Origin of the sequence: Larkinella terrae, assembly GCF_009668025.1 — a bacterium.
Taxonomy (GTDB): Bacteria; Bacteroidota; Bacteroidia; order Cytophagales; family Spirosomataceae; genus Larkinella; species Larkinella terrae.
On the sequence record NZ_WJXZ01000002.1, the window covers coordinates 255,216 to 312,886 of the forward strand.

Sequence of the window (57,671 nt, forward strand, 5' to 3'; positions counted from 1 at the left end):
ATTGGTCGCGTGTCGTTCCCATATACATTTTTTTTTTCCTCCCCCCCCCCCCCCCACGCCGAGATTTAGCGGCCGGTTTTTCCTACAAAGATTCCATCCCTACGGGATTTTATCGGCAATAATCAGCTACACGATAGTATAGCCCGGGTTACATTTATAATTATTTCCGCGTTACCGTCTGCCCGTCGCGGATCTCTTCCGAAGCAATCCGGACCACGGGTTCGCCCGCCCGCAAACCGCCGAACACTTCGACCAGGCTGTCAAGCGTGTTGCCTTTTTCGACCGACACCCATTCAGCTTTGTTGTTGTTGACGCGAATCACGAACGTTTTTTCGCTGGAACTCACCACGGCGGTTTTGGGAACAAACAAGGTCGAAGCCGTTCGTTCGACGGGCAACTGCACCTCGGCGTACATTCCGGATTTCAACTGGTTCGCCCGGTTGTCGAAGTCGAATTCGGCCAGCATCGAGCGATTGGCCTCGACTAAACTCTGCGCACTCCGCGCCAGTTTTGCGTTGAACTGCTGCTCCGGAATGGCATTAACGGTAAACGTAACGGCACTTTTGTTGGCCAGTTGATTCGCAAAGGTTTCCGGAATCGCCACCGTTAACCGCAAGGTCCGGCTGTCTTCCAGCACAAACAGCGGTTTGGCGTTGCTGTCGCCTGCACCCACCAGCGCCCCCGAACTCACGTTCCGTTCCGTGATGACCCCGTCGAAAGGCGCCGTGATGGTCAGGTACTGCCGCAGTTCCTTCTTGGTCTGGAAATTGGAGCGACCCGCCTGGATGTTACCCGTTGCCACGGCCACTGTGGCGCTGTCGGCCTGCATGCGGGCCTGCGCCTGATCCAGTTCGTGCAACGAAACCGCTCCTTCCACTTTACTGGTTTGTAGTAAGCGGTTATAGGTCAGCCGACTGGCGCGAAACCGGGCGGTATGTTCGATCAGCGTGGCTTCCTGCGCCTGCATCTGGGCCTGGGCCTGGCTCAATTCCGACAACACTTCCGGCGCGTCGAGTACGGCCAGCACCTGACCTTTCCGCACCGATGAACCCCGGTCGACCCGCACATCGCGGACAAATCCTTTCACTTTGGCGTACAGACTGACCCGGTTCCAGGGTTTCAGTTCGCCCGGCAGCGTGATCTGTTTGCTGGGCCGCATCGTCTGCACTTCAGCGATGGAAATTTTCTGAACCTCTGGCTCTTTAACGGTTTTTTTCTCTTCACTGGAGGCCGAGGTGCAGGCCGCCATTCCGGCTGCGGCAACGACGGGCCAAACGACTTTCAAAAGCGGTTTCATACGACGGCACGAAGGGGTTGATTGTAAAATTTGCTTTCCGGATCTTCCGGATCAAGGGAGACCGACTGCACCGAAGCTTTGGTCTGAAACTGGGTAAATACGCAGGGCAGAATCAGTAAAGCGGCCAGCGTGGAGGCAATCAGCCCGCCAATAACCGCCTGGCCGAGCGGAGCAATCTGGTCGCCCCCTTCACCCATGCCCGATGCCATCGGTACCATCCCGGCAATCATGGCGATACTGGTCATCAGAATCGGACGAATCCGGCTGTTGGCTGCCAGCACCACGGCTTTGCGCGTGTCGCCGATTTCCAGCCGCAAATTCTCGGCGTTCGTGACCATCAGAATCGCATTGGCTACCGATACCCCGACGGACATGATCAGTCCCATGTACGATTGCAGGTTCAGCGTGGCTCCACAAGCCAGCAGCATCAGCAGCGACCCGGCAATTACAGCCGGGATAGCCGCCAGAATCACCAGCGATAGCTTAAATGACTGGTAATTAGCGGCCAGCAGGAGGAAGATGATCACGATGGCGACCATCAAACCGGTTTGCAAACTGCTCAATGTATCGGTCAGCAGGTTGGTTTGTCCGCCCAGTTCGACCAGAACCCCACGGGGTGGATCGCCCGCGTCTTTGATCGCTTTTTCAACGGCTTTCCGCGCCGATCCCAAATCTTTTTTCTGCAGGTTCGCCGTGATCGTTACCAGGCGGTTGGGGCCGGCGCGATCGTATTCACCCGGCGCGGTGCTTTCCGAAAACGTGGCCACGTCCGACAACAGCGGCCGCATTTCGCCACTTCGCAACGGAATGTTACCAATATCGCTGGCGCTGCTCATTTTGTATTCCGGAATCTGGACCTGCACCTGATACGCCAGGCCTTTCGACTCATCGAGCCAGAGGTTTTTGTCCGTAAACCGGCTGGACGAGGTAGCCGCCACCATCGAGCGGGCGACCTGCGTGGACGTAACGCCCAGTTGCCCGGCCCGTTCGCGGTTCATCGTCACGTTCAGAATCGGGTACGCCAGTGGCTGCGCAATCTGGACGTCGCGGAGGAAGTCAATTTTCGTCATTTCCGACCGAATCTTGTTGGCAAACCGCCCGGCTTCGTTCAGGTCTTTGGCGGCCACCGTTACCTCAATCGGCGTCGACGCGCCCTGACTCATAATTTTTTCGGTCAACTCGATCGGTTCGAACGAAATGCTGGCCGTCGGCAGGGCTTTGGCAATGCGCTCCCGCAGTTCTTCCTTCAGGTCATCCATTTTTACGTGATGTTCTTCGTTGAGCGACACCTGCAAAACCGCTTCGTGTGGGCCGCTGTTGAAGACGAAAATGTTGGAAGTTCCGTAGCTTGAGGGCACCGTGCCGACGTAAGCCGACGAGATTTCGACGTTCTCTGCACCCACCGATTCTTTGATAATATCCAGCACTTTCAGCGTAGCGGTTTCGGTGCGTTCGACCCGCGTCCCGTCGGGAATTCGCAGGCGCATCTGGAACTGGTGGCTGTTGCCGTGCGGCAGGATATCCGTTCCGATAACCATGAAACAGACGACGATAATCGCCAGGCTACCAATCAGATAACCGCCAACGACCAAACCGCGCCTGTTCAGGATTTTTTCGAGTGCGTTGGAATACCGCTGTTTGAACTTGTCAAAACCGGTCGGATTTTTGGCCGGATGAGCCGCTTCGTCCAGAATCGCGTGACGCTCGTTGGCATCCAGCGCCAGCGTTGGTGCTTCGTGTTCAGGATGGCTTTTCAACAGCCAGTTGGCCAAAACCGGTACGAACGTCTGCGAAAGCAGAAATGACGCAATCATGGCAAAACCGACCGAGAGCGACAGCGGGAGGAACATGGAACGCGGCACCCCGCTCATGACAAAAGCCGGGGCAAAAACCGCCAGAATAGCCAGCAAAATCAGGAATTCCGGGAAAACGATTTCCTTACAGGCATCCCAGATCGCAACGGCTTTCGGTTTGCCCATTTCCAGGTGCTGGTGAATATTTTCAATCGTCACCGTCGCCTGATCGACCAGAATCCCGATGGCCAGCGCCAGTCCCGACAGCGTCATGATGTTGATGGTTTGCCCGCAGAGATTCAGCATGATCACCGCCGACAGAATCGAAATCGGGATCGTCGTGACCACGATGATCACGCTGCGCCAGTCGCGCAGGAAAAGTAGCACCATCAAACCGGTCAAAACCGCTCCCAGAATCCCTTCCGTCACCAGACTTTTCAGGGCGTTGGTCACGTACACCGACTGGTCGAATTCGTACGAAATCTTGACGTCTTCGGGCACGGCGGCCCGCAGTTCGGGCAGGGCTTTGCGGATGTTGTTCACGACATCGAGCGTCGAAGCATCCGATTTTTTGACAACCGGAATATAAACCGCCCGCCGTCCGTTGACGAGCGCGTAACTGACCGTCACGTCGGCGCCGTCTTCCACGGTTCCAATATCCCGCACAAAAACCGTCGGTCCGGCACCCACACGAATTGGGATGTTCAGGAAGTCTTCCGGTTTTTTGACCAGCGAGTTCACCGGCGTCATCAGGGCCTTGTCGCCGATGCGGATGTTTCCGGCGGGCGACGGCTGATTGTTGATCACAATCGACTTGATGACTTCTTCGGGCGTCAACTGGTAACTGCGCACCAGTTGCGGGTTTACCTTGATAAGAACCGTCCGCTGGTTTCCCCCGAACGGCGGAGGGCTCGAAACGCCCGGAATCCGGGAAAACATCGGCCGCACCCGCGACGACGCAAAGTCCTGAATTTCGTTCAGCGAACGGCTCTGGCTTTCGAACACCAACTGCCCCACCGGCACCGAACTGGCATCAAACCGCACCACCTGGGGCGGCACGGTTCCCTCCGGCATGTAAGCCTTGGCGCGGGAAACGTTGTTGGCAACTTCAGCCGCGGCCTGCGCCATGTCGGTACCGGGATAAAACGAAAGTTTAATGAGCGATAAACCCTGGATGGTTTTCACGTCGATGTCGCGAATCCCGGAAACGTACAGAAAGTGATCCTGATAACGGGTGGCGATAAAACCGTCCATCTGGTCGGGCGCCATCCCTCCGTAGGGCTGCACCACGTAAATCGTCGGTAAGTCGAGGTTCGGGAAAATGTCGACCGGAATGGTAAACAGTGACATCACCGAAAAGAACAGAATACCGACCACCAGCACCAGCACCGAGATGGGTTTCCGCAGCGCGGAACGAATGATTTGATACATAATCTTACGGTTTTCAGTTTTCGGTTTTCAGTTTTCGGTGGCTGACGCATTCTAGCTAACGCTTAGCATAAATCTGCTCAGAAAGCGCGCGTCAGCTACCGAAAACGGTAAACCGAAAACCGTATACTTTATTTAATCTGGTTCATAAACAGCGATAAATCTCCTTCGGCAGCGGCTTTCAGGAGCAGAAACCGCCAGACGTTGCTGGTGGCGACGTAGCCATCGGTTTCGGCCCGGTTGAGGGTGACGAAGCTTTGCAGGAGCGTGGGTAAATCGGCCAGACCGTTCTGGTAACGGGCCTGGGCCTGGTTGTAAGCCTGCCGGGCCGCGCGAAGCTGGACGGGGGCCTGACGCGCCTGTTCCAGCCCGAGCCCGAGCTGCGTTTCGGCTTCCCGGTTTTGCCGGGTGATGCGCAACTGCTGGTCGTTGTACAGCTGCCGGAATCGTTCGACCTGAAATTGTTCCGCGCGGTAATCCTGTTTGACCCGCAGCGTATTGGTCAGGTTCCAGCGGGCTACCACGCCGAACAGGTAGTTATAGGCCTGATAACCAAGCCCCCGGTTAAAATCCATTTTGAACGTTTCGTCGGCATTGGTGAACCCGGAACCCCGCGCCCAGCCCGCTCCGACGAGCGAAATAGACGGTAGCATGGAGCGTTGCAGCGCCACGGTTCGGGCGGACGACAGATTGATCTGGGATTGGAAAAACCGCAGAACCGGGTTTTTCGGCGAAATCGAATCCGACTGAAAATTGGTTTGGGGTAGCGTGGTGTAAAACCGCATGCTATCGACGCGGATGCCGGACTGTACCTGACCGATCAATTCCGATAACCGCAACCGCTGGACCTGCTCGCGCTGTTCGCTTTCCAGCAATTGCAGCCGGGCGCGGACGGCTTCGGCGGTCGCGAGCGAGCTATCGACACCCGCGCGCATGCCCGACCGGACACCCGCATCAACCACGTTTTTGAACGTCTGTGCCCGTTGCAGGTTGGCGCGCTGCACATCCACCAGTTTCTGGTTGACCAGCAGCGTCAGGTACGCGTCGACAATCCGGATCTGGTGCTGAAACAGCTCGTTTTCGTAATCGATCTGCGAGCGATGGAGGTCGGCTTCGGCCACTTTCACGTTGGCTTTTACCCGCCCGAAATTGACGACCCGCCAGTCGATGACGGCGCTGAGAAAACTACCGGTCGTACCCTGATAAATGTTATCGGGGCGAATACCGCCGGAGGTCGAAATGGACGTTCCTTCGTTTGGAAAAAACGAGCCGTTCAGGGCGTTGCTGGTGGCGTAGGTGTACTGATCCTGCACAATCATGCTGGGCAGAAACTCGGTCCGGCTGGATTGTATCCGTTTTTCCGCACTCCGGATTTCGGCTTGTTTGGATTTCAGAAACGGATACGCCTGGGTGCCCTGTTCGATGGCCTGCGACAGACTCAGGGTTTGTGCCTGTCCGACGCCAGACCCCAGCAGCAGCAGTAGGGCTAATTTTGCCCCCCACCCCCTGAAGGGGGCTTTCAACATTCGAATAAAGCCCCCTTCAGGGGGTGGGGGGCAGAAGAAAATGGTCTGTTTCATTGGCAACTAGCTTAGCGGTTATGGTAACAAAACCGTGACAAGTGCCTGCAAAACAAACGGTCAATTCTGGAAACATTTGGGAAGAGAGGAAGTAGAATTGTTGTTTCGCGGAGTCAACAGGAGGTACGCGGAGAACATCTCTGGTAAACTCTGATTTTCTCCGCTTAAGAGACTGTCTACAATTCAGATTTTCCCTTTCATCGGTCTGCCCCCAACCCCCTAAAGGGAGCTTTAATAGGCATTTCAAAGCCCCCTTTAGGGGGTTGGGGGCAAAGTGGAAAAGGAAAATTATAAATTGTAGACAGTCTCTAACGCTGCGAAATAATTTTTTGGATTCAGCGACGCGCTACCTGCGCCCGGATGCGGCTGAGTGACGGGCCTTTGATGCCCAGATACGACGAAATATGCCCCAGCGATACCCGGTTCAGAATATCCGGGAAGTTGTTGAGCAAATCGACGTAGCGCTCTTCGGCGGTTTGGGTCAGCAGGCTTTCAGAGCGCATCTGATTGAACATGAAGTAATTCTCAGCCAGCAACCGGCCAAACCGCTCCCAGCCGTGCGACTGCGCGAACAATTGCTGCAGATGGTCGCGGTCGATCACCAGCAACTCGGCATCTTCCAGCGCTTCGATCAGGTAGGGGCAGGTAGTTTGTGTGACCAATCCTTTGAGCGAGGTCAGGAATGCGTGTTCGGGGATAAAATAGACATTGTGTTCCAGTTCGGTTTTCGGATCGATGTAATACACCCGAAAAAGTCCTTTCAGAATAAATCCAACCTGCCGACAGACCGAATTCCGGAAGTTGAAGTAATCGTGTTTTGGCATGGCCCGAATGTGCCAGAACGCATCGCCCAATTGCAGATCCGCTTCGGAAAGCTGGGCAAACTGTTGCAAATGATCGTGTAAAACCGTGTGTTTTGTCGAATCCATTTTAAATCGAATGTTGCCCTTAAATCCCCTTTAGCGGATTTTCTTATGGGATTTGAAAGTCCCCTTCAGGGGATTTAGGGGCAACGTTTTTAGGGGCAAATGAAAAATTTTTCAGCGCGCCCGGCGCTTTTTAACATAGGTGAAAAATTAGCCTAAAACCGCCCGCTACCTTTGATCCATCAAAAAACAAATCACAAACACCTTCAATAAAGTTCACCATGAAAATTACACGCAAAGCTTCAGCACACTGGGCCGGAACCGGCAAGGATGGAAAAGGAACCCTGACAACCGCCAGCACGGTTTTGAACCAGACGCAATATTCGTTCAACACCCGGTTTGCCGACGGCATCGGTACCAATCCCGAAGAACTCGTGGCGGCTGCCCACGCGGGCTGTTTTGCCATGCAACTGGCCTTCAACATTCAGCAGGCCGGTTTTGCCGCCGACGCGCTGGACGTTAGCTGCGCCATTACGCTGGAAGAAAGCGGGATTACCAGTTCGAAACTGACGCTGACCGCCAGCGTACCGGGGCTGGATCAGGCCAAATTCGACGAACTTGTCGATCACGCCGAACACAATTGTCCGATCTCGAAGCTGTTCAACACGACGATCAGCGTGGACGCGACGCTGGCGTAAATTAATCAGCCCACGGTTTTCCAGTTGGCCTCCGGTTTAAACCGGGGGCTATTGGTTTGTTTTTGGTAAATTGGCATCCTATGAAACGCCCCTAAATCCCCTAAAGGGGACTTTCAAATCCCGTAAGAAAAAGTCCCCTTTAGGGGATTTAGGGGCGGTAAACGAAAGTCCACTGATAGATGGTAATAAATTCGGGATGAACAAAACTTCCCAAATCTTTCCAACATTGCCCGATACTTTTGGCGTTTATATAGACGAACGGTGAAACGATGAAAGTACTGGTAGTAGAAGATGAAAAAGGCCTGGCCGAAAGCATCAGCGACTATATGAACAAGGAGGGGTATATTTGCGAAACAGCGGCCACGTTTCGGGAAGCTGACGAGCGGATTTACCTTTACGATTACGATTGTGTGATCGTGGACCTGACGCTGCCCGACGGCAACGGTTTTCAGTTGATCGAAACGCTGAAAAAGCTGCTGGCGACCACCGGCGTCATCATCATTTCGGCCCGTAACGCGCTGGAAGACAAGATCCGGGGGCTGGAAATCGGCTCGGACGATTACCTGACCAAACCGTTCCACCTCTCGGAACTGAACGCCCGGGTGAAATCGCTGATCCGACGGCGGAATTTTGGGGGGCATACCGAAATCCGGTTTCGGGAAATCCGGGTCAATCCGGCGTCGCGGAAGGTGTATGTCAACGGTCAACTGACAATTATTTCCCGGAAAGAATACGATTTACTGCTGTATTTTCTGTCGAATATTGACGTGGTGCTGACCAAAGTTTCCATCGCCGAGCATTTGTGGGGCGACAACATCGACTCGGCGGATTCGCTGGATATGGTGTATTCACACATCAAAAACCTGCGCCGGAAACTACTGGAAAAAGGCGGTTCGGATTATGTGCGCTCGGTGTACGGAATTGGTTACAAATTTGGAGAATCTTGAAACTTCTCGCCAAAACCAATCAAATTTATCTGGCCTTTTCGCTGGCCATTTACCTCTTCGCCGGGCTGGCCTTTTACCAGGTGGTCCGGATTCTGATTTACCGGGAAGTGGAAAGCCGTCTGAGGGTCGAACGGCTTGATTTTGAAGCCTATATCCGTCTGCACAAAGTCTGGTCGGACAGCACCTATTTCGTCGAAAACAAGATTGACGTTGACCCGGTCAGTGCTCATGCACCGCAAACGGAGTCGTTTACGGACACGCTGATCCGCAATCGCTACGACAACGAGCTGATGCCATTTCGGCAGTTCACATTTTACGTACCCATTCAGGGCGTCACGCACCGGGTTTCGATCCGGAAATCGCTGATTCAATCCTACCAGCTCATGGAGGTCATTACGGCAACGATGGTGGTTTGTCTGGGCTTATTGTTGCTGGGCACCTTCTGGTTTCAGGGCAAATTGTCGGGGCGGCTCTGGCATCCATTTTACGAAACGCTGTCGCGCATCAAGCGGTTTAATCTGGCGAGTGCGACGCCCCTGCAACTCGACAAACCGGAAATCAATGAGTTTCGGGAACTGAACGAGGTGTTGCGGAAAATGGGCGACAAAATGCAGCAGGATTACCGCAGCCTGAAAGAATTTACCGAAAATGCGTCCCACGAAATTCAGACCCCGCTGGCGTTGATCAACGCGAAAGTTGAGCAACTGATTCAGTCGGAAAAACTGACCGAAACGCAGGGCCGCTGGATCGAAGATATTTACCAGGCTTCCCGGCGCATGGCCCGGCTGAATCAGGGATTGCTGTTGCTGGCGAAGATTGAAAATCAGCAGTTTACCGCTAACCACACAATTGATCTGACGGTTTTGCTGTCCGAAAAACTGGACGACATGGAGGAGGTGCTGATTCACAAGCAGATTGCCGTGGAGATTTCCCAATCGATGCCGTTTGAAGTCCAGCTTCCGCCGTCGCTGGCCGACAGCCTCGTGACGAATCTGGTGAATAATGCCATCAAACACAACCACGCGAACGGGCGGCTGGAACTGGCGTCGGATGGTGAAAAATTGTGGCTGGGCAATACCGGCAGTGCCCTGGTTTCGTCGCCCGAGCGGTTATTCGAACGCTTCAAAAAGGAAGGTTCCAGCTCGGATTCCGTGGGGTTAGGGCTGGCGATTATCAAGGAAATCTGCGACAACTACGGCTTGCAGGTTCAGTATCAGGAAACCAGCGGCTGGCACCGGTTTTGCATTTCCCGAAAACCGGAAACGGAGTAGGAGGGAATTGGGTTGAGAACCAGATCTCACGCCATCCCCAAAAAACGCACGTAGCGGTTTTTGGCCTCGGTCAGTGCCTGATGCTGCCCGTCGCTGAGGGGTGCAAACAGCCGGGTTTCAATTAAAACCGCAGTCTTTTTCAAGGTCCGTTTCCAGGTGCCGACGATCTGGCCATCGACAACAATTACCGGACTGAAAATGCCGTTCCCGGTGGCGGTGATTTGCTCGGGACTCAATCCGTCGAACGGGGCGCTGCGGTCTTTGTAGGCAACCAGGTACTCGTCATAAACCGGTAACAGATACGCCGTCGTCCCGGCCTTTTTCGGCACTGAAATCGACGGCATCCAGTACGTCTGCCCGTCGACGACTTCCAACACCAAACCGGACTTGATCAGTTCCAGGCCAGCCCGGGCCTCGGTCAGCGTCAGGCTCGACCACCAGCTAAAATCCGCTACTGTGGCCGGGCCGTGGCTGGTAAAATACCGCCTGGTGAATTCGGCCAAGGCTTCGTCGCGCAACAGACTTTTGGTTTTGGGAACCCATTCGTCGAGCAACGCAAATGTAAATTCGTTTTGGCTGCGGCCACTGTGGCAGATCAGGCGGTCGTAGGAAGCGCGACCGAGCAGAATTCCCAGGCGGTTTTCGTCCGTCGGAATCCCGGCTTCCTGCAACCGGATTTTCAGTTCGCTGCGTTTTAGTTGTTTCTCACCTTCCAGCGCTTTCGTCAGCACGCCGTAGCATTTCGTAATCGCGGTTTCGTCCAGTTCGTTTCGGCGCCAATAATTGGCGTAGAGCGCCTGCGACCGGGGATGCAGCAATTCGAGAATCCAGTGAATATCGGCAGCCCCCACGAAATGCAGCGTGCCGCGCATCGGCCAGGTGCGGATCACGGTTCGGTCGGCAATCGACTGCTCGATATCCACCTCCGTTAAACCGGGCAGCCGGTTGCCAATGGCCCATTTCCCGGCGGCATAATCCTGTGCCTGAACCGCCCCGAACCAGGATACCACCTCGCCGGGTGTCGTCAGGGTTTGTTGCGTCAGTTGCTGATTATGCAGCCGGTACGTGCTGATTTCGTTATTTGTCATACTTAAAAGATCCAGAAATGCCGCTGTCAGGGTCTCCGACCGCTGTCAGGGCTACAAATTGTCTCTATTCTCTTGTCTATCCTCTCTAATCTATTTCAACTCATCAAAAAATAAAAACTATAATCCGTCATCGGGGCGTCGGTCAGGCCCACATTCCGGCCGATGGTCACGACTTGCCCCCGGTGGTAGCTGCTGTGGTTCAGGCAATGCTGGAGAAATTCGATCCGCGAACGAACCCCTTCGACCCAGGGCGTCGTCAGCACAACTTCCTGCTGCCAGTCCGAGTCGGTGAGCGACTGAACATAATCCGCCAGTTCCGCCGATTGGTCCACAATTCCCTCAAAAACGTCCTCGACGGTACCGTCAAATCCCAGCAGCCGGAACGAAGGCGGGGGCGGAACTTGTTGCAATACCGAAACCCAGAACCGTTGCGTATCCCAGATATGCACCAGCGTTTCTTTCAGACTCGGAAAACTCGAAGGTACGGTTTTCTCCATTAGGTCAACCGGTTTTGTTTTCAGCCACTCGACCAGCTTTTGGTTGGCCCATTGATTGTAAATGGCCAAATCGGTCAGAAAGGATGCCAGCGTCAGTTCGGTTTTTTCTGCAATTGCGTGTGCCATGATGAGGTTGTTTTTGTGTAATCAAATTTACAACCGACCTGTGACAGCCCTATGTCAGCAGCCAAAACCGCCTGTGCGAATATGTGAAAAATTTCCCCGTTCTTTTTTTCATCCCATCTCTACCTTTGTACGCATGAACGCAACTACTGATCAGGAAACAGAACCGGTTCCGATAACGCCGGAAATCGATTTAGACGCTTACTTTCAGCGCATTGGCTATGCCGGGGAGCGTACGCCAACACTCGAAACGCTGCGGACGATTCAACGCCTGCACGTCGCAACCATTCCGTTCGAAAACCTCAATCCGTTGCTGGGAATTCCGGTGTTGCTCGATAGCGACGCGTTGCAGCGGAAAATGATCCACGGCGGTCGGGGCGGTTATTGTTTCGAACAAAACCGGCTGATGAGTTTCGTTTTGCAGGCACTCGGTTTTCGGGTGCGGGGGCTGGCCGCCCGCGTCCTCTGGAACGTTCCCGAAGGCGAAACCAAACCCATTACCCACCAGGTGCTGCGGGTGGAAGTGGGGGAGGAGTCGTACCTGGTCGATGTCGGTTTCGGTGGTTTGTCGCCGACGGGGCCGCTTCTGCTGGAATTGAATACCGTGCAGACAACGCCCCACGAACCTTTCCGGCTGATCGAGCCGGACGACGAACTGGTGCTTCAGGCGTATGTCAAAGAAGGCTGGAAGTCGCTGTACCGCTTTACGTTGCGGGAATTTCTGTTGCCCGATTATCAGGTCTTTAGCTGGTATTTGTGTACGCATCCAACTTCTTATTTTACCAGCAGCCTGGCCGTTGCCCGAACCATCCCCGATCGTCGGTACGGCCTTCGCAACACCCTGCTGACAACGCACCGGCTCGGTGGCGAATCCGAGCAGCGGGAACTGACCAGCGTGGCCGAATTCCGCACCGTTCTTGAAGAGATTTTTCTACTGACGCTGCCCGAAACACCCCAACTCGCTATCGAGCTGCAACGGCTGATCGACGAAGCTGCAGCCGCAAAAAGAACCGCCTGATGCTTCCCGGTTTTCTGTCGTGAAATGGTAAGTGGTTGTCGTTTTTTGGTACAGGTTACCCGGTTTCGACCCGGTACTTTTGTCAAAAAACAGAATGAAAACAATCACACTTGCTCTGGTTATGGTCGTCAACAGCTTTGGAATTGCCCCAATCAATCGCACGAAAAAGGCAGAACCGGGCCGCCAGACCGTAACCGGGCAGCAAAAACCAGAAACGATGGAAAAAGGAGCCGCCAAAGTGGTCAGTGATTTTCTGACTGCCGTACAAAAAGGAGATAATGCAACGGTAGCCGCCAGTCTGCACCCGAATATTGAGTGGAATCAGCCGGGCAATAACCGGTTTTCGGGCGCGAAAAAGTCGAGTACGGAAGTTTTTCAGATGGTGGGCGGCATGCTGGAAGTGTCGGCCCATACGCTGGAATTAACCGATGTGAAAGTAACCGCCGTCAACGGCAATACCGTCGCCTGTCTCGTCCACTGGAAAGCCGTGAAGCCTACCGGCCTGGTGCTGGATGTGGACAATATCGACGTTTATACCGTTGAAAACGAGCAGATTGTCAGTGCGAAAGTCTATTCGGCGGATATCACGCAGGAAGATGATTTCTGGCAAAAATAAGCCCGGTGAAGCACTCCGATGAAGAACAATTTGCCCCGATCCTCCAGAAGGTCGGGGCTCTTCCTTTTTGAAAGTAAAAAATAATTTAGCGAACTTGGGCCTTTCACGTTAACATCCTATTCATGAAAATCGAAACCGTATTTCAAAATAACGAGAAATGGATTGCTGACAAGCTGGCCGTTAATGAAAACTACTTCAGCGACCTGTCAAAGGGGCAGCAGCCTGAGTTTCTCTATATTGGCTGTTCCGACAGCCGCGTTACCGCCGAAGATCTGATGGGAATTCAGCCGGGTGAGGCATTTGTTCACCGCAACATTGCCAACCTGGTCAACAACATCGATCTGAATGTAATGTCGGTGGTGAATTATGCCGTTCGGCATTTGAAAGTGAATCACGTGGTGGTGTGCGGCCACTACAATTGTGGGGGCGTAAAAGCGGCCATGCAATCGGTTGATCTGGGGATTCTGAACCCGTGGCTGCGCAATATCCGCGATGTGTATCGGCTGCACAAAGACGAATTAAACGCCATTTCAGACACCGAGCTTCGTTACAAGCGGCTGGTGGAGCTGAACGTGGAGGAGCAATGCATGAACCTGATCAAAACCGCTGCCGTTCAGGAAGCCTACCGCGAGCGGGGCGTGCGCGTCCACGGATGGGTTTTCGATATTGAATCCGGGCGACTGATCGATCTTAAAATCGATTTCGACCAGAAAATGAAGAGCATCCGGGAGATTTATAACCTTTATCCGGCAGAGGAATAAAACCGCTGATTTTTCAAAAACCGGGGTGGTTCAGCGCATGAGCTACCCCGGTTTTTTTATTCCTGAATGCCGTATGGAATCAGCCGGAAGCGGTACCGAATGGTTAAATTTTGCTGAACGCCGTCGGGCAGTGGCCCATCCTGCTGCTCAGGAACCGGGGCGGTCCACACCGACCATTCCGTGGATTGCTGCGGGTGCCGGGGAATATTCAGAATAAAATCGACCGGTTTGTTGTAAACGAAAATCCGCATTTTCCATTTGTTGGCATCCAGGGGCGTTGTGTCCCACGGCAGAATCACAAAATCGCCCTCTTCCCGGATTTGGTCCGGATGCGGCTCGTCCATATCCTGCCCGATGTACTGAAATTCGATGAGCGAATCAATCTTCGCGCCGTTCAGGAATGATTTCGGCAGACGCGCTTCGATACTCAAAACCGCCCGGCGGTCGGAGTAATCGAGCGAATAAGGCTGGTCAGACGTCCAGTTCAGGTACAGAACAAACCAGCCAACCAGCGCCACACCGTCGTAGATCTGGAGATACCGCAGGTAGTTTTCAGCCAGATAATACCGGGCCAGAAACCATACGACGAAAAAGCCGACAAAAGCCGCCAGAAAACCGCCCCAGGTTCCGAGATAAGCCGCGGCCAGACCGCTGTCGCCGTTGAGTCCTCTGTTCGATGCGAAGACGAGGCCGGAAACCAGAAAGAAAAATAAGGGTGCCGTACAAATGCTGGCGACCAGTAGCGTGGCAAATCGTTCCATAATGACTCAAAATAACGGAGGAGCGGACTGTTTTTCAGGCGGAAATCAATACCGGGCCGGATTGGGTAAACAGGAACTCGGAATTGACCAATGGTTCACAGCAGGGTGGCGGCTCACGGCTGCGATCCAAAACATTAAAACCGATTATTTATTTACTTCCCGCACCGCCATTTTCATCGGTAAAATCCTTTCGGTTGAACCCGATAATCCAGCGGTTTTGTACAATAAACAGCGTTAAAAGCGTATTCCAAAAATCACCCGATAAGGCAAAATTTTACGCACGATTTTTGATATAATATTCTAATTACCAGACATAGTTATACTATATTGAGAAAAATTTATTTATTGAAAAAGAATTTAAAGGGCTTATTATGAAACCAGTACACGTCGTTCTATTCTTGTTTTTTTTACTGGTTCTGCCATTTAACGCCCAACCAAATCCAATTCGCTTCAAGCATATTACAACGAACGAGGGGCTTTCACAAAACAACGTAACCTGTATTTTACAGGACAAACGGGGCTTCATGTGGTTTGGCACGCAGGACGGGTTAAACCGGTACGATGGCTATACGTTTACCGTGTACCGCAACGACCCCAAAAACCCCACCAGCCTGAGCCATAATTTTATTCGGTCGCTTTATGAAGACCGGAAAGGACGGTTGTGGGTCGGGAGCGAAGATGGCGGTTTGAGCCTGTTCAACCGGGAAGCCGATAATTTTACCAACTACCAGCGGACGGCCGACAACCTGAATAGCCTGAGTCATAATCAGGTCATGACCATCGTGGAAGACCGGCGGGGTTTTTTGTGGGTAGGTACGTTTGGGGGCGGTTTGAACCGCTTCGATCCAACCACCCGAACGTTCACGCATTTCACCCATGATCCCGCCAAACCCGGCAGTTTAAACGATGATTTTATCCATGATCTGCTGGTGGATACGCAGGGCCGGGTCTGGGCCGCTACCGATGGGGGTGGACTGGATGAGTTTGATGCGACAACCCAGACGTTCCGGCATTTTATCAATAATCCGGCGGATAAAACGTCGCTGAGTTTCAATAGCCTGCGGGCGGTTTTTGAAGATTCACAGCAACGGATCTGGGTGGCTACCGAAGGGGGCGGTTTGAACCTGTTGAATCCCGATCAACGCACGTTTACCCGTTTCCAGAACAACCCGGCCAACCCCAATTCCATCAGCCACAACGACGTCATTTCGCTGGAAGAAGGGCGCGGGGGCAGCCTGTGGATTGGTACTCGCAACGGCGGAATCAACGTTCTGAGCAAAGATCTTACCACGTTTACCCGCTATCCGTACAGCGAAACCAACGGCGAAGGGTTGAATAATGGCTCGATTTACGCCATCCGCCGGGATCGCAAAGGCGATATGTGGATCGGAACGTACAGTGGCGGTATTAATTTTTACGACCGCGAACCCCGCAAATTTGAACTCTACGAAAAGGATAAATATAACCCCAATAGCCTGAGTAACAACAACGTCCTGTCGGTGATCGAAGATGCGCAGGGAACCATCTGGATGGGAACCGACGGCGGTGGGCTTAACCGGCTGGTGCGCCGGACGAATCAATACACCCGGTTTTTGCACAATCCCGAGAATCCGGCCAGCATCGGCAGCGATTTTGTCATGTGCGTTTACGAAGATCGCGACCATACTATCTGGACCGGAAATTACAAAGGCGGCCTCAGTTTATGGAAAAAGGAAACGGGCGGTTTTTACAATTTCGCCCGCAGCGACGGGGCGGATGGCATCAGCCACGAAAGCATCTGTACGATTATTGAAGACCAGGAGGGAAACCTGTGGCTGGGAACGCTCGGGGCGGGCGTCAGCCGCTACAATAAAAAAACCGGGCGGTTTGTCCATTACCGGCCCAATCCAACCGTCGCCGGTTCCATTGCGCACGCGGTGATTCGTTCGTTGTATTGCGACCGGAACGGTATCGTCTGGGTCGGTACGGAAGGCGGTGGTCTCAACCGGTTTGACCGGCAAACCAATACGTTTACGGCTTATCGTTACAACCGGAAACTACCGGGGAGCCTGAGCAATAACTTAGTCAATCGGATTTATGAAGATTCCCACGGCAATTTGTGGGTCGGCACCGACAGCGGCCTGAATCGTTTCAATGCCAAAACTCAGTCCTTCGTTACGTATCTCCAGCAGGACGGATTGCCGAATGACGTGATTCAGGGTATTGTGGAAGATAACCACAACAATCTGTGGATCAGCACCAATAAGGGACTGAGTAAATTCAATCCGCGCACTAAAACTTTCCGGAACTATGGCATTAGCGACGGTTTGCAGGGCAATTCGTTCAACCGGAGGGCGGTTTTTGAAGGCCCGCAGGGGGAAATTTTCTTTGGCGGTACCAACGGCCTGACGACATTTTTCCCCGACAGTTTGCGGGATAATCCAACCATTCCGCCGGTTTTCATCACCGACTTCCAGCTTTTCAACCAACCGGTTGCAATTGGGGCGCCGGATTCTCCGCTGCTGAAAAGCATTAGCGAAACCACCGATATTACGCTGGCCTACTGGCAGTCGATGTTTTCGATGAAGTTTGCGGCCTTGAATTATTCCTTACCGGAAAAAAACCAGTATGCCTACAAGCTGGAAGGGTTTGACCGCAACTGGAATTTCGTCGGCAACAACCGGTCGGCGACCTATACCAATCTCGATCCCGGCGAGTACGTTTTCCGGGTGAAAGCGTCGAATAACGATGGCATCTGGAACGAGCGGGGAACGGCGCTCAGGATCACGATTACTCCGCCTTACTGGAAAACCTGGTGGTTTCGGCTTGGCCTGGTGCTCGTGCTCCTTTTTGGCGCTTACGCCTTCTATCGGTGGCGGGTGAAAGCGATCGAGGCAAAGAAAAATGAGCTGGAAAAAGTCGTGAGCGAACGAACTGCCGAAGTGCTGTACCAGACCGAAGAACTCCAGACGCAGTCGGAACATTTACAGGCGCTTGTCGAGGAAATTCACGAACAGCGCGTTCAGGAGAAACAGGCGCGGGAAGAAGCCGAGAAGGCCAATCAGGCCAAAAGCGTCTTTCTGGCCACGATGAGCCACGAAATCCGGACGCCCATGAACGGCGTGCTGGGCATGACTTACCTGCTTCAGGAAACCGAACTTTCGGAAGAACAGCACGAATACGTCGATACGATTCACCAGTGCGGAACCAACCTGCTGGGCGTTATCAACGACATTCTGGATTTTTCCAAGATTGAGTCCGGCAGTCTGGAACTGGAGTTGCAGGATGTCGACCTGCGGCATTGCATCGAAGACGTGCTGGATTTGTTTGCCGGTAAAGCCGCCGAACTGGAACTGGATCTGGTGTATGAAATCGGGCATCAGGTGCCCACCCAGATTGTCGGCGACAGCCTGCGCCTGCGCCAGATTCTGATCAACCTCGTCGGGAATGCCATCAAGTTTACCCAGCGGGGCGAAGTTTTTGTCAGCATCGGGTTGCAACGGCGGATCAGCGACCAGGAACTGGAGTTGGTTTTTCGGGTGCGGGATACGGGCATCGGGATTGCCAAAGACAAATTGCAGCGGCTTTTCAAGGCGTTCTCCCAAGTCGATTCGTCGATGACCCGGCGGTACGGCGGTACGGGTCTGGGCCTGGCCATCAGCGAGCGGCTGGTCAAACTCATGGGCGGAACGATCGATGTCGATAGTGAGGAAGGCGTGGGGACTAGATTCACGTTTACCATTCAGTGTCACGTCAGTCAGCAGGCCCAGCGGCAGTATATTTATTTCAATTCGGGTGAAAACGACGGAAAGCGGGTTTTGCTGGTCGATGACAATCCCACGAATCTGACCATTCTGAAAGCGCATCTGGAACAGTGGAAACTGGTGGTGGTGGCGGCTTCGTCCGGAAAACAGGCCCTGGCATTGCTGACGCAGGAATTGCCGTTTCAACTGGTGATCACCGACATGCAGATGCCGGAGATCAACGGCGTTCAACTGGCGCGGGCGATTCGCGGGCGGAATTTATTGCTGCCCATCATCCTGTTGAGTTCCATTGGTGAAGAAAGCCGCAAGTCGTATCCCGATCTGTTTTCGTCGGTTTTGACGAAACCCGTCAAGCAGCAGCAGCTTTTTGACGTGGTTCAGAAACAGCTGAAGCAATCGGGCGAACTACCGGCGGTGGTGGCTAAAACCGTGCACCACGCCCTGTCGGAAAGTTTTGCCCAGGAATATCCCCTGCAGATACTGGTAGCAGAAGATTACCCGGCCAATCAGAAACTCGCCCTCAACATTCTGAGTAAACTGGGCTATCAGCCGCACCTGGCCCAGAACGGTGCCGAAGTACTGGAGCTGGTTCAACGCCGGTTTTACGAAGTCATTCTGATGGACGTACAGATGCCGGAAATGAACGGGCTGGAAGCGACGATCTGGATACGGCAGCAAACCGGTCCCCAGCCAACCATCATTGCCATGACCGCCAACGCGATGGCCGACGACCGGGAGGAATGCCTGCGGGCCGGTATGGACGACTACATCGCCAAACCCATTGTGATCGAAGAATTAAAAACCGCCCTGCAGCAGACCGCCCTGGTACGTCAGGCGCAGGCGGCTGCCAGGGATTCCTGAGTCTGTAAACGCCAGCGTGAGTAGTTGAAATCCGGATAAGTCATTGTCCGGATTTTTTCATTAACGCCCCGGTTTTGTCCCGTTCCCTCGATTACTGACCAAATAAAAAATAATTTAAAGTTTCTGAAATCCAAAAATTCGTCTGACTCGTTCGTATGGGTGTCTTGTAAAGAAGATCCTTTTATACACCCTATTAACAAATTTAATTTTCTTATGGAAGAATTAACAAGTACCTCTACCCCGAAAAAAGGCCCGAGCGTACCCGCAATTCCATCTGTTGAACGTCGGATGTTTCTGCGCGCATTAGGGTTAACCACGGTTTCGGCTGCTGCATTTTTGACGGCTTGCCAAAATTCAATGAATGAGATCGCTCCGACCATTTCGGGAGCCCGGATTTCGGCCGATGGTGTTAGTTTTGGTGAAGGTGACTTCGCCATTCTGAATTATGCTTACGCGCTGGAGCAACTGGAAACGGCTTTCTACATGGCCGTTGTCGAAAAGAAAACGTTCGCGGCCGGTAGCAAAGAAGAAATGATCTTCAAAGATATTCACGATCATGAGTTGGTTCACCGGGAATTTTTCAAAGCGGCTATCCCGGCTGACAAGCGTATTGGGGAACTGGAGTTTGACGTGAGCAGCATCGATTTCACCAACCGCCGGGAAGTGTTGAACACCGCCCGCGTGCTGGAAGATACCGGTGTTGCGGCTTACAACGGAGCAGGTCCGCTGATCTCGAAAGCGAATGCCATTTATCTGACGCTGGCCGGAAAAATCGTATCGGTCGAAGCGCGTCACGCTTCCCTGATCAGCTCACTCCTGCAACCGGGTGGTGGTTTATTCGCCGGTGATTATGTAATCGACAACAACGGTCTGGAAAAAATGCTGACGGTGTCGGAAGTACTGAGCAGAGCGGGCAAATACATCAAAACGGCAATCAACCCAGCCTCTCTGCTTGCGCTGGAATCATCCAAAAAATAAACCTCAAGAACGATCATGAATCTCTTCGGAATATTCTCACAAATTGAAAAAGCGGATCCGGAAATCGGTCAGAAAATGGACTTTTCGCGCCGGAAAATGTTAAAAACCACGTCCGTTGCGGCTGCAGCAACGCCCATGTTCTTTGCCGCCATGGTGAACAAGGCGTTTGCGGCCGACGGTTGTGCCGGTGACGCCATTGCCATTGTAAAATACGCGCTGACACTGGAATACCTGGAACGCGATTTCTACCGGGCGGGCCAGTTCAAAGCCGGTCTGGTGCCATCGAGCGCTCGTCCTTACGTCGTTCAGATTGCGAAACACGAAGCCCAACACGTTGATTTGCTGGAAGGCGTTTTAGGCATCAAGCCGAATGCGATGCAGCCTAAATATAACATGGACGTACTGGCTGCTGCCACTGCGAACTTCCCGACGTTCCTGACCTACGCACAGGCGCTGGAAGATACCGGTGTTCGGGCGTACAAAGGACAGGCCGCCTGTTTGCTGGAAGAAGATACGGCAACCTCCCGGACGGTTCTGGCAGTCGCGCTGCGGATTCACTCGGTAGAAGCCCGGCACGCAGCCGCAGTTCGGTACATGCGGGATTTGCGCGTATGGCCGTCAGGTGGTCAAAACGGAATGGAACCAGATCCGAAAATCTACGCCGGTGAAGATCAGGCTTCACAAGGTGGTGCCAATCTGGTTGATTTATTCAACATGATGGAAAACAAGTCAAAACTGTACAGCCCGGATATGGCCGCCCGCAGTGTCTACGAATCGTTTGACGAGCCGCTGACCGCTCAACAGGTTCTGGCCATTGCCGGTCCGTTCTTTGCTTCTACACCGGCATAAACAACAAACCTATCTGTTTGAAAAAGACCGACCTATGTCGGTCTTTTTTTTTGCGGTTCCGAACCGTTTTTTTTACCAGAGTAAAGAAAGCGACCACAAGAAGTATTGATACCGTAAAAACACTTTTGCCCAGACAGTTGTAGTATATCTTGATCATCCAGGTTACATTGATTTTAAAAAGAAAAATTTATAGTTACTTTCACAGCAGTAATTAGCATTTCTATGTCCAAACTAGTACAGCTTACCACTTTTTCTTCTGAAAAAGGAGACCTTACCGTTTTTGAAAAGATATTACCCGGTGAATTAAAAAGAGCCTTTTATATCTATAATGTTGATTCTGTAACCCAACAACGCGCTTTACACGGTCATAGAAAAGAATCGAATGCCCTGATTGCCCTGAACGGAAATTGCCGGATATTTGTCACGAATGGCGTAGAAGAATCGTATTTTCACCTGACCAGGCCCGATGAATGCCTGGTAATTGAACCCGGCGACTGGCATATCATTGACGAATTTTCGAAAGAAACGATCCTGCTGGTGCTTTCCAACGAACACTACGACCCGTCCGATTACTTTTTTGACCGCCCATGATTCCCCACCTCGACCTCAGGCAGGTAAACGAACCGTATTCCGCAGCGCTGCAGGCAGCCGCCGGTCGGGTGCTGGCTTCGGGTTGGTACGTGCTGGGGCGGGAAGTGGAAGCGTTTGAAACCGCTTTTGCGGCTTACTGCGGGGTAAAACACGCCATTGGCGTCGGTAATGGGCTCGATGCACTCAGCCTGATCTTCAAAGCCCTGAATTTTCCGGAAGGCAGCGAAATTATCGTTCCGGCCAATACCTACATTGCAACCATCCTGCCCATCACGGATTTGAAACTGGTACCGGTTCTGGCCGAACCCGACCCGCGCACCTATAACCTGGCGGCCGAACAGATCGAACCGCTGATTACCGAAAAAACCCGGGCCATCGTGGTGGTTCACCTCTACGGCCGGTGTTGTGAGATGGCACCCATTCAGGCACTGGCCTCGAAATACCAGCTGAAAATCGTTGAGGACGCGGCTCAGGCGCATGGCGCGACCTACCAGAACCGGCGGGCCGGTAACCTGTCGGACGGGGCGGCTTTTAGTTTTTACCCGACCAAAAACCTGGGGGCACTGGGCGATGCCGGAGCGGTAGTCACTAACGACGACGAACTGGCGCGTCAGGTGCGGCTGCTCCGTAATTACGGCTCGGAAAAGAAATATATTCACCAGATTCAGGGCCTGAACAGCCGGTTGGATGAGCTGCAGGCGGCTTTTCTGAGCCTTAAACTGCCCCAACTCGATGCCGACAACCAGCGCCGGCAAGCCATCGCGGCCCGGTATCTGGCGGAAATCCGGCACCCGAATCTCATGCTTCCTCCCGACGACGGTATTTTCAACGATGTCTGGCATTTGTTTGTGGTGCGGCACCCGCAGCGGGAAGCGTTCATGAATTACCTGCATCAAAACCGGATCGGAACCGTTATTCATTATCCCGTAGCTCCGCATCAGCAGGAGGCTTATACCGAATACCGTACGCTGGATTTACCGCTGACCGATCAACTGCACCGGGAAGTGTTGAGCCTGCCGCTCAATACCGCCCTGACCGATACCGAGGTGGACTATATTATCGAAACTATCAATCAAGCTCCGTAGAGATGTTACTCTCCGTTATCATTCCCGTCTACAATAGCGAACGGACCATCTTTCCGCTGGTCGAATGTCTTACGTATGAACTCGCGGCTTATTCGTTTGAGATTGTGCTGGTCAACGATGGCAGCCGCGATGCGTCCGAAGACATCTGTGAAACGCTGGCGCAGACGTTTCCGCAGGTCCAGTTTATTTCGCTGCGGAAAAATTTCGGTGAATTCCAGGCGGTTATGTGCGGTCTGAACCACGCGCGGGGCGAATTCTGCGTCATTATCGACGACGATTTCCAGAACCCACCGCAGGAAATCATCAAGCTGCTGCGCGAAGCACAGCAGGGCGATTACGACGTGGTGTATTCGCAATACGAGAAAAAGGAACACGTCTGGTTCCGGAATGTCGGGAGCTGGCTGGTCAACCGCCTGACGACCTGGCTGCTCCGGAAACCGTCGGATCTGTACCTGTCCAGCTTTAAATTGATCCGCCAGGAAGTGGTTCAGGAAATTATTCAGTACACGGGCCCGTATCCCTACCTCGACGGGCTGATTTTCCGGACCACCCGCAACGTCGGACGCGTTATTGTGCAACACGAAAAGCGCAAGGAAGGCGGATCGAATTACACCGTCAATCGGTTGATTTCGCTCTTTTTGACCATTTTGTTCGGCTATTCCGTTCAGCCGCTCCGTTTGCTGACCACCGCGGGCATTTTCATGATCCTGTTCAGTATCGTAGCGGGTCTGACCGAAACCATCGGTTCGCTGTTAACGCAGCACATTCCGCTGACCGATCATTTACTCTGGCTAACGGTTTGCCTCTGCGGAGGAATTCAGCTTTTCGGAATGGGTTTGCTCGGCGAATACGTCGGTCGGCTTTTCATGATGCAGAGTGGCCTGCCGCAGTACGTTGTCAAATCGGAACATTTCAACTATGATCGGAAATCGGAGCGAGTACGAAAGTATGTACCAAGTAGAGCGTAAACTCTGGTGGTATCGCATTCTGCACGACAAAGTGATTCGTCAAATCAAAGCCGGTTTTTCTACTGATCAATCCATTCGTATTCTGGATGCCGGTTGCGGAACCGGTGGTTTACTCGATGCCCTCCGGCAGGCGGGTTATCAAAATAGTGTGGGCTTCGATGCGTCGACGGATGCGGTTTTCTTTTCCCGCGAGCGCCATCTCCCGGTTGAACTGCACAACCTGCTCGACATTGCTTCGTTCCACCCCGGCGAAACGTTCGACGTGATCATCTGCGATGACGTCCTGTATTTTTTCAACGACGAACAGATTCGGCACATCCTGGGCGTTTTCCGGCAGCGGCTGCGTCCGGGCGGTCTTTTCATCAGCAACAACAACGCGTTTCCGGCCTTGCGCGGCACCCACGACATTGCGCTGAACATCTCCCGGCGGTTCGTAAAATCCGAGCTGGCGGATTTTGCCAGCCAAACCGGTTTTTCACTGAAACGGGTTTTTTACTGGAATTTTCTGCTGACCATTCCCATCTGGTTCGTTCGCAAAGTGCAGTTGTTCATCTGGCGTCTTAACCCGGCCCGGCCCGTGCATTCCGATGTCAATCAGCCGCCCAACTGGCTTAACGCGCTGCTGCTCCGAATTCTCCGGCTGGAAGAACGAACCTTCCGGGAGCCTCCTTTCGGCAGTTCGCTTTTCACCGTAATGCGCTGATGGAAACCGTTCTTTATGCCCTGCCTTTCCGGTTTTTTATCTGGCTTCTGCTGGCGGTCTGGAGCGGGATAATCGGCTGGAAAGTGATTTTTCGCGATTCGTTTCCGCGTTTTTCCGGCCGGGTTTTTCTGGGTATTTCGTTCCTGCTTTTTGTGGCAATCCGGGTGCTTTACGCGCCGGACCGGCAGCAGAACATCGATACCAGCACCTGGCTAGCGACGGCCCTGACTGTCGGGAAAGCCAGCGATCCGCTCTACACCCTGCTCAACTATTCCGACGGGCGGCCGCTGGCGGTTTTGCCCCTGGCGATCGCCGAACTGATCGGTATTTCGCTCGATTACCGCCTGGCCGACCTGATCGGCGTTCTGCTTTGGTGCATTACGCTGTGGGTCTTCGGGCGAATCCTGAAAAGCTACCTCGCCAAAGAAATCACCCTGGCGTTGATCTGGCTTCCCATGTTGCTGCTGAGCACCGTCTGGAACGATTTTGCCAGTTTCAACACCGAAATCACGGGCAATCTGTGGCTGGTTCTGGGCCTTTTCTGGCTTTTACGCATCCGTGAAAAACCGGTCTGGGCGGTGGTGGGAATTGGATTCTGGCTGGGCTGTCTGCCGTTTGTGAAATTCCAGACCGTGCCGATGGGCATTGCTCTGGGCTTATTCGGTGTCTGGAAACTCTACCAGGTCCGGCGGTTTTCGGCTTTACCCGGTTTGGTGGCCGGAGCCTTGTTACCGGTTTTGCTTTTAACGGTTTATTACGCCGGAAAAAACGATCTGGACTCGTTTTGGGGCGATTATTTCAGTAATTACTTCGTCTATTCCTACACCACCGAATACTCCGATCTGTCGCCGGGGGAGCGGTTTTCGCCCGTTCACATTGTTCGTTATTTGCTGCATTCGTACCAGTTTTTCCTGTACTGGATCGGCATTTTCGGAGCGATTCTAGTCGGGCTTTTCGGGCTGATCCGCCGGCCGGTTTTGAAAATGACCGGGCAAAAAGAGCGGTTTTGGTTTGCGCTGATCTGGCTGATTGCCAGCTTCTATGCGGTTTTGCAGGCCGGTAACAATTATACCCATTACCTGCTTTTTCTGGTTTTCCCCAGCCTGTTTCTGCTCTCCGTTCTGGGCAGTACGCTTGCTGTTGCGATTACGCAAAAAGTCGTTCTGGTCAGTTTAGGGACGGTTTTGGCGCAGGCTTCGATCAACTGTTTTTTCCGAAAACCGCTCGACATTCATCCCGGCGAACCGCTGTTCCAGCAAATTTCGGCCGAAATCCAAAACCGCAGCCAGCCGGACGACGGTCTGGTGCTTTGGGGGTACGTCGACCGGCTCCACGTGTACGCCCGCCGACCGATGGGCTACCGAAACTCCAACGCGTTCTGGGTGTATTTTCCGACCTCGACGCAGGCTTTTCGCATGAAGGAGTTTCTGAGCGATCTGGAACAAAACAAGCCCCGCCTGTTTATCGACGTCATGACGCCCCGCATCTCCATGTTTGCCGACAAAGCTTATAAATTCGAAAATTATCCGGCGATCAACGCGTACATCAGTCAGCATTACCAATTGGTAAAAACGATTGAAGACGTCCGGATTTATGAGCGGAAACGGGAGAAGATAAAATAATGATCAATGTAAAATGACGAATAGTAAATGTAAAAGTGGCTAGACGCTCTTTGACTTTAGTATTTACTATTCGTCATTTTACATTGATCATTCGTTTTTTATTACGATCACCTTGATTTTGAATAGATTACAAACTAACCGTTTGCTGCCCCTCCTTCAACGCCAGGGTTTTTCCTTTCCATTTCAGCGTTCCGGTCAGACCTTCGGGCAGCGTAACGGTGCCTTTCAAACCGCCGGTGGGCGTTTTGTCGAACCGCACGGCAATCTCGCCCGCCGGGTGCGGCATGGCTCCTTCCGCGAATTGCAGGTTGCCGAGGTAGGGCGTAATCACGACGGTTTCAAAACCGGGGGATGCCGGATTGATGCCGCAAATCGTCGAGAGAAACTCATAATTCGGAGCCGCGCTCCACGCGTGGCAGTCGGAGCGGGTCGGTTCGGGGTTTTCGGCAAAGGTGGTCAGGCCCATCGCCAGCATGTCGTGCCAGGGTTTCAGCATCGGCAGAAACTGATCTGCCATACCGGTTTTTTTCAGCGCCTGAAACAGATAAAATTTGAAGTAAAACGTCGCCTGAATCAGGCTGGGATCTGCCATCACTTTCTGCATTAATACCTTTTGCTGCGCCACCGGCACGGCGTCGGTCAGGATAGCCCAGATATTGGCGTGCTGACTGAAACCGGTTTTGTCGGGCGTGTCGGCCATCAACCCGCGACCGGAATCCCAGCAACGGTCGTAGACATTTTTGGCCAGCCGGATTCCCACCAGGCGGTAATGCTCAGCCTGCTGGTTTTTGCCGTAATGATAAAACAGTTGCGAAATCCGCTGCATTGTATACGCTTGTTGCAGTGTCAGAATAGCCGAACCACCTTTTCGCGCCCCTTTCGGTACCCCGCCCATGCCTTCTTCCGGGGCGTCCCATTTCGACCAGTCGACGAAATTCCACCATTCGAGCGGACCATTTAACCCGTTGGTAGCCAGCCGTTTTTCGTGCCAGTCCAGCACGCTTACCATACCGGGCATCATGGATTCGACGAACTTGTCGTCTTTCCGGTGCATCCAGTAATCGTAAACCATGCTGACCCAATAGAGCGAAAACGGCGGAATGACCTGAAAGTCAGCGCTCGGGTAGCGACTTTGCGTCAAACCGTCGTTAAACCGGCTGTGGTCGAAATCCGCAATGGCCTTCTTCATCAGTCGATCATCGCCCGTCACGTAAAGCGAAATGAACGACTGAATGCGTGTGTCGCCGGTATACTGAAACTGTTCGTAATACGGACAATCGTAGTAGGTTTCCCCGGCGCAAAGCCGTGCCGTCCGCCAGCCGACGTTCCAGATATTTTTTAAACTCTCGTCGCTGCTGGCAAACCGGGCTTTTTCCTGAAACGGATAACCGGTAAAATGACCGATCAGATCATGGACCTCCAGCGGTTCGCCTTTGGTTTCAATGGTAATCTGCAAATACCGGTACGTGCGGAATAACAGCGGTCGGAAAGTACGTTTCTGCCGGCTGCCGTCGCCGATAAACTGATCTTCAAAACCGACTAATTGCTTGCCTTCCACCTGGTTGCGGTTTCCTTTCTGCCGCTTTTCGTCCACCAGCGCTTCGGCGTAAGCCAGCGTAACGACGGCATCTTTGCCCCGGCTGACGGTCAGTTCGGGAAACGCATTAGTCAGGTAGCCCTGATCGAGCAGAATAACGGCTTTGTGGTTGCGGTGAACGGTAAAGGAATTTTTTCCCTTCAAAAAATCGTCGTCCACATCGACGCCTTCCGCCCGCCGGACCGTTGTGAGCCGGAGCGGAGTTTCTTCCATCAATGGAATGGTGCGCGGCACCAGATTCCAGTTGCCGTCGGTTCCCAGACCGCGCGGTTTGGCGGGCCAGCCGACCGGTTTGGCGGGCAGCCACGCAGCATCGTCGAAGGCGGTTGCTTCCCAGCCCCAGGGGTATCTGGCCGCATCCACCCGGTCGCCCGCGCCGATGACGATGTACGTCCGCAGTTTCGGAATGTCGTTGATCACCGGTGAATAGGCCGGATTCTGGAGAATTTTCCAGGTATTATTGGTATTGACCACCTGCTCGGCGTCGCCATCGCCCTGCACGATGAACCCGAACTGGTAATTCATCTGCGCAAACGGCGCGTACTCGGCCATATAAGTCACCACGGCAGCCAGGGTATTTTTGCCCGCGTTCAGGTACGGCGCAATGTCGACGGTTTCGTAATTCCAGTTTTGGAGATCGCTGCGCGCCGGGCCGGAAACCACGGCCTTGCCGTTGACAAACAGCCGGTAGCGGTTATCGCCGGAAACGTTGATCACGAAGCGACCCGGTTTTTGCGCCAGTTCAAAACTCTTCCGGAAATGATACACGCCGTAGGCCCGGATCGGCGCCGTCGGGTGCCCAATCCACTGCGCTTTCCAGAAGTCGGTTTGCCAGCGAAGAGTGGGAGCTAGGGGCGCGGGGGTTTGGGCAAAGGAAAGAGAAGCGAAAAGAAGGAAACAAAAAAGCAGTCGGGTTTTCATAGAAGCTTGAGCCGGTCAGAATCAGTCTGCAAGATAATGACAAAACCGCGCTATCGTATTCTGCGCCTGCCGGTTGATGCCTGCTGAGCATCGAATATTTCGCTGGAAAAAAACCGGTTTGATAAAATTGGGAATTTATCGGTCACTAAAATGTGACTTTTAGGGTGATAGCCAGACTTTTGCTTTGTAATAATCATAAAATTGTTTCTATTTTAATATCCGATTGATTGAATTCGTTTGTGTGCGGTTGCCAGTCTCAACGTGTACGGAAAAAGTATGAATAAAACGTGTACCTTTTTTATCCTGATTGTGTTTTGGGCGACGCTATCCTGTGAAAAAAAGCCCCATTCGGCCTCCGACCACGTTGCCTGGGCCGATAGTACCGCCGAACGGGCTACCAATCTCATGGACGGCAAAGATGCGGCAGCTTCGATCCGCTATCTGGATTCGGCTTATCAGGCCATGCCCCATCCCGGCCTGGGCGATTTGTGGAAAAAATACAATGTCAAAGCCAGCTATTACAAGCATTATGATCACAACCTGATCAAACGGAGGCTGTATGTGGATAGCATGCTGACCATTCTGGACAAGGCAAAAACCACTTACCGGAATGAATATGCCCACTCGCTCTACGCCCTGGCCAATTTGCTGGAGGAAGAAAAGAAATACAACCAGGCTTTCAAGCAGTATTACGACGGCCGAAATTTCTCCAAAGGCATTCTGGACAATTGCAGCATGAGCGATTTCACGAGTGCCCTGGGCGTTATCCGGTATCGGCAGGAGCAATACCGGCAGGCCATTCCCTACTTTAAGCAGGCTTACGACGAGGTAGCATCGTGTTCGAACCCGGTTTTTCAGTACGGTTTCATTCAGCGCCAGAGTGTTTTGAATTCGATTGCCTTGTGTTTCGAGAAATCCGGCCGACCGGATTCTGCCGTGGTTTACTACAACCGGGCGCTGGATTTTATCAAAGCGAGCCCCAACCGGTATCCGCATAAACGGGATTTTATCACCACCGCCCGCGCCGTTGTGGAGGGGAATCTGGGCGGAACTTATGCCAAACTGAATCAATTTCAGGCAGCCGAAACGCATTTGCTGACCAACATCCGGCTCAACGACCGGCCGGGGTTTTCCATTGAAGACGCCCAAACCGGCAAGATCAAGCTGGCCCGGTTATACATTAACCACAATCGGTTGCCCAAAGCGAAATTGTTGCTCGACGAGCTGGGAGCGGATCTGGTGTCGGGCCGGGGCAGAAGCATTTCGCACGGGGAGATTTGGGAAAACTGGTACCAATTGAAAGGACTCTACTACGACAAAGCGGGTGATCTTGTCAATGCGTACCGGTTTTCATCGAAGTACCACGCCTACCGCGATTCGCTGGATCGGCTGAACAACGGCCTGAAAAAGGTCGATATGGACCAGGTGCTGAGGGAGCACGAGCAGAAATACAAACTTTCGATGCTGGAGAAAAGCAGTGAACTGAAGACGAGTTATGTGATCGGACTGTCGGTTTTTCTGGGCATGGCGCTGTGCCTGATTTTCGTCATCTGGCTTTTTTACCACCGCTCCCGCACCAACGTCAGAAACCTGACGGAACTCAACAGTCAGATGCAGCGGACGCTTTCGGCACTCGAAAACAGCCAGCGGGAAAACGCCCGGCTGATGAAAATTGTGGCCCATGACCTGCGCAACCCGATTGGGGCGATGTCGTCGATGGCAGAAATGATGCTGGACGACGACAACCGCGCCGAAGACGACCGGGGATTTCTGAAACTCATTAAAGACTCCGGCACCAATTCCCTGGAACTGGTCAACAACCTGATGCACATGAATGGCTCGTCGGACGAACCCTTTAAGCGGGAGGATGTGAATCTCGCCGATCTGGTGCAGCAGTGTGCCGATATGCTGGCGCTGCGGGCCAGCCAGAAGCAGCAGGAGATCCGATTACATCTCAAACCGGCTGTGCTTCGGCTGAATTATGAAAAGATGTGGCGCGTGGTTAGTAACCTGATTTCCAATGCCATCAAATTCAGTCCGTCGGGCTCTGTCATTGATCTGTCGATTGAAACCGGTCCGAAATGGGTCCAACTGAGCGTCCGGGATACCGGCATCGGTATTCCACCAGACGTTGGGGATAAGATTTTCGACGTCTTTACCGAGTCGAAACGCAAAGGAACTTCGGGCGAAGAATCCTTCGGGCTGGGCCTGTCGATCACCAAACAGATTGTGGAAGCCCATGCCGGGAAAATCTCGTTCGAAAGTGCTCCGAACCAGGGCACGACGTTTCGGATCAGGCTCCCGGTGGAGTGAGAACCCCTTCTCAAATCCGCTCAATCAACTCCGCTACTTTCCGCACCGGTTTGCCGGTGATGTGGTCGATGATGGCTTTGGCGTGGTCGCGGCCGTTTTCGATGAACACTTTTTCGGTGTAAATGCCCGCCATCACCGTACCGCAGACGTACAGCCCCGGCACGTTGGTTTCGAAAGTTTCCTTGTCGTAGGTCGGCACCTGAGTTTCCGGATTCAGGCTCACCCCGCACTCTTTCAGCAGGTCGGCGTCGGGAATGTAGCCGGTCAGAATCAGCACAAAATCGGCGGGGAGTTCGCTTTCTTCACCGGTTTGCAGGTTGGTGGTGCAGACTTTCCCCGGCTCGATGCGCGTCACGCAGGTGCTGAATTTGGTGTGAATTTTTCCTTCCTTCACCCGATTCTTGACGTCCGGCACCAGCCAGTATTTGACGGTTTTCCGAAAATCGTCGGCCCGGTGCACAATCGTCACGTGGGCGTCGGCGCGGTAAAGTTCCAGAGCCGCTTCCACCGCCGAGTTCGATGCCCCGACGATGACGACGTTGGTGAACGAATACGGGAACGGTTCGTCGTAATAATGCGTGACGTGCGGCAAGTCCTCGCCCGGTATTTGCAGCCAGCGGGGTTTGTCAAAATAACCCGTTGCCAGAATGATTTTGCGGGCCTGGTAGGTCTGGTCGTTGGTCGTAAAAACCGTAAACAGCTCTTTGGATTCGGCTTCTTCCTCGTCGGACGGCTGGTAGCGCGTAACGTGCTTTACCTCGGTGAACAGCTTGAAATTCAGCTTGTAATACCCGGCTACTTTCCGGTAATACTGTAACGCTTCGGTACGGTTGGCTTTTACGCCGGCAATCGGAAACGGAATGCCGCCAATCTCGATGTTTTCGGCCGTCGAGAAAAACCGCATCATTTTCGGATACCGCCGGATCGACTCCGTCAGGCTGCCTTTTTCCAGAATCAAATGACTCAATCCCGCTTTGGAAGCTTCGATTCCGGCCGCCAGACCGCAAGGTCCCCCGCCAATGATAATTACGTCGTACATATTTCGTTTTCCCTTAAATCCGGTTGCTAATTAAAGAATACCAAATTTAGCCAAAGAAGTTCTGATCAGACGTATAATTTCCCTGACAGCGGTTGAAGACCCTGTCAGCGGTTATAGAAATCCGCAAAAAAACGCCCGAGACCTTATCAGAGGCCGTAAAAATCAATAAACCCAACCGCCCGAGACCCTGCCAGCGGCTGTAAAAACCGGTCAGGCAAACCGCACGGATGTTCACCGCCGGTTTTTATTTCCTCAGAATTGGCTTAAATTTGATCATACAGGCAAGCCTGGCCGGCTGGATTTACCGGTCTGTGAGTCGTTTACCTGACCGATTTTCCCGTAAAGCATGTCATCCGTACTGATTCTTTTTGCGCATCCTGCCTTAGAAAAATCCAGAACCAACCGGCTTTTGCTGGAAGCCTGCCGGTCGGTCGATGGGGTTACTGTCAACGATCTTTATGAAGAATACCCGGATTTTGACATCGACGTAGACCGCGAGCAGCAGTTGTTACTGGATCACGATTTTATTATTCTGCACCACCCGTTTTACTGGTACAGCTCACCCGCGATGGTGAAACAGTGGCAGGACCTGGTGCTGGAGCATGGCTGGGCGTATGGCCGGGAAGGCAATGCGCTGGTCGGTAAAAAAATGCTGAACGTGGTAACCACCGGCGGACCCCGGCGGGCATACGAAGAAGAAGGCTACAACCGTTTTACGCTGCGGCAGTTTCTGGCGCCGTTCGATCAGACGGCCCATCTCTGCAAAATGATCTACCTCCCGCCCTTTGCCGTCCACGGAACCCACCGCCTGACGGAACCGGAAATGCACCAGGCTGCCAGCCAGTATAAAAGCCTGCTGACGATGCTAAGCACCGACCAGATTGACATCGAAGACGCCCGAACGCGTCAATACATGAACGAATTTATTATCGATTAACCGTCCTTATGAATCAAACCGTACTTCTTCAGGCTATTGTTTACCTGGCTTCCGGCGTTTTTTTTGTGCCCATTGCCAAACGCCTGGGGCTGGGCTCGGTGCTGGGCTACCTGCTGGCGGGCGTCATGATCGGCCCGGCCGTGTTGGGGCTGGTGGGCAAAGAGAGCCACGATATCATGCACTTTGCCGAGTTTGGCGTCATCATCATGCTGTTTCTGGTCGGGCTGGAACTGGAACCCGAGCGGCTCTGGAAACTCCGTATGCCGGTTTTGGGCCTGGGCGGTTTGCAGGTGTCGCTCACGGCGGTGCTGACCGGCGGACTGGCCTTGACGACCGGTTTGCCCTGGCAGCCGTCGCTGGCGCTGGGCATGATCCTGGCGATGTCGTCGACGGCCATTGTGCTGCAAACCCTGAACGAAAAAGGGCTGATGGCAACGGCGGCCGGTCAGAATACCTTTGCGGTTTTGCTGTTTCAGGATATTGCCGTCATTCCGATTCTGGCTATTATGCCGCTGCTGGCGACGTATCCCGTCGCTTCGGCGGCCGATCACCACGCGCACGTTTCGCTCATCGACGGCCTGCCGGGCTGGCTGCGGCCGTTTGCGGTGGTGGGCGCGGTGGTCGGTCTGGTGCTGGTTGGGCGGTATGTGATGGGACCGGTTTTTCGGATCATCGCCCGGACGGGCATGCGCGAAGTGTTTATTGCGACGGCTTTGCTGATGGTGGTGAGTATTTCGGTGCTGATGGAAATGGTGGGGCTGAGTCCGGCGCTGGGCGCGTTTGTCGCGGGCGTGGTGCTGGCCAACAGCGAATACAAGCATGAACTGGAAAGCGACATCGACCCGTTCAAAGGCTTGCTGCTTGGGTTGTTTTTTATTTCGGTGGGCGCTGCGATCAATTTTGATCTGATTCTTGAAAAACCGCTGCTCGTAGTCGGAATCGTGATTGCCGTTATGGTGGCTAAAGCGCTGGTTCTGTTTATTCTAGGGAAGATATTTAAACTCAAAACCGATCAGAATCTGCTCTTTGCCCTGGGGCTTTGTCAGGTAGGCGAATTTGCGTTCGTACTGTTTTCGTTCGCTTCGCAGAACGGTATTCTGTCGCGGGACATTGTGGATATGATGACGGCGGTGGTAGCTATCAGCATGGGCCTGACGCCACTGGTTTTTCTGGCCAACGAACGATTGATTCTACCCCGGGTTGGCACGAAGGAAATTGTTGAGAAAGAGCAGGATACGATCGAGGAAAAGAATGCGGTGATCGTCGCCGGTTTTGGCCGGTACGGCAACATTGTCGGGCGGTTTTTGCGGGGCAACAACATCGGAACGACGGTACTGGATTTCGATTCGGACCGGGTCGATATTCTGCGCAAACTGGGGATGAAAGTTTATTACGGCGACGCGTCCCGGTATGATTTGCTGAAATCGGCCGGAGCTGAAGATGCCAAACTGATGATTATTGCGCTGGATTCGCCGGAAAAATCGCTCGACCTGATCGAGACCGTCAAGAAGCATTTTCCGCACCTGCAGATTCTGGTGAAGGCCATCGACCGCGACGATTCCTACGAATTTATGGAAGCCGGAATTACGCACATTTACCGCGAAACCATCGACAGTTCGCTCCGGATGGGCGTCGATGCCATGACGCTGCTGGGCTACCGGGCCTACCAATCGCAGCGGGCGGCCCGCCTGTTTCTGAAGCACGACGAACGAAACATGACCGAACTGGCCGCCTTCCGGCACGATCGGAAACAGTACTTCAGCAGCGCCCGGCAGCGCATTCGGGAACTGGAGGAACTGCTCAGCTCCGACGAAAAAGACCGCTGGCTGAAAGATGTCGAAGACGGCTGGGACCCCGAAACGCTGCGGAATGAAATCCGGGAGATGTTTTCCGGAAAGTAATCGGCCGGGCGGACCGGGCTTGCGACTCGAAACGATTTCTAAAGGAACTTATCGCGGCATTTGTTAACTTGCTATAGGAAGACAAAAGAAGAAAGAGGATAGAGGAACGACTAATCGCTTTACACTTAATGCGTGAATCCCGCTTCGTATTCTCTTTTGCCGAATTGTCTGCTGTATAAGAAGAATTAAAGCCGTATTCATTGTGCAATCGCTGCCCCAACTAGTTGCGTTCGACGAGGAAACCACCTTTTTCGCTGACCTGATCATCCCTGTACCGATCCCAAAACTGTTCACCTACCGCGTGCCGCGCGACATGGTGGAGCGGCTGAAAGTGGGGGCGCGGGTGATTGTGCCGTTTGGCAAAAACCGGGTGTACACGGCGGTCGTGGGGCGTATTCACCACCAGCCACCGAATACGTATCAGGCCAAATACATCCTCGAATTACTGGACGAATACCCGCTGATTACCGGCTACCAGCTGGAGCTATTTAGCTGGATGGCAGAGTATTATCTCTGTAATATCGGCGATGTGCTGAACGTGGCGTTGCCGTCGGGCCTGAAAATTACGAGCCAGTCGAAAGTGCAGTACAACCCGGATTTTGATTACCCCGAACTGCTGACCGACGACGAAGTGCGCTTGCTGGACGAACTTAAAAAGCACTCGGCCCTGTCGTACGAAGAACTCGGGCGGCTGGTCGGGGAAACCAACGTGCCGACGATCATCAAAGCGTTGGTGGGCAAACGGGCGGTGATCGTGTTCGACGAAGTTCGGGAAAAGTACGTGCCGAAGATGGTTCGGAAAGTGCGGCTGACGGCGAATTATGAAAACCGGGAGCAGGTTCTTGCCTTAATTAACGGACTGGAAAAGCTGCCGAAACAGCAGGAGGTGGTGATGAAATACCTGAGCCACATTCCGGTGCTGAAAAATCCGGCGCTGAACCTCAAAGGACTCGATAAAACCATCCTGAACCAGGACGATGAACTCTCGCAGTCGTCGCTGCAAACCCTGATCAAAAACCAGGTATTTGAGACGTTCGAAGTCATCGTTCCCCGGTTTGGCGACGAAGAAATGCAGAATGTTGAAGTGAAACTGACTGACGTTCAGCAACGAGCGTGCAATCAGGTGCTCAGTGCGTTCAACGAAAAAGACATCGTACTGCTGCACGGGATCACGGGAAGTGGCAAAACCGAGGTCTATATCAACCTCATTCAGAATGCGCTGGAAAGCGGTTCGCAGGTGTTGTATCTGCTGCCCGAAATTGCGCTGACCACCCAGATTGTGGTTCGCCTGCGGAAAGTCTTTGGCGACAAAATGGGCATTTACCATTCGAAATTCTCAGACAACGAGCGCGTCGAAGTCTGGAAGGGAATTGTGGACGGCCAATACCAGTTTGTGGTGGGCGTACGCTCGGCGGTTTTTCTGCCGTTCGACAATCTGGGGCTGATTATCGTGGACGAGGAACACGAAACCTCGTATAAACAGCACGACCCGGCTCCGCGCTACCACGCCCGCGACGTGGCCATGATGATTGCCCACTGGCAGAAAGCCAAGGTTTTGCTCGGATCGGCGACGCCTTCCATCGAAAGTTATTACCACGCCCAGCAGGGACGCTACGGTTTTGTTGAACTGCTCGAACGCTACGGCGACGCCATGCTGCCCGACATTGTGCTGGTGAATACGCGGCTGGAAAAGCAGCAGAAGAAGATGAAAAACGAATTTTCGTCGGTTTTGCTCGATCAATTGCAGCAGAATCTGGAGCGCGGGGAGCAGAGTATTCTGTTTCAGAACCGGCGCGGGTATTCGCCGTATTTGCAGTGTGAAGACTGCGAGTGGACGAGCCGTTGCCCCAATTGCGACGTCAGCCTGACCTACCACATGCGCGATGCCGAACTCCGCTGCCACTATTGCGGTCACAAAGATCCCGTGCCGAAAAGCTGTCCGGCCTGCGGGTCGTATAAGGTTCGGACGATCGGTTTCGGGACCGAAAAGCTGGAAGATCAGCTCCAGATTGTGTTTCCCGAAGCCCGGATTCAGCGGATGGATCTGGACACGACGCGGGCCAAGAATGCGTACCAGCAGATTATTTCGGAGTTTGAGGGCGGCAATGTCGATATTCTCGTCGGAACGCAGATGATCAGCAAAGGGCTGGATTTTGGGAACGTGAGTCTGGTGGGTATTTTTGACTCCGACCGGATGATTCACTACCCGGAATTTCGGGCCATCGAGCGGGCGTTTCAGATGATTACGCAGGTCAGCGGCCGGGCGGGCCGACGCGCCGACCGACGCGGTAAAGTGCTGATTCAGACCAGCAATCCGCAGCAGGCGGTTTTACTGAAAATTCTGGAAAACGACTACAAAGGGCTATTTGAGGAAGAGATCGTTGAGCGGGAAAACTACAATTATCCGCCATTCTCGCGGCTCATCAAACTGACGGTTCGGCACGCTGAGCAGCGGATTAGCCAGCAGGCGGCTGAGCGGCTGGTGGCCCAACTGACCGAAAAGCTGGGCGAAGCGCGGGTGCTGGGCCCGGAGGTTCCGCTGGTGGAACGCATCCGGAATCAGTTTCTGTACACGGTTTTGATCAAGCTGGAACGCAGCATCAGCCCCAAAGCCGCCAAGGTGTTTATTCTCGAAAAAATCAACGAACTGCTGAGTGACAAGGGCTTAAAAGCCGTTACTGTGGTGGCGGATGTGGATTGTTTGTAGCCGGAACCAGACCAACGTAAAATCAGTTTTCTCTAAAAAACAGGATTATGAGTACCTTAACTATAACGCTGACCGACGAGCAGGCTGCCCGTTATGGTTTGCAGTCTGATTCGATGACGCTTGATCAGTTGTTGGATAAGATCAAAACGGAAGTGGCTCGTGATGCGTTGCACAAGTGTCAGTCTATTGCTGAAACGAACGGCCTGTCTGGCATGTCGTTAGACGAAATAAACGCGGAAATAGCGGCTGTTCGGAATGCAAAAACTGGTCATTGATACGAACGTTCTGGTTTCCGCCCTGATTGCCCGAAGTTATCCCGCCTTACTTATTGAAGAAATTATATTGGCACGGAAAGCGCAGCTTATCCTGTCAGAGGCCATTTGGCAGGAATATCTTGACGTTCTCAACCGAGCCAAATTTGCCCGATTCACCCATTTTAAGAGAAATGCAGAAATCCTTTTGCTGCGATTGGATGAATTGGCCGAAAAAATAGAACCCACTGAACGGATTTTGTTGATAAAAGATCTCGACGATAATAAGTTTTTAGAAGCTGCCATAGCTGCGAACGCTCATTTCATTATTACAGGTAATTCGAACGATTTTACATTTGATCGGATAGGATCAACTCAAATCGTGTCACCCAAAGGATATTGGGAGAATCACAGAGCTGAGTAATAGATATGAACCACTGAGTGACAAGGGCTTAAAAGCCGTTACTGTGGTAGCGGATGTAGATTGTTTATAAATTTTTCAAGCGGTTTTCTGCGACTCCGAGTTTAAAGGTATATTGAAGACCGAAAAACCGGTCAATATATTCCCTTCCCTAATGGCACACAACCGCCGAGACTTCGTAAAAAAAATGGCCGCTGCGGGCAGCGCCTTCTCGCTCAATAGCCTGTTTAACGTCACCCACGCGGCCGATTTTGCGGTCGCCAACCAGCGCGTGCAGCACCTTAGTCCGCTGGAAGTGGCGACTGACGAAACCTACTGGAGTACCATTCAGCAAGGATACACGGCTTCGTCGTCCAGTATCATTATCCTCAACAACGGGGGCGTGTCGCCGTCTCCGCTGGTGGTGCAGCAGGCGGTGGAACGCTACAACCAGATGGTCAATCAGGGGCCGTCGTACTACATGTGGCGCATTCTGGACCAGGGACGCGAACCGGTTCGTGAGAAACTGGCATTGCTGGCGGGTACGCTGCCCGACGAAATTGCCATCAACCGAAATGCCACCGAAGCGCTCAATACCGTGATTTACGGACTTGATCTGGCCAAGGGCGACGAGGTGATCGGAACACTTCAAGATTACCCGAACATCATTCAGGCCTGGCGGCAACGGGCGCAGCGGGAAGGCATCGTTTATAAACAACTCAGTTTCAACTTCCCGATTGAAGACGACGAACAGATTGTCCGCGAGTACGAAAAAGCCATTACGCCCCGTACCAAAATCATTCACGTCACGCACGTCATCAACTGGGTCGGCCAGATCATGCCGGTGCAGAAAATTTGCCAGATGGCGAAAAAACACGGTATTGAAGTGGTCGTCGACGGCGCGCATTCCTTCGGGTTGCTGGACTTCAAAATTCCGGATCTGGGCTGCGATTATTTTGGTACGAGCCTGCACAAGTTCCTGTCGGCTCCCGTCGGCACCGGCATGTTGTGGATCAAAAAAGAGAAAATCGCCAAAATCTGGCCTCTGCTCTGCAACAGCCAGCCGAAAAGCGACGACATCCGGAAATTCGAGACGCTGGGCACACGCAGTTTCCCCATCGAACAGGGCATCGGCGAAGCCATCAATTTTCACAATGCTATCGGCGGCAAACGGAAAGAAGAGCGGGTGCGGTTTTTGAAAAACTATTGGGCCGAAAAAGTGCTGAAGTTTCCGGGAGTTAAACTGTCGACCTCGCTCAAATCCCAGTTTTCGTGCGGCATCTGCGGGGTGAGCATCGACGGCATGACGCCGGGCGAAGTGGAAGGCAAACTGATGGCCAAATACAAAATCAATACGTCGCCGACCGTTTGGGAGAACATCAGTTGCGTTCGCGTAACTCCGCACGTTTACACGACCCGGGCTGAGCTGGACAAACTGGTCAAAGCCATTGGCGAAATTGCCGCCGACAAGAAGAAATCGTAAGAAATAAATAAGGTTTTGGAGCTAATTCATTGCTCCAAAACCGCTGCTCTGCACGGCCTTTCGGCCCCCAAACGAGCGCCCCAAAACAGCTCGACTTCTCCTATTCTAAGGTTACACTTTGTTCCTGCTTCTGGCAAGGTGTGACCTTATTTGGGTATTTGTATTTTCCTTCCGACTTGTTTTTTCAGTATTCTTCCGGATTTACTAAAAATCTTCCTTTCCGTTGGATAAGGTCAACGCACTATGAATTAGCTACTTACAAAAGCAGAATCGGGCGGCTGATTTCTCCGTAACTTGTTCGTCGATTAAACTTATTATAATGACTTTATATTTGCATTTAAATATGTGTAATTACCAATTAATCTTGAAATTTTATAAAAATCGTATCCATGAAAAGAAAGTTACGCAATTGCGTTCTCCTGCTGCTTGGGCTTGTTATGTGGACCATCGAGGTTCAGGCTCAAAACCGGCAGGTGACGGGCAAAGTGATTGACGAAACCGGCGCTGCGGTGCCCGGTGCAAACATTGTGGCAAAAGGAACTACCATTGGAACCAACACCGACGGAGGGGGCAGTTTTTCCATCTCGGTGCCTGCCGGGAACCGGATTTTAATCGTTTCGTCCATTGGGTTTAAAACCCAGGAAATCGACGTTTCACCCGGTATGTCGAAGGTAACCGTCAAGCTGTTGCCCGATGTCAAGAGTCTGTCGGAGGTCGTGGTGACGGCCCTCGGGGTTCAGCGGGATACCCGGAATGTGGGGTATGCCGTTCAGCAGATTGACGGTAAAAATATTCAGGAAGCCCGGGAGGTCAACTTTATCAACTCGCTGCAGGGAAAACTGGCCGGGGTGCAGATCGGCGGCAACAGCGGTTCGATGGGCGGTTCGTCGCGGGTTACTATCCGTGGTCTGAAATCCATTTCCGGTAACAATAATGCCCTGTTTATTGTGGATGGTGTGCCGATGGCGAACATGAACCTCAATTCTTACGGCGTAACGGGCGGGCAGGGAACCGGTGGTGGTGGTTACGATTACGGTAACCCCGCGCAGTTGATCAACCCGAACGACGTCGAGAATATTTCGGTCCTGAAAGGCGCGGCCGCTACCGCTTTATACGGAAGCCGGGGCCAGAACGGGGTCATTTACATCACGACCAAATCGGGAAAAGGTTCGGGCAACATTTCGATCAATTACGACCTCAACATGCAGGTCGATCAGGTTTCGCTACTTCCCAAATTCCAGAATTCGTACGGGGGCGGGGGTAGCTCGACGTTCACCAAATTGTACGTTAACCAGAATCCAAGCGGTTTTTTGCCCGGAGGAGGCACATTTGACGATAACGACGGCAAAGGAAAATACGACCTGATTCCCGACTACGGCACCGACGAATCCTGGGGGCCTAAACTGGACGGAACGCTGGTGCGGCATTACTGGTCGTGGGATCAGGACCGGAACAATCCGAACTTCGGAAAAACCGCCCCCTGGAGCGCCCACCCCAACAACGCGAAGGATTTCTTCAACACCGGTTTTACGTTCTCCAACAATTTGTCGGTCGCCAGCAGCACCGATAAAGGCACCATCCGGTTTTCGCTGGGGCAAACGAAGCAAAACTTTATTTATCCCGGCAGTAAGCTGAACCGTTACTTTATCAGCCTGAATACGACTTACAAGTTTACCGACAAATTCACGTTCAGCGGGGGAATCAACTACGTGCACGACGACTCCAAAGGTCGGCCCGGCACCGGGTTTTTCGGCAACAATCCCATGCTGTTTTACGTCATGTTCGGCCAGCGGCAGATCGACGATGCGTACCTGAAAGAGTATAAATATGCGGACGGCACGGAGCAGTCGTGGAACCGGACGGCCTGGAATATCCAGAAACCGGCCTTTACGCAAAATCCGTACTGGAATCAGTATGAAAGTTACAACACAGACCAGAACAACCGCTATTTCGGTAACGCCGGTTTGACGTACAAAATCACCGACTGGCTTTCGGCTGATGTGCGGGTGTTTTCGGATTACCTGAATCACCTCGACGAAGTCAGAAGTGCGAAAGGGTTTTTCGTCGGTTCATACGCCAAGCGGACGGTTGTCAACAGCGAAATGAACTACCAGGGTACGCTGAACCTCAACAAATCGTTTCTGGATTCCAAACTCACGCTGGAAGGTGTAGCGGGTGGAAATATCCTGAACATCAAATCGAGTATAGACGCGGGCACGACGAACGGCGGCCTTCAGAATCCGCTGGTGTATGTGTTGCAGAATTCGGTTACACCGGCCACGGTTTCGAATACGTACGGCAACCGGCAAACCAATTCTATTTTCGCTTCGGCCACGCTGGGCTACAATAAATACCTGTATTTGACGGCAACAGGTCGTAACGACTGGGCGTCAACCCTGCGCCAAACCGGTAATTATTCCTATTTCTATCCGTCCATCGCCGGTTCGTTTATTTTCTCGGATGTGCTGGCGAAAAGCAACTGGTTCACGCTCGGCAAAGCGCGTTTGTCTTATGCACAGGTTGGGAATGACGCCGATCCCTACAACGTTTCCCGTTATTACGATTACGTAGCGCCGTTCAATACTTTCCCGCTGCAAAGCACGTCCGACAAGCTGTTTAACAACAAGTTAAAGCCGGAACTTTCGTCGGAAATCGAAGGCGGTTTTGACTTCAAATTTTTCGGCGACCTGATTGGAATCAATGCGACCTATTACGACCGCCGGACCAAAAACCAGATATGGAACGTACAGATCCCGGCCGAAAGTGGGTTTACGACCAAGATTGTCAACGGCGGAACCGTGCAAAACCGGGGCATTGAGCTATCGGTGTCGGCAGCCCCCGTGACCACGCGGAGTTTCACCTGGCGGACGAGCCTGAACTTCTCGAAAAACAAGAATATCGTTCTCGATCTGAACAGTACCGGCGACAATATTCAGGGAATCGACCGGTTTATTATCGGCACCGAACGGCGTACTAATAAAGTGTCGATGGTGGCGCAGAAAGGCATGTCGCTGGGCACCATCATCGGGACCGATTTTGTCTACGATGCCAATGGAAACAAGAAAGTGGGCGCCAACGGGACGTATGATGTGACGGCCGCGCCGGTGATCATCGGCGATGCCAATCCGGATTTCATCGGCGGTTTTTCCAACACCTTCAGCTTCAAAAACCTGTACCTGTCGGCTTTGATCGACTTTCAGAAAGGGGGCGATTTCTTTTCGTACACCAATTTGTACGGCTATAAATCCGGGATGCTGAAAGAAACCGCCGAGGGCGACATTCGGGAAAAAGGCCTGATCAATCCGGGAGTGAAAGCCGACGGAACGCCGAATGACGTGGTCATCACGGCCCGGACGCACTTCAACGCCGACGGTGGAAACCGCATCAGCAGCGCCAATCTGTACGACGGCAGCTACATCTATTTACGCGAAGTCCGGCTGGGCTGGAATTTCCCGGATGCCGTCGCCAAAAAAATTCGGATGCAGGCGCTGCGGTTTACCCTTACGGGGCGCAATCTGTGGCTGATCAAAAGCAGCGCCCCGAACGTAGACCCGGCCAACATTACCAATTCCATCAGCAACCAGATTGGTTTTGAGGGCGGTGCGTTGCCCCCCGTGCGCAGTTACGGCTTTAACATCAATATGACTTTCTAAGAACAGTTTGGGAACTCCAACTGATAACATGATCGCTATGAAATTCAAAATCATTTTCCTGTGGGCGGCTCTGCTCGTCGCCTTTTCAGGATGCCAGGACTTCGAGAAGTTAAATACCGATCCGGCGCGTTCCAGCGAAACCCAGCCGGAATTTTTGCTCGCCAGCGCCCAGAAACGGGCGTCGGACCTGATGTACGATACGTATTTTAACGGACGAATCGGCATGGAACTGTCGCAATACTGGATGGGAACCGACAAGACCTCCGACGGGCGGTTTTTGTTCACCAACGACGGTTTGTGGACCGGTTTGTATTCCGGCCCGCTGATGGATTTGCAGGAAATTCAGAATTACTACAACCGGCATCCGGAAGAAAGCAATCCGCACATGCTGGCTGTTTCTGAAATCCTGAAAGCCTGGCTGTTTCACGTGCTGACCGATGCGTACGTCGATATTCCGTATTCACAGGCGCTCAAAGGCGACGACATTCCGCAGCCGGTTTATGATAAAGGCAAAGATGTGTATGCCGGACTGCTGGCGTCGCTGAAAAAACAGGTGGATGTGCTGGCTGCGCCATCGGGCGCCATCCGGGGCGATATTATTGCCAATGGCGACCCCAAACAGTGGGTCCGTATCGCCAACGCACTCCGCATTCGCATTGCCTTGCGGGCTGCCGACGCCCAGCCCGCCGAATCGAAAGCGGTGATTGAAGAGGCCGTTAAAAATACGTTTACCAGCGTCAGTCAGGATGCCTTTTTTCCGTACAACGTAGCTGCAACCACCAACCGGTTTCCGTACAATGATGTGGAACGGCCCCTGGTCGAGTTTGCGGTTACTTCCACGCTGGTCGAGTATCTGCGGTCCGTTAATGATCCCCGTTTGCCGATTTTTGCCCGGCCTGACGACACCAATGGGAAATATATTGGCAAGGTGTATGGCACCGAAGCCAATTCGCCGACCATGATCGGGTTATCGAAACCGGGCGTGATTGCCTACAGCGGTTCGGCCAAAGGGTATATGATCACCTACGCCGAAATTGCGTTTGCCAAAGCCGAAGCGGCCGCCCGCGGGATGAATGTCGGGACCGGCACGGCCGAAGATCTGTACAAGGAAGCCGTGACGGCTTCAATGGCGCAATGGGGTGTGGTGGATGCGAAAGTGGTGGCAACCTATCTGGAAAGCGTGCCGTACAAAGCCGGAAACTGGAAAAACGTGATTGGCACCCAAAAGTGGCTGGCGCTCTACATGCAGGGTTTACAGGCCTGGATGGAACGGCTGCGGCTGGATATTAAAAAACCGAACGGCGATATTCTGTTTATCGATCCCGCTTCCGGCAGCCTGGACCCGGATATAAAAGATGTGCCCAAGCGGTTGAAATACCCGAGCAGCAGCCGGGTAAGCAATGCAGCCAACAGCGCAGAAGCCGCCAAAAACATTGGCGGTGATACGCAGGCCATCAAAAACTGGTGGGATACGCTGTAATTGAATGAAAAATGTAAAATGATGAATGTCAAATGTAAAAGTGGTTTCCAATCCGGCACTTTTACATTTGACATTCATCATTTTACATTTAATATTCTCTTTTTCCCTTCTCTTTATCGCCGATACAGCCGAAACGGATAGCCCTGGCGGTAGAGAAACAATTGAATAAGTACACCCAATCGAATGCTGAGGGCATAGCAAAATAGTCTGCAAACCACCAGCGGTTTATTCTGGAAAACGAGCAGCAGGAGAATTTTAAACGCCATGACGAGGGTAATGGATGCGGATTGGAGAAAAGATGCCATCGGTTTATGCCAGTGCTTTTCGAAATAATTCTTCCCGATTCCGCAAAATACTCCGACTTACTTCCGAGCCGCAACTCCCCGCCCGGTGATCGCAAAACGCCCGCATACTGGTGGGCAGGGACTCATACTTCGCCAACGCCGTCAGCCAGACCGTCCGGTCCTGATAAGGTGCCAGCAGGGCGCGGGCGCGGTTTAAATAGCGGTGCTGACGCGGCTTCCAGACCGGACGATCTCCGTAAACCGCCCCCTCGCCATTCAGGAGATTGGGCAGGGCCTGGGGCGGAGCCAGCGGCAATAGTTCCGCCAGCAGAAAAAGCCCCAGTTCGACATTCAACAGCCGGTTTGCCAACTGCCCCGGCAACTCGTATTGAAACCGGAGCTGCGTCGCCAGCGGTTCCTGCCAGTGCAGCGAAAACGGACTCAACTGGCGGGCAATCAACGTGTCGGAAAGGGGCAGTGCGTTCATGAGTATGTTGTTTACTGTCGGTCAGTTCGACGTTTAACCTGAACAAAAATAAACCCACCAGAACGTAATCTTTTTACGTTGTCAGAAAAAACTTGAATTATTTTTGGGCAGATTGAGCATATAATCTGGCAGCGCCGTCAGGTGCGGGAAGTAGTAAACCCGGTACGTTCCGTTGTCATTGATCGCCCAGTTTTCCTGTTGCGCTACTGCGAACAGCAAATCCGATACGTCGGCCTGATAAGCCCGGTAACCCCGTTTGCGGAGATGGTTTTTTACGTCCAGCGTTGTGGTGCTGCCCTCGGCCAGTATGAGCGTGGTAGCGGCCATGCGCACGGCCTGGCGGGTGGTTTTCTTCGCTCCGGTGTTCATGATTAGAGTTTGATGCGGACCATATACCGCACCGTACACTGGGCGGAGTTATACACGATAAATTCATTCTTGAGCAAACTGACACCCCGTTGAGCAAACACCGAGTCATACTTGGGGTCGATGTTTTTCAGCTTATTTCCGTCCAGTTGCATGTGCCAGGTGTCGTGTTTGTTTACCTTCAGTTGCTGGCCGACGTGGACCTCATAAATGCCCAGATAGCCTTCTTTCTGTTGCCCGTTCGCCCAGGCAGAACCGTGTAACGAGGTGTAGTTGAGCGATTTACTGAACTGGTCGGCGAAATAAATACCGTAACCGAACATCTTACCCGTAATAACGGCGTTGGCCGGATGCAGCACCAATCCGGTTTTGAGGATCGACAGCCAGTTTTCGCTGCGGCTGCCGTGCCAGAGAAGCTGGGTTTTGGCGTTCGGTCGGCTGCGGGTGTAGGTGTCGAACGCCGTTTGTGTATCCGTCTGGCGAACGCTGAAAGCCGCGTCGAACTTGTCCGCATCTTCGCCCATCATGCGTTTGATTAGCGTCAGAACGCGCTTTTCGGTGACGGGTTCCACCTCAAGCTTCATCATTTCGAGCAAACCGGTTGGCGCCTGGTCGGGCGTTTCGTTTTCCTGATTCAGTTCGACCTGCCCCCGCATAACGTCGAGCGTGTCCTGCTCGGAAGCCAACTGATCGTGCAGAGGCTGGAGGTCCTCGGTCGTTTCCGGCGATTCGGTTACCAAATGCTGACCGACTTTCCCCATCTTGCGCGGAATCACTTTGAATAAATCCAGCAGCTTCCGGTTGTAAGCGGTTACGTCTACATTCGGCGTGACCAGAGCCGCCAGCTCGTTGAGCAGATGCTGGGCGGTTTCGACCTGTTTGCGCGTTACCTCCTGCGCCGTTACGACGTAGTTCTGGTAAATGGATTGGCTGGCAAACTCCATCAACCGGCTCATCAAACCGCGCACCTCGGCATTGGAAATGGTACTGGCGTCGGCGGTCGCCGTTTTCTCAGCGTAAAGGTGCGTCTGATCAACGTAGCCTTTGGCCACTTTTTCCCGGATTTTTCGTTCCCATTGCGCCATCGGATAGGTGGTGACGCTTTTTGAACCCCCAATCCGCCCGTAATGAACAGTAAAGGTGTGGTCGGACTCCTCCCGCATTTCATAGTATTTGTTGTTGTTTTCGGCGGTTACCATGATGAGTTTCACGGTACGTAATTTTTGGGCGGGAGAAGCCGACGGTTTGGTCGTTGGATCGGTTTGGACCGACGGACTCGGTTTAACAGATGAGGAGACCGTTTTAAGCAAAGCAGCCGGGGCTGCAGAACCGGTTAAGCGCTGGAGCAGGTTATTCAGCATAGTCGTACTAAAGGAAGGCAGGGACAGGGATATAAATTAGCTCAAGACTTTCCGCAGAACGCTTAAGCGGTTGCGCGAAAAACCAACGGTTTTCGGGCGGAACGAGCTATAATCGCGGCTGATGTCGTAAGCCTGCAGGTGAACCGGAACGGCCATGTAGGTTTCCAGCAAATCGCACCAGTGTGTAAAGTGGGAAAGGTGCGTCAGCAGGGCCAGCCCGCGACTCCGCAATTTGTGCTGCCGGGGTGTCCAGACCGAGTCGGTGCTGCTCAGTAAACCGGGCAGGGCGACGGGCGAGGCCGAAGGCATCAGTTCCGAAAGCAGGAACAGGCCGAGTTCGACATCGAAAAGCTGGCGGGCCGACAATCGGGGGAGTCGGCGGGTGGGACGCTGGCTGGTCAAACCGGAGTTGGCGGTCGTTGCGTGGCGATAGAACGCCGGAGCAAGGGAGGCAAGTGTGTTCATGGCAAAAGGTGTTCAGTAGTACGTTGGTCCGGCGATGCGGTTTTTAGACCTGATCTCCGGGTTGGACGATACAAAATTGATCCGGTCAAAACGTAATCTTTTTACGGCCTTCTGTTTTTTTGAAATATTTTTTCTCTTTTTTGTCCCGACCAAAAACCGGACCTATGCCCATTACCCGTTCTGCTTTTCAGCGTTACCGCCTGATCGATGAGGTGATCAGCCGCTATCCCCGGCGGTATTCCAAACAGAAACTCTTTGAATTACTGCACGATCGCTGCGGCATTCGCTCGGTTTCGTCGCTCGAAAAAGACATTCAGCGGCTCCGCGAAGACCACGACGCGCCCATTGCCTACGACAAACGCTGCAACGGCTATTATTACACTGATCCGCAATTCCGGTTGCTGCGGTTGATGCTCACGCCCGACGATATGGAAGCGCTCGACTACGCCCGCGAGGTGCTGGCGGCCACGCAGGGCGCGCCGGTGGTGGCTGAGCTGACGAATGCGCTCCAGAAGGTGCGGCAAAGCCTGGACATTGTGCGGGAAGTGCGCCCCGAAGATGGCAACGTGCTGGAACCGGGCCGTAAAGTCGTCTATGTGGAAGAAAAAGTCCTGGGCGGAAACCGGCAATACGTACCGGTTTTGATTCGGGCCGTCAACCAGAACCGGCAGGTGTCGTTTCACTACCGCAAGCACGTCGATGCGGCTCCCGAATCGACCGATCGTCCGCGCACGCTGCACCCGATTCTGCTGCGCGAAGTGGCCGATAGCTGGTACGTGATCGGGTATGATGATACCAGCGGCAAGGAAAAAACCTACGCCCTCGATCGGATGAGCGACCTGGAAATTCTGGACGAACCCTGTGCCGTGCCGCCCTCGGTGCTGGCGTACGTGGCGGAATTGTTCGATCACATTTACGGAATTACGGACACTACCGACCCCGTGGAGGAGATTTTACTGTCTTTTTCGCCCCTTTTTGGCTATTACGTCAAGGCTAAACCCATTCACCAGACGCAGGAAGTCCTGCGCGACGACGAAACCGAATGCATTGTGCGGCTGCGGCTGGCCCCCAACCGCGACCTGCTGATGCACCTCCGCAGCTACGGCGAACACGTCAAAGTGCTGCAACCGGCAAGTCTGGCGCAGACGGTGGTGGCGTCGTTGCGGGAGACGCTGGGGCGGTATTGATTATTGGCCGAAAATAGTAACTTTAATTGCCTGGAATTCATACGGCAATCCAACGGGAAGTTACTTTCCGGGGTCATGGCTACATCCCGGTTAACCGGGCAAAAATGCAGCTTACGTTATGTTTCGCCTGATTCTGTTTTTCGGCCTGATCGCTACGGTGCTGACCGCGTGCACCAGTGGCAAAACCGCCCTTCGTCGGGGTCGTTTTGATCTGGCAGTTGAAAAAGCTTCCCACCGGCTCAGTCAGCCGCGCGGGCTATTCAAACGCGGTTATGAGACGGCTCCGCAGGTGTTAAAGGAGGCTTTTGTGCACGCCTATAACCAGCACCAGACCGCGATCCGGCGGCTGTCTTCGGCATCCGCTGCGAACCTGAATCACCCCTTTCGGTGGGAAACCGTCTTTCAGGAATATACCCAACTGCAACTCCTGACGGATAACGCCCGGCGCGGGTCCTGCGACGCCTGTACGGAGTGGTTGGCCGCTTACCCCACTTCGTACGCCGACCGGCTCCGTGAAGTGCGTGAGTTAGCCGCAGCCGACCGGTACGCCATTGCCGAAGAGGCTTTTCCGTTTCGCGAAGAAAACCGCCTGGCGGCTAAAGAAGCTTACATTAGTTACCGGAAAGCCATTGACTGGGTCGCTGATTACCGGCAGGCCCGCGCTAAATCGGAAGATGCGCTGCCCTTCGCCATTCTTCGGGTGGTTGTGGAACCGCTCAGTCCAACGAACGAAATCAGTCCCCGCGAAAACAAAGAATTGCAACGGCTTATTTTTCAGCAGCTTGAGAAGAACGCGGCACCTTCAACCTTTGTACGGCTTTATCCGCCCGGCGAACAGGCCGGTGATGGTTTTCCGATTCACCAGGCTGTTCAGGCCCAGGTGACCCATTATCTGCCTTTCAGCGAAGACTTTTCCTCCTCCTCCACCACCATTTACAGCAGTCAGTCGTATAAAGTAGGGGAGAAAAAAATCAACGACTCCACCAAAGTTGATATTATGGAGAAGGTGAGTGGAACGCTGACGACCCATCGCCGGGAAATCCGTGCCGGGCTGGACTTGAGGATGCGGGCGTTGGATACACAAACGGGGCAAGTGCTGTGGGAAGAACCGGTTTGGGAAAGTCGCTCCTGGGTGACAGTTTGGGAAACGTTCAGCGGGGATGATCGGGCGCTCAACGGCAATTCGTTGAAAAGTGCTGATCCTTTTCCACCATCCCGCTGGCAACTGTACAACAGCCTGCGCGATGAACTCGCCTACGATGTCGTCCGGAAACTAAAATCGAAGTACGCCAGGGATTAGGCGGATGCAATACCAGACCTGCTAGCGTTTCTGCCGCAGAAATTGTAAATTTGGCTACTGCCAATGAATGATCGTTATGATAGCCACGCCAACTACACCTACTTTGCCAACCCACCTGCAAACCGTCGACGAGTTTGAAGAGTGGGAGCGGACCTATCCCCACGAGGGTAATTATGAGTTTGTGCGCGGCCGGATCATACCAAAGCCCGCTATGAAACAAGAAGAAATTTTTATCACCAGTTTTTTAATTCGTCAATTTTACCAATCCAGTTTGTCGAAACAAGGTGACGAATTGTTGCCTGAGTTGGATTCATACGTCGATGGCGTCCGCAAGCGGATTCCTGATTTGACGTATGTCACTGCTGAGCAAAAGCAGGCGATTCGTCGGAAAGAACGGATCAGTACGATTTTCGCCATTGAAATTCTGTCGGATTCAGAGTCGTATGAAGACGTGCTGGACAAGTTACAGGATTATTTCGACGGTGGTGCGCAGCTGGTCTGGTATATCGCTCCGAAACGGCAGAAAATTTTTGTTTACACCTCGCCCGACGATTCAAAAACCTACAAAGGCCAGGATGTCATTTCGGCGGCTCCGGTCGTGCCGGATTTGCAGTTTGTTGTCGCGGAGATGTTTGCCTAGATTGCCGTCTGGCGGTCCTCATTCGCAAAATTTAATATTTTAAATTTTTTAAAGATAGCTGGCGGAATTCGGGGACGATGCACTATTTTTAGGGATAACGCGCCCCAAATACGCATGAAAAAACACTACCCCGCTGGCTTGCCTTCCTTTCTGATTAGTATTCTCGGTTTACTCTTCTTTCAGGGGTCGGTTTTGCAAATTCCGGTCGGGACAACCGGCCAGTCGACGGTCGATACCACCCGATGGGCCTTTCCCTGCGATCAAAAGACGATTGAACGCTACACGGCGTATCGCACCCCAAAACCGCTCGTGATCGACGGGAAATTGGACGAGGAAATCTGGGCTAAAATCCCGCGCTCGCCCCGGTTTGTCGATCTGGTTACGGCGGAGCCAACAATTCACGACACGCGGGCGGCCGTCTGCTGGGATCAGGAGAATCTCTACATCGGTTTTTGGGTGGAAGAACCGCAGATCACCGGTAAACTGACGAAGCAGAACGATCCGATTTATACCGACAACGACGTCGAGGTTTTTATCGCCGGGAAAGACACCTATTATGAGTTCGAAATCAATGCGTTAGGGACGCGCTACGAAGTGTTTTTTGTGTGGCAGGAAGCCTACGAAAAAGGCGGTTTTGGTGCCGATCCGGTCTTTGCGCTCACTAATCCGAACGTCCGGAAATTCAACGGCGTCGGCTTCAAAAAACACCCCCGCGGATTGCGGATTGGGTCCTGGGATTTCCGGTTTCCGGGCCTGCAAACGGCGGTTTCCATCGACGGTACGCTGAACGATAACCGCGACCGCGACCGCCGGTGGACCGTCGAGCTGGCGTTTCCCTGGAAAGGCATGGACTGGCTCGCGAAAGCCGATCACCGCGCGCTGCCGCCGAAAAACAACGACCAGTGGCGGATTGATTTCTCGCGCTTCAACACCTACAAGGAAGCCGCTCCGTCGACCGACCACGGCGGCTGGGCCTGGAATTCCCACCGCGTCTGGGACTCTCACGTCCCGGAATGCTTCCCGATCATTACGTTTTCGGGGAAGGCGTTGTAGGCGGTTTCAATTGGGATTATTCAGGGCTTGGGCGGTTTTCTCCGTGTAATCCGACAACTCGCTTTCTTCCACGATTTTCACGCGCGGTTGTTGATCAATCAGTTCAATGGCTTGATCATAAGACTTATAAAGACTCCGGTTTTTCGGTCGGGCCACCAGCAGGTCGAAACGGGCGTTGCGTTCATCGGCGTAGGGTTGCAACAGCGTGAATTGGCCAAAATTCAGGGTGGCTTTCTCGTGAATGGACTGCTCCAACTTCAGGTCGAAACTGACCGGTTTGACCAGATTGTAAGTACCATTTTGCCAGGCAAAAGGAAACTGATACGACAAATCCGTGCTGCCCGGTTTGACCGTTATGGACTGCTCCAACGTTTCGCGGCTAATGCGCCCCAGCAAGCGTTGGCGTAAGTTCTTTTTAAAGGAAGTAAGCAAGTACGCATCATCATGACGTCCCCGATTTGGGTCTTCTTCATCGTAAAAAGCCAGATAAAGCCGGTAAAATTCATCCGCAATCTTGCTTAAGTCAGACGTATAGACAACACCGGTTTTGACCTCACCGAATTGCAAGGCGCTGGAATCACGAATCAGGATTTCGTTGTCGATCAGTTGGCGCGGGTGTTGTTTGTAATTGGCAAAGATTTCCGGCTGTTTGTTTAGTTGATTTGCTCGGATGGATATTCCCCTAAAATAAGATCGGATTGTTTTCTCAGGAAATTTAGGATACAGCTTTCGGATGCGGCTAAGCCGCGATGGATAACGGAAAACCGCCTGACGCTGCTCCGGAAACCACAGCAATACCCCAATATTCAACACCTCACCCAGTGCCTGGGAGTGATGGTATTGGAGGACGCTATAGTGGAATACGGAGTTCACGCGATTAGGGTTTGTTTCCTACGACCGAAAAATCTTATCGTTGTGGTATTCTAAATAAAATGGAGAAGGTTTATTTATTTCTAATTCAGGAAGGATTAGTAAGCTTTTTCCGTGATATTGATAGTATTCTTTACCATTCTCAAATTCTTCTCGGATCCGTTTACTTATTTCAATTTTAAAATTGGGAGTAACTGTAATATAACCGTTGTCAAAAAGCTTGTGCATATCGGAACGTAGCAGTAACCCATTAGCTGTTTGATTAGGACCAGATTCAGCAAAGGGCTTAATATGAGCTGCTTCTAAAACCGGTAAAGTTTTCTCACCTGTAATAGCACACCTTTTATGATAGGCATCTATTACCGAAAGCCGGAAAGCACCTTGTCCTATGCGCACTTTTTGCAAAACCGCGCTTCCATATTGAGGTAATTCTTCGGCTACTGTAAACGAATCTTGACTTTTAGGAACGGTTGTTAGGTAAGTTGCTAATACTGTTTCAATCTGTTGCCAGAGCGCCCGGCCAATGCTATCGTTTGTACTATATGTCTTGCCTTGTACGATGCTTTTACTCCAATTTTCTGGAACGGTTATCCAGTCTTCTTGTTTAAAAAACACTGGGTTTGTAAGTGCTATGCAGCCGATAGTTGGATTTCGCTCCTGATTTTTGCGGTATTGTTGGATCATTGTTCTAAACTGTTCGAAACTTCCACACCCATTGCGGAGACCAAATGTATCCCAGGCAATAGAAAGTGGAAGTTGGCTTTGAGCGGCAAAAAAGCCTATGCCGCCAATAGCATTGCGCGGACTTTTTAATTTGAAAAGGAATGCACCACCAGGCTTAAGAACCCGAAAAGAAGTTTGTCCACCAGGTTGCCAAAAATTCACATCTTCTGGAGCTAGGCTACTCAGATAATTATACCAGCGCCAGTCGGTTACACCTAAATAATAATTCATACTTCAAGATAAGCAACCTAAGCAAAATATGAAGTTTGGTTTACTCAAAATTAGCTATTTAAAAACGGCAAAGCTGCGTATTCCTCAGCAATAAATATGTGAATGGCTCAATTCCTGAGAATTACATTACTAAGAATCTTCAAACAACTCCTGGATTCCTCTACCGGTATGCTTTTATCGAGCAGAAAATACAACGGTTGGCATCAAGACCATATTCACAAGCCGAAAAATGGGTAATAATTGAACTGTAACGCGCTACTCACTGCTTCTCCAAAGTCCGAACTTCTTCCCCAACCGCCCGCTTGCGAGTTTGTCGCAAACCACCCTTCCAATGTCATTTTTACCCTCCTTCGGTTACAAAACCGCCTGCTACTTTTGTCTTACCAACAACCAAAGACGTAAACAACATGCAAAAGATCACCACATTCCTGACCTTCAACGACCAGGCCGAAGAAGCCGCTCAGCTGTATACGTCGGTTTTCAAAAACTCGAAAATTACCAGCGTCAGCCGCTACGGCGAGGGAGCGCCCGTGCCCGCCGGAACTGTGATGTCCGTGACGTTCGAGCTGGATGGGCAGCCGTTTTCGGCGCTGAACGGCGGTTCGCATTTCAAGTTTTCCGAAGGCATTTCGCTGTTTGTCAATTGCGACACGCAGGAGGAAGTCGATGCCTACTGGGAAAAACTGACCGCCGATGGGGGAGAACCGGGGCGGTGTGGCTGGCTGAAAGACAAATTCGGTGTGTCCTGGCAGATTATTCCTTCCAATTTAGGGAAATTGCTGCAGGACAAAGATCCCGAAAAAGCCAAACGTAAGATGCAGGCCATGCTGAAAATGTCGAAGCTGGATATGGCAACGTTGGAACAGGCGTAGGCCGGAACGGTTTTCGCGTAAGTTCCTCAGGCAAAAAGCGGGCGAATTTTACCGCCAGAATCTTGTTCGAACACTTGGACACGGTTCTGGCGGTCATTGCTTTCTTACCGGGCAAAACCGCATCACCGGCGAACCGGCGTAGCATTTTTTCGTGAACAGGACCGATTGAAAAGGGTTCGCGTTTGATTTTGGCAAGATATTGACCTAATTTTCAAACGAAAATGAAATCAATCGCATGAACATTCCGAACCCTTTCGCCAACTCATTTACCTCAACGTACTTCCCTTTCAAAAAACACCTGGGTCTGTGGGCTTTTGTGTTCATTACCCTGTCGACGCAATCGTACGCGCAGCCAACCGCTAAACCCCAGTCCAGCTCAAAACCGGTCGTACCGGCCAACCCCGCTTATTCAACCGATAAGGCGGTTTTGGCCAAAGGGCAGCAGTTGTTCCAGCAGAACTGCACGGCCTGCCATAATTTTCTGCAAAAGGGAATTGGGCCCAATCTGGCGACGGTGACGCTGGAGGTTCCGGCGGCCTGGCTGAAAACGTTTATTCATAACGCGCCGGAAGTAATCAAGAGTGGCGACGCCCGGGCGTATGCGCTTTTTGAGGAATACAAGCAAACCATGCCGCCGTTCACCCACCTGAGCGATGGCGACGTGGAAGCCCTGATGGCCTTTATTCACTCGAAACGGAAAGTGTCGAATGTCGATATCGGCAGCGAAAAACTGGGCGCTGAGCTGAAAGACCCGATTCCGACCAAAATACCGCAGTCCGGTTTGCATCTCGAATTGCAGGAAGTGGCTAAGGCTCCGGCCAGTGCCGAGAAAGTACCGCTGGCCCGCATCAACAAAATGCAGGTACTGCCCGGGAAAAAAGACCGGCTTTTCCTGGAAGATTTGCGGGGAACGCTGTACGAAATGGAAGGCAATGCGCTGCGGGTTTTCATGGATTTCGCGAAAGAACGCCCCAATTTCATTCACACACCCGGTTTGGCAACCGGCCTTGGCAGTTACGCATTTCACCCGGATTTTCAGACGAACGGTCTGTTTTATACGACCCACACCGAAAAAGCCAATACCGCCCCCGCCGACTTCGCCTACGCCGACTCGATCAAGGTGACGCTGCAATGGGTGCTGATCGAGTGGAAGGTGAACGACCCGGCTGCGAAGGAATTTGCCGGAACGGGTCGGGAGTTGTTTCGGATCAACATGGTGAGCCCGATTCACGGCGTTCAGGAAATTACGTTTAATCCGCTGGCCAAACCCGGTACACCGGATTATGGCTTGTTATATATCGGCATCGGCGACGGTGGCGCCACCGAAAACGGTTTTTATTTCATCTGCAAGGACAAAAACCGCCCCTGGGGAAAAGTCCTGCGCATTGATCCAAAAGGAAAAAACAGCAAAAACGGTAAATACGGCATTCCGGCCAGCAACCCGTTTGCGACCAACAAGGCGTATTTGGGTGAAATTTTCTGTCAGGGATTCCGCAATCCGAACCGGATTACCTGGTCGCAGGACGGAAAAATGCTGATTTCGGACATTGGTCAGGCGCAGGCGGAGGAGCTGAATCTGGGTGTTGCCGGGGCCGATTACGGCTGGCCGGAGCGGGAAGGGACGTTTGTCATCAACCACCGGGGCCGCATGGATCGGGTGTATGCCCTGCCCGCCGACGATGCGAAATTCAAATACACGTATCCGGTGGTTCAGTACGACCACGACGAAGGCAACGCTTTTTCGGCCGGTTTTGTCTACGAAAGCAAAGCCATTCCGGCGCTGACCGGGAAGTACATCTTTGGCGATATTGTCAGCGGGCGGGTTTTCTTTGTGGAAAGTAGCCAGCTTAAACCGGGCAAACAGGCTCCGATTCAGGAGTTTACGTTGCAGGTAGCCGGAAAAACCGCCGACCTTCAGACGCTGAGTAGCAGCAAAAAAACCGACCTGCGGTTTGGCCTCGGCCTGAATCAGGATTTCTACATTTATACCAAAGCCGACGGCCGGATTTACAAGGTGACGGGAGCCGGAAAATAAACTGCATATCTTGATACCTTGATACAAAAAAGCTCCTCAAGCACTTGGGGAGCTTTTTTGTATGTCCGGTAGCGTCATTAATAGAGTTAGTTACAACGATCGGCCAATCGGAAATGGCCGCTTACTAATTCTGCTCCTTCAGTATCCTCCATCCTGCAAAAACCGGCTCTTTCTGCTCCTATTTTTTGCAAACCCTCCTGAAAACGGGCCGGATTGGCATAGATTTCGCGGGAAAATAGACTGGGCTATTCTGTGAATTCCACACGATTCGTCAGATGCAAAGGCTTTCACGAATAAGTTCAAAAGTTCCTTTTAGTACCTCTCCATGTTAACCCTGCCCGGGACGGTCTGCCACGGCCGGTCATTGGGTCTTCTCTTCCTGTATTCAGCTCACATTCGAAGGAATGTTGCTTTTGCTTGGTACACGAAAGCCGCTTGTAAGGCTTGTTCAGAATAATGCTGTGCATTTGTCAGAATTTGTCATCTGTGTAAAATTCAACTTTATGATTCGTCATTTACTTTTCTTCTTTCTGCTTTTCTGCTGTTCATCCACCCTGATTGCTCAAGTCCGTATTTTCAATGCCAGCCCCTCGGCGCAACCCGGCGAAGCCGTCAGCCTGCAGGGTAACTTCGGAGCCTCGGCCAAAGCGTTCCTGCTTTCCGGATCCGCTACTACCCCCTTAATGCTGCCCATTCTGGTCCAAAGCGCCAACCACGCGACCATTCAGATTCCGGCTAAACTCAGTCGGGAACTCTACGAAATCTGGGTGGAAGATCAGGGACAACGGAGCCCGAGCGTTTTTGTCAACCAGGCCAGGGGCATGCATTTCGACTCGCCTGAGGTTACCCCCGGTGGTTCGGTTCGCGTTTTTGGCCGTAACCTGCAGTTTCCCGGAGCAACGCCCCGTGTGCGGCTGGTCGATCAGAGATCGGGAGTTACGCACGAAGCCGTCGTTGAGTCAGCCAAAAGT

The 57,671-nt window shown here is 52.7% G+C and carries 48 protein-coding genes (1 of these 48 only partly in view); 31 read left to right on the forward strand and 17 right to left on the reverse strand.

Annotated features, from left to right (window positions below; translation table 11 throughout):
* Positions 1 to 160 precede the first annotated feature (160 nt).
* From GJJ30_RS05170 to GJJ30_RS05185, 4 genes are all read right to left on the reverse strand, one after another.
* Positions 161 to 1,297 carry an efflux RND transporter periplasmic adaptor subunit gene (locus GJJ30_RS05170; protein WP_154173864.1) on the reverse strand — a complete coding sequence of 379 codons (1,137 nt, stop codon included), beginning with the start codon at positions 1,295 to 1,297 and terminating at the stop codon, positions 161 to 163.
* Entirely contained in the window at positions 1,294 to 4,521 is a 3,228-nt protein-coding gene (locus tag GJJ30_RS05175) for an efflux RND transporter permease subunit (RefSeq protein WP_154173866.1), read from the reverse strand. Before GJJ30_RS05175 ends, GJJ30_RS05170 begins: the two co-directional genes overlap by 4 nt.
* 128 nt (positions 4,522 to 4,649) lie before the next feature.
* Positions 4,650 to 6,098 (reverse strand): TolC family protein, encoded by a 1,449-nt coding sequence (locus GJJ30_RS05180; RefSeq protein WP_229312972.1) that lies wholly within the window; start codon positions 6,096 to 6,098, stop codon positions 4,650 to 4,652.
* A gap of 335 nt (positions 6,099 to 6,433) precedes the next feature.
* Positions 6,434 to 7,027 carry a Crp/Fnr family transcriptional regulator gene (locus tag GJJ30_RS05185; protein WP_154173868.1) on the reverse strand — a complete coding sequence of 198 codons (594 nt, stop codon included), beginning with the start codon at positions 7,025 to 7,027 and terminating at the stop codon, positions 6,434 to 6,436.
* A gap of 218 nt (positions 7,028 to 7,245) precedes the next feature.
* Here GJJ30_RS05185 and GJJ30_RS05190 point away from each other — a divergent pair, with 218 nt between their 5' ends.
* The 3 genes from GJJ30_RS05190 (at position 7,246) to GJJ30_RS05200 (ending at position 9,880) form a co-directional block, all read left to right on the forward strand.
* Positions 7,246 to 7,662 (forward strand): OsmC family protein, encoded by a 417-nt coding sequence (locus GJJ30_RS05190; protein WP_154173870.1) that lies wholly within the window; start codon positions 7,246 to 7,248, stop codon positions 7,660 to 7,662.
* A gap of 269 nt (positions 7,663 to 7,931) precedes the next feature.
* Positions 7,932 to 8,609, forward strand: a complete 678-nt coding sequence (locus GJJ30_RS05195) for a response regulator transcription factor (protein WP_154173872.1) — start codon at positions 7,932 to 7,934, stop codon at positions 8,607 to 8,609.
* Entirely contained in the window at positions 8,606 to 9,880 is a 1,275-nt protein-coding gene (locus GJJ30_RS05200) for a sensor histidine kinase (RefSeq protein WP_154173874.1), read from the forward strand. Before GJJ30_RS05195 ends, GJJ30_RS05200 begins: the two co-directional genes overlap by 4 nt.
* Before the next feature lie 26 nt (positions 9,881 to 9,906).
* On the opposite strand, the gene GJJ30_RS05205 is transcribed toward GJJ30_RS05200, so the two are convergent.
* Together GJJ30_RS05205 and GJJ30_RS05210 are read right to left on the reverse strand one after the other, a co-directional pair.
* Positions 9,907 to 10,968, reverse strand: a complete 1,062-nt coding sequence (locus GJJ30_RS05205; RefSeq protein WP_154173876.1) for a winged helix DNA-binding domain-containing protein — start codon at positions 10,966 to 10,968, stop codon at positions 9,907 to 9,909.
* A 95-nt stretch (positions 10,969 to 11,063) separates the two neighbouring features.
* Positions 11,064 to 11,591 carry a DinB family protein gene (locus GJJ30_RS05210; RefSeq protein ID WP_154173878.1) on the reverse strand — a complete coding sequence of 176 codons (528 nt, stop codon included), beginning with the start codon at positions 11,589 to 11,591 and terminating at the stop codon, positions 11,064 to 11,066.
* Between the two features lie 133 nt (positions 11,592 to 11,724).
* On the opposite strand from GJJ30_RS05210, the gene GJJ30_RS05215 reads away from it, so the two are divergent.
* From GJJ30_RS05215 to GJJ30_RS05225, 3 genes are all read left to right on the forward strand, one after another.
* Positions 11,725 to 12,606, forward strand: a complete 882-nt coding sequence (locus GJJ30_RS05215; RefSeq protein WP_154173880.1) for an arylamine N-acetyltransferase family protein — start codon at positions 11,725 to 11,727, stop codon at positions 12,604 to 12,606.
* A 94-nt stretch (positions 12,607 to 12,700) separates the two neighbouring features.
* Positions 12,701 to 13,222: a nuclear transport factor 2 family protein gene (locus GJJ30_RS05220; protein ID WP_229312973.1), complete on the forward strand. Its 522-nt coding sequence runs from the start codon at positions 12,701 to 12,703 to the stop codon at positions 13,220 to 13,222.
* Between the two features lie 122 nt (positions 13,223 to 13,344).
* Positions 13,345 to 13,983 carry a carbonic anhydrase gene (locus GJJ30_RS05225; RefSeq protein ID WP_154173882.1) on the forward strand — a complete coding sequence of 213 codons (639 nt, stop codon included), beginning with the start codon at positions 13,345 to 13,347 and terminating at the stop codon, positions 13,981 to 13,983.
* A gap of 56 nt (positions 13,984 to 14,039) precedes the next feature.
* On the opposite strand, the gene GJJ30_RS05230 is transcribed toward GJJ30_RS05225, so the two are convergent.
* Positions 14,040 to 14,744, reverse strand: a complete 705-nt coding sequence (locus GJJ30_RS05230; protein WP_154173884.1) for a hypothetical protein — start codon at positions 14,742 to 14,744, stop codon at positions 14,040 to 14,042.
* Between the two features lies 1 nt (position 14,745).
* Between GJJ30_RS05230 and GJJ30_RS05235 the strand changes: the two genes are divergently transcribed.
* On the forward strand, positions 14,746 to 14,982 hold the full coding sequence (locus GJJ30_RS05235) for a hypothetical protein (RefSeq protein ID WP_154173886.1): 237 nt from the start codon (positions 14,746 to 14,748) through the stop codon (positions 14,980 to 14,982).
* Positions 14,983 to 15,115: 133 nt separating this feature from the next.
* A complete protein-coding gene (locus GJJ30_RS05240; protein ID WP_154173888.1) occupies positions 15,116 to 19,348 on the forward strand; it encodes a hybrid sensor histidine kinase/response regulator in 4,233 nt (1,410 codons plus the stop codon).
* Here GJJ30_RS05240 and GJJ30_RS32285 read toward each other — a convergent pair.
* Positions 19,318 to 19,728, reverse strand: a complete 411-nt coding sequence (locus GJJ30_RS32285) for a hypothetical protein (RefSeq protein WP_229312974.1) — start codon at positions 19,726 to 19,728, stop codon at positions 19,318 to 19,320. The two genes, GJJ30_RS05240 and GJJ30_RS32285, sit on opposite strands and share 31 nt — an antisense overlap.
* Between GJJ30_RS32285 and GJJ30_RS05245 the strand changes: the two genes are divergently transcribed.
* From GJJ30_RS05245 to GJJ30_RS05275, 7 genes are all read left to right on the forward strand, one after another.
* Entirely contained in the window at positions 19,706 to 20,326 is a 621-nt protein-coding gene (locus tag GJJ30_RS05245) for a ferritin-like domain-containing protein (RefSeq protein ID WP_229312975.1), read from the forward strand. The two genes, GJJ30_RS32285 and GJJ30_RS05245, sit on opposite strands and share 23 nt — an antisense overlap.
* 15 nt (positions 20,327 to 20,341) lie before the next feature.
* Entirely contained in the window at positions 20,342 to 21,175 is an 834-nt protein-coding gene (locus GJJ30_RS05250; protein ID WP_154173892.1) for a ferritin-like domain-containing protein, read from the forward strand.
* A 222-nt stretch (positions 21,176 to 21,397) separates the two neighbouring features.
* Positions 21,398 to 21,766, forward strand: coding sequence for a sugar 3,4-ketoisomerase (locus GJJ30_RS05255; RefSeq protein WP_154173894.1), 369 nt, complete (start codon positions 21,398 to 21,400; stop codon positions 21,764 to 21,766).
* Positions 21,763 to 22,851, forward strand: a complete 1,089-nt coding sequence (locus GJJ30_RS05260; RefSeq protein WP_154173896.1) for a DegT/DnrJ/EryC1/StrS family aminotransferase — start codon at positions 21,763 to 21,765, stop codon at positions 22,849 to 22,851. Before GJJ30_RS05255 ends, GJJ30_RS05260 begins: the two co-directional genes overlap by 4 nt.
* A gap of 2 nt (positions 22,852 to 22,853) precedes the next feature.
* Complete coding sequence (locus tag GJJ30_RS05265) at positions 22,854 to 23,819, forward strand: glycosyltransferase family 2 protein (protein ID WP_154173898.1); 966 nt, start codon at positions 22,854 to 22,856, stop codon at positions 23,817 to 23,819.
* The gene (locus GJJ30_RS05270; protein ID WP_170299127.1) at positions 23,800 to 24,522 is read left to right on the forward strand and encodes a class I SAM-dependent methyltransferase; all 723 of its coding nucleotides are present in this window, start codon (positions 23,800 to 23,802) and stop codon (positions 24,520 to 24,522) included. The genes GJJ30_RS05265 and GJJ30_RS05270 overlap by 20 nt, the downstream gene beginning before the upstream one ends.
* Positions 24,522 to 26,144, forward strand: coding sequence for a hypothetical protein (locus GJJ30_RS05275; RefSeq protein ID WP_154173902.1), 1,623 nt, complete (start codon positions 24,522 to 24,524; stop codon positions 26,142 to 26,144). The genes GJJ30_RS05270 and GJJ30_RS05275 overlap by 1 nt, the downstream gene beginning before the upstream one ends.
* A gap of 127 nt (positions 26,145 to 26,271) precedes the next feature.
* Here the strand turns inward: GJJ30_RS05275 and GJJ30_RS05280 are convergent, their stop codons facing one another.
* Positions 26,272 to 28,662 (reverse strand): alpha-L-rhamnosidase-related protein, encoded by a 2,391-nt coding sequence (locus GJJ30_RS05280; RefSeq protein WP_154173904.1) that lies wholly within the window; start codon positions 28,660 to 28,662, stop codon positions 26,272 to 26,274.
* Between the two features lie 276 nt (positions 28,663 to 28,938).
* On the opposite strand from GJJ30_RS05280, the gene GJJ30_RS05285 reads away from it, so the two are divergent.
* Positions 28,939 to 30,975 carry a tetratricopeptide repeat-containing sensor histidine kinase gene (locus tag GJJ30_RS05285; protein WP_154173906.1) on the forward strand — a complete coding sequence of 679 codons (2,037 nt, stop codon included), beginning with the start codon at positions 28,939 to 28,941 and terminating at the stop codon, positions 30,973 to 30,975.
* A 10-nt stretch (positions 30,976 to 30,985) separates the two neighbouring features.
* Here GJJ30_RS05285 and GJJ30_RS05290 read toward each other — a convergent pair whose 3' ends face one another.
* Positions 30,986 to 32,014 (reverse strand): YpdA family putative bacillithiol disulfide reductase, encoded by a 1,029-nt coding sequence (locus tag GJJ30_RS05290; protein WP_154173908.1) that lies wholly within the window; start codon positions 32,012 to 32,014, stop codon positions 30,986 to 30,988.
* 346 nt (positions 32,015 to 32,360) lie between these two features.
* Between GJJ30_RS05290 and kefF the strand changes: the two genes are divergently transcribed.
* The 8 genes from kefF to GJJ30_RS05330 all read left to right on the forward strand — a co-directional run bounded on the left by kefF (position 32,361) and on the right by GJJ30_RS05330 (position 44,826).
* Positions 32,361 to 32,951, forward strand: a complete 591-nt coding sequence (kefF, locus tag GJJ30_RS05295) for a glutathione-regulated potassium-efflux system oxidoreductase KefF (protein ID WP_154173910.1) — start codon at positions 32,361 to 32,363, stop codon at positions 32,949 to 32,951.
* A gap of 8 nt (positions 32,952 to 32,959) precedes the next feature.
* The gene (locus GJJ30_RS05300) at positions 32,960 to 34,852 is read left to right on the forward strand and encodes a monovalent cation:proton antiporter-2 (CPA2) family protein (RefSeq protein ID WP_154173912.1); all 1,893 of its coding nucleotides are present in this window, start codon (positions 32,960 to 32,962) and stop codon (positions 34,850 to 34,852) included.
* Between the two features lie 202 nt (positions 34,853 to 35,054).
* Positions 35,055 to 37,559, forward strand: coding sequence for a replication restart helicase PriA (priA, locus tag GJJ30_RS05305; RefSeq protein ID WP_310588191.1), 2,505 nt, complete (start codon positions 35,055 to 35,057; stop codon positions 37,557 to 37,559).
* A 47-nt stretch (positions 37,560 to 37,606) separates the two neighbouring features.
* The gene (locus tag GJJ30_RS05310) at positions 37,607 to 37,834 is read left to right on the forward strand and encodes a hypothetical protein (RefSeq protein ID WP_154173914.1); all 228 of its coding nucleotides are present in this window, start codon (positions 37,607 to 37,609) and stop codon (positions 37,832 to 37,834) included.
* Entirely contained in the window at positions 37,815 to 38,234 is a 420-nt protein-coding gene (locus tag GJJ30_RS05315; protein ID WP_154173916.1) for a putative toxin-antitoxin system toxin component, PIN family, read from the forward strand. The genes GJJ30_RS05310 and GJJ30_RS05315 overlap by 20 nt, the downstream gene beginning before the upstream one ends.
* 151 nt (positions 38,235 to 38,385) lie before the next feature.
* Positions 38,386 to 39,693: an aminotransferase class V-fold PLP-dependent enzyme gene (locus GJJ30_RS05320; protein ID WP_154173918.1), complete on the forward strand. Its 1,308-nt coding sequence runs from the start codon at positions 38,386 to 38,388 to the stop codon at positions 39,691 to 39,693.
* A gap of 389 nt (positions 39,694 to 40,082) precedes the next feature.
* Positions 40,083 to 43,346 (forward strand): SusC/RagA family TonB-linked outer membrane protein, encoded by a 3,264-nt coding sequence (locus GJJ30_RS05325; protein WP_154173920.1) that lies wholly within the window; start codon positions 40,083 to 40,085, stop codon positions 43,344 to 43,346.
* A gap of 37 nt (positions 43,347 to 43,383) precedes the next feature.
* Positions 43,384 to 44,826 (forward strand): SusD/RagB family nutrient-binding outer membrane lipoprotein, encoded by a 1,443-nt coding sequence (locus GJJ30_RS05330; protein WP_170299128.1) that lies wholly within the window; start codon positions 43,384 to 43,386, stop codon positions 44,824 to 44,826.
* A 113-nt stretch (positions 44,827 to 44,939) separates the two neighbouring features.
* Here GJJ30_RS05330 and GJJ30_RS05335 read toward each other — a convergent pair whose 3' ends face one another.
* The 5 genes from GJJ30_RS05335 to GJJ30_RS05355 form a co-directional block, all read right to left on the reverse strand.
* A complete protein-coding gene (locus GJJ30_RS05335; protein WP_154173925.1) occupies positions 44,940 to 45,131 on the reverse strand; it encodes a hypothetical protein in 192 nt (63 codons plus the stop codon).
* Between the two features lie 4 nt (positions 45,132 to 45,135).
* Positions 45,136 to 45,597, reverse strand: a complete 462-nt coding sequence (locus GJJ30_RS05340) for a pPIWI_RE_Z domain-containing protein (RefSeq protein ID WP_170299129.1) — start codon at positions 45,595 to 45,597, stop codon at positions 45,136 to 45,138.
* An 81-nt stretch (positions 45,598 to 45,678) separates the two neighbouring features.
* The gene (locus GJJ30_RS05345) at positions 45,679 to 45,966 is read right to left on the reverse strand and encodes a hypothetical protein (RefSeq protein ID WP_154173927.1); all 288 of its coding nucleotides are present in this window, start codon (positions 45,964 to 45,966) and stop codon (positions 45,679 to 45,681) included.
* A gap of 2 nt (positions 45,967 to 45,968) precedes the next feature.
* The gene (locus GJJ30_RS05350) at positions 45,969 to 47,324 is read right to left on the reverse strand and encodes a WGR domain-containing protein (RefSeq protein WP_154173929.1); all 1,356 of its coding nucleotides are present in this window, start codon (positions 47,322 to 47,324) and stop codon (positions 45,969 to 45,971) included.
* A 36-nt stretch (positions 47,325 to 47,360) separates the two neighbouring features.
* Positions 47,361 to 47,789, reverse strand: coding sequence for a pPIWI_RE_Z domain-containing protein (locus tag GJJ30_RS05355; protein WP_170299130.1), 429 nt, complete (start codon positions 47,787 to 47,789; stop codon positions 47,361 to 47,363).
* A 164-nt stretch (positions 47,790 to 47,953) separates the two neighbouring features.
* Between GJJ30_RS05355 and GJJ30_RS05360 the strand changes: the two genes are divergently transcribed.
* The 4 genes from GJJ30_RS05360 (at position 47,954) to GJJ30_RS05375 (ending at position 51,969) form a co-directional block, all read left to right on the forward strand.
* Entirely contained in the window at positions 47,954 to 48,976 is a 1,023-nt protein-coding gene (locus tag GJJ30_RS05360) for a helix-turn-helix transcriptional regulator (protein ID WP_154173931.1), read from the forward strand.
* A gap of 118 nt (positions 48,977 to 49,094) precedes the next feature.
* Positions 49,095 to 50,276 carry a hypothetical protein gene (locus tag GJJ30_RS05365; RefSeq protein WP_154173934.1) on the forward strand — a complete coding sequence of 394 codons (1,182 nt, stop codon included), beginning with the start codon at positions 49,095 to 49,097 and terminating at the stop codon, positions 50,274 to 50,276.
* Positions 50,277 to 50,343: 67 nt separating this feature from the next.
* The gene (locus tag GJJ30_RS05370) at positions 50,344 to 50,916 is read left to right on the forward strand and encodes a Uma2 family endonuclease (protein WP_310588193.1); all 573 of its coding nucleotides are present in this window, start codon (positions 50,344 to 50,346) and stop codon (positions 50,914 to 50,916) included.
* A gap of 114 nt (positions 50,917 to 51,030) precedes the next feature.
* The gene (locus tag GJJ30_RS05375) at positions 51,031 to 51,969 is read left to right on the forward strand and encodes a carbohydrate-binding family 9-like protein (protein WP_154173936.1); all 939 of its coding nucleotides are present in this window, start codon (positions 51,031 to 51,033) and stop codon (positions 51,967 to 51,969) included.
* Between the two features lie 6 nt (positions 51,970 to 51,975).
* On the opposite strand, the gene GJJ30_RS05380 is transcribed toward GJJ30_RS05375, so the two are convergent.
* Both GJJ30_RS05380 and GJJ30_RS05385 read right to left on the reverse strand, forming a co-directional pair.
* Positions 51,976 to 52,842 carry a DUF3037 domain-containing protein gene (locus tag GJJ30_RS05380; protein ID WP_154173938.1) on the reverse strand — a complete coding sequence of 289 codons (867 nt, stop codon included), beginning with the start codon at positions 52,840 to 52,842 and terminating at the stop codon, positions 51,976 to 51,978.
* An 18-nt stretch (positions 52,843 to 52,860) separates the two neighbouring features.
* Complete coding sequence (locus GJJ30_RS05385; protein WP_154173940.1) at positions 52,861 to 53,793, reverse strand: HNH endonuclease; 933 nt, start codon at positions 53,791 to 53,793, stop codon at positions 52,861 to 52,863.
* A gap of 407 nt (positions 53,794 to 54,200) precedes the next feature.
* Here GJJ30_RS05385 and GJJ30_RS05390 point away from each other — a divergent pair, with 407 nt between their 5' ends.
* From GJJ30_RS05390 to GJJ30_RS05400, 3 genes are all read left to right on the forward strand, one after another.
* Positions 54,201 to 54,665 carry a VOC family protein gene (locus GJJ30_RS05390; protein ID WP_154173942.1) on the forward strand — a complete coding sequence of 155 codons (465 nt, stop codon included), beginning with the start codon at positions 54,201 to 54,203 and terminating at the stop codon, positions 54,663 to 54,665.
* A gap of 235 nt (positions 54,666 to 54,900) precedes the next feature.
* Positions 54,901 to 56,700: a PQQ-dependent sugar dehydrogenase gene (locus GJJ30_RS05395; RefSeq protein ID WP_154173944.1), complete on the forward strand. Its 1,800-nt coding sequence runs from the start codon at positions 54,901 to 54,903 to the stop codon at positions 56,698 to 56,700.
* Positions 56,701 to 57,203: 503 nt separating this feature from the next.
* Positions 57,204 to 57,671, forward strand: the 5' end (the start) of a protein-coding gene (locus GJJ30_RS05400; protein ID WP_154173946.1) for a putative Ig domain-containing protein. The gene runs 2,796 nt beyond the window's last position; the window shows 468 of its 3,264 coding nt (coding positions 1–468); it begins with the start codon at positions 57,204 to 57,206; the stop codon falls past the right edge of the window.

What these genes read in the sequence shown, in the direction of transcription:
- GJJ30_RS05195 (WP_154173872.1), top strand. Translation starts at nt 7,932, where the DNA reads ATGAAAGTACTGGTAGTAGAAGATGAAAAAGGCCTGGCCGAAAGCATC.
- GJJ30_RS05300 (WP_154173912.1), top strand. Translation starts at nt 32,960, where the DNA reads ATGAATCAAACCGTACTTCTTCAGGCTATTGTTTACCTGGCTTCCGGC.
- GJJ30_RS05285 (WP_154173906.1), top strand. Translation starts at nt 28,939, where the DNA reads ATGAATAAAACGTGTACCTTTTTTATCCTGATTGTGTTTTGGGCGACG.
- GJJ30_RS05280 (WP_154173904.1), bottom strand. Translation starts at nt 28,662, where the DNA reads ATGAAAACCCGACTGCTTTTTTGTTTCCTTCTTTTCGCTTCTCTTTCC.
- GJJ30_RS05390 (WP_154173942.1), top strand. Translation starts at nt 54,201, where the DNA reads ATGCAAAAGATCACCACATTCCTGACCTTCAACGACCAGGCCGAAGAA.
- GJJ30_RS05275 (WP_154173902.1), top strand. Translation starts at nt 24,522, where the DNA reads ATGGAAACCGTTCTTTATGCCCTGCCTTTCCGGTTTTTTATCTGGCTT.
- GJJ30_RS05210 (WP_154173878.1), bottom strand. Translation starts at nt 11,591, where the DNA reads ATGGCACACGCAATTGCAGAAAAAACCGAACTGACGCTGGCATCCTTT.
- GJJ30_RS05320 (WP_154173918.1), top strand. Translation starts at nt 38,386, where the DNA reads ATGGCACACAACCGCCGAGACTTCGTAAAAAAAATGGCCGCTGCGGGC.
- GJJ30_RS05170 (WP_154173864.1), bottom strand. Translation starts at nt 1,297, where the DNA reads ATGAAACCGCTTTTGAAAGTCGTTTGGCCCGTCGTTGCCGCAGCCGGA.
- GJJ30_RS05355 (WP_170299130.1), bottom strand. Translation starts at nt 47,789, where the DNA reads ATGAACACACTTGCCTCCCTTGCTCCGGCGTTCTATCGCCACGCAACG.
- GJJ30_RS05175 (WP_154173866.1), bottom strand. Translation starts at nt 4,521, where the DNA reads ATGTATCAAATCATTCGTTCCGCGCTGCGGAAACCCATCTCGGTGCTG.
- GJJ30_RS05190 (WP_154173870.1), top strand. Translation starts at nt 7,246, where the DNA reads ATGAAAATTACACGCAAAGCTTCAGCACACTGGGCCGGAACCGGCAAG.
- GJJ30_RS05205 (WP_154173876.1), bottom strand. Translation starts at nt 10,968, where the DNA reads ATGACAAATAACGAAATCAGCACGTACCGGCTGCATAATCAGCAACTG.
- GJJ30_RS05255 (WP_154173894.1), top strand. Translation starts at nt 21,398, where the DNA reads ATGTCCAAACTAGTACAGCTTACCACTTTTTCTTCTGAAAAAGGAGAC.
- GJJ30_RS05335 (WP_154173925.1), bottom strand. Translation starts at nt 45,131, where the DNA reads ATGGCATCTTTTCTCCAATCCGCATCCATTACCCTCGTCATGGCGTTT.
- GJJ30_RS05290 (WP_154173908.1), bottom strand. Translation starts at nt 32,014, where the DNA reads ATGTACGACGTAATTATCATTGGCGGGGGACCTTGCGGTCTGGCGGCC.
- GJJ30_RS05225 (WP_154173882.1), top strand. Translation starts at nt 13,345, where the DNA reads ATGAAAATCGAAACCGTATTTCAAAATAACGAGAAATGGATTGCTGAC.
- GJJ30_RS05250 (WP_154173892.1), top strand. Translation starts at nt 20,342, where the DNA reads ATGAATCTCTTCGGAATATTCTCACAAATTGAAAAAGCGGATCCGGAA.
- GJJ30_RS05330 (WP_170299128.1), top strand. Translation starts at nt 43,384, where the DNA reads ATGAAATTCAAAATCATTTTCCTGTGGGCGGCTCTGCTCGTCGCCTTT.
- GJJ30_RS05370 (WP_310588193.1), top strand. Translation starts at nt 50,344, where the DNA reads ATGATCGTTATGATAGCCACGCCAACTACACCTACTTTGCCAACCCAC.
- GJJ30_RS05180 (WP_229312972.1), bottom strand. Translation starts at nt 6,098, where the DNA reads ATGAAACAGACCATTTTCTTCTGCCCCCCACCCCCTGAAGGGGGCTTT.
- GJJ30_RS05395 (WP_154173944.1), top strand. Translation starts at nt 54,901, where the DNA reads ATGAACATTCCGAACCCTTTCGCCAACTCATTTACCTCAACGTACTTC.
- GJJ30_RS05365 (WP_154173934.1), top strand. Translation starts at nt 49,095, where the DNA reads ATGTTTCGCCTGATTCTGTTTTTCGGCCTGATCGCTACGGTGCTGACC.
- kefF (WP_154173910.1), top strand. Translation starts at nt 32,361, where the DNA reads ATGTCATCCGTACTGATTCTTTTTGCGCATCCTGCCTTAGAAAAATCC.
- GJJ30_RS05350 (WP_154173929.1), bottom strand. Translation starts at nt 47,324, where the DNA reads ATGCTGAATAACCTGCTCCAGCGCTTAACCGGTTCTGCAGCCCCGGCT.
- GJJ30_RS05310 (WP_154173914.1), top strand. Translation starts at nt 37,607, where the DNA reads ATGAGTACCTTAACTATAACGCTGACCGACGAGCAGGCTGCCCGTTAT.
- GJJ30_RS05315 (WP_154173916.1), top strand. Translation starts at nt 37,815, where the DNA reads ATGCAAAAACTGGTCATTGATACGAACGTTCTGGTTTCCGCCCTGATT.
- GJJ30_RS05215 (WP_154173880.1), top strand. Translation starts at nt 11,725, where the DNA reads ATGAACGCAACTACTGATCAGGAAACAGAACCGGTTCCGATAACGCCG.
- GJJ30_RS05220 (WP_229312973.1), top strand. Translation starts at nt 12,701, where the DNA reads ATGAAAACAATCACACTTGCTCTGGTTATGGTCGTCAACAGCTTTGGA.
- GJJ30_RS05385 (WP_154173940.1), bottom strand. Translation starts at nt 53,793, where the DNA reads ATGAATTATTATTTAGGTGTAACCGACTGGCGCTGGTATAATTATCTG.
- GJJ30_RS05360 (WP_154173931.1), top strand. Translation starts at nt 47,954, where the DNA reads ATGCCCATTACCCGTTCTGCTTTTCAGCGTTACCGCCTGATCGATGAG.
- GJJ30_RS05230 (WP_154173884.1), bottom strand. Translation starts at nt 14,744, where the DNA reads ATGGAACGATTTGCCACGCTACTGGTCGCCAGCATTTGTACGGCACCC.
- GJJ30_RS05260 (WP_154173896.1), top strand. Translation starts at nt 21,763, where the DNA reads ATGATTCCCCACCTCGACCTCAGGCAGGTAAACGAACCGTATTCCGCA.
- GJJ30_RS05240 (WP_154173888.1), top strand. Translation starts at nt 15,116, where the DNA reads ATGAAACCAGTACACGTCGTTCTATTCTTGTTTTTTTTACTGGTTCTG.
- GJJ30_RS05245 (WP_229312975.1), top strand. Translation starts at nt 19,706, where the DNA reads ATGAATGAGATCGCTCCGACCATTTCGGGAGCCCGGATTTCGGCCGAT.
- GJJ30_RS05340 (WP_170299129.1), bottom strand. Translation starts at nt 45,597, where the DNA reads ATGAACGCACTGCCCCTTTCCGACACGTTGATTGCCCGCCAGTTGAGT.
- GJJ30_RS05345 (WP_154173927.1), bottom strand. Translation starts at nt 45,966, where the DNA reads ATGAACACCGGAGCGAAGAAAACCACCCGCCAGGCCGTGCGCATGGCC.
- GJJ30_RS05325 (WP_154173920.1), top strand. Translation starts at nt 40,083, where the DNA reads ATGAAAAGAAAGTTACGCAATTGCGTTCTCCTGCTGCTTGGGCTTGTT.
- GJJ30_RS05265 (WP_154173898.1), top strand. Translation starts at nt 22,854, where the DNA reads ATGTTACTCTCCGTTATCATTCCCGTCTACAATAGCGAACGGACCATC.
- GJJ30_RS05185 (WP_154173868.1), bottom strand. Translation starts at nt 7,027, where the DNA reads ATGGATTCGACAAAACACACGGTTTTACACGATCATTTGCAACAGTTT.
- GJJ30_RS05270 (WP_170299127.1), top strand. Translation starts at nt 23,800, where the DNA reads ATGTACCAAGTAGAGCGTAAACTCTGGTGGTATCGCATTCTGCACGAC.
- GJJ30_RS05235 (WP_154173886.1), top strand. Translation starts at nt 14,746, where the DNA reads ATGACTCAAAATAACGGAGGAGCGGACTGTTTTTCAGGCGGAAATCAA.
- GJJ30_RS05375 (WP_154173936.1), top strand. Translation starts at nt 51,031, where the DNA reads ATGAAAAAACACTACCCCGCTGGCTTGCCTTCCTTTCTGATTAGTATT.
- GJJ30_RS32285 (WP_229312974.1), bottom strand. Translation starts at nt 19,728, where the DNA reads ATGGTCGGAGCGATCTCATTCATTGAATTTTGGCAAGCCGTCAAAAAT.